The following is a 57,671-nucleotide window of genomic DNA, read 5'->3' as shown; positions in this document are numbered from 1 at the left end:
TTAAGCACATCGCTATCTTACCTTGACCCTCTTATAACGTCCAATTTATAATAATAATAAAATTGATGAATTATATTCATATAAAGAAGGTGCTCGCATGGAGCTTACGCAGCTTGAATATTTTTTGACCGTTTCTCGCCTTCAGCATATGACGATGGCCTCCAAAGCGCTCAGCATTACCCAGCCTGCTTTAAGCCATTCCATTTCCAAGCTGGAAAGCGAGCTGGGCGTTCCGCTCTTCGAACGCAATGGCCGGAACGTCCGGCTTAACCGGTATGGGCTCATGTTTGGCAAGTGGGTGGAGCAGGCGCTGCAAAATATCCAGGACGGCATGCAAGAAATCGAGGAATTTTCCAATCCGGAAAGCGGTGTCGTTTCGATAGCCTATCTCAATATTTTAGGGGTTGATCTGGTGCCCACTCTCGTAAGGGACTACCAGCTCATTCATTCAAAAGTTCGTTTTGAACTGAACCAAGGAAATCTCGGAGATATTGATGAGCAGCTGGAGAAAGGTTATGCGGATCTGATGATTACCTCGCGTGAATCCATCATGGATAATCATAAATGGCTCGTCATTCAAACGATGCCCCTATATATTGTCGTTTCTGCCAGCCATCACTTGGCGGAGCGCGCTTCGTTAAGCCTCATGGATTTATCGGGCGAGCCGTTCGTCGGACTCAAAAACAACTGCGGCCTCAAAGCAACGATTTTGTCGCGGTTTCAACATTCCGGCTTTACGCTGGCTTCCACCTATGAGGCTGAAGATTTGGCGACGGTCGCGGGGTTCATTAAGGCGGGGCTTGGCGTGTCGGTGCTTCCGAAAACGCTTGGGCTGATGCTGGACGGACTGGTGTGGATACCGATTACGGACGAAGGCTGGTTTTGGGAAATTGGCCTAAAATGGAGGGAAGACCGCTACTTGTCGCCAGCGGCCAAACGATTTATTGCATGTGTGGAGCTTCATCGCCAACCACCGCTTTGACAAAAATAGGTGCCTGCGGATAATACAAAAAAAGGGGCGTGCCAATGGGTCTGCTTAGACCTATGGCATGCCCCTTTTATTCTATTTTGGTTTACCCCTGCAAAGCTCCTTGCTCAACTTCGATCGACAACGTGAACGGACGCGGCTTCGGCTTGCTGCTGCCAGCCTCAAGCGCGTACAAGACGACAAGCAGCGTGTGACGCTCCCTTACTACCTCTCCCGTTGCGAGGAATGCCGCAAGATCAAATGGCACTCTCTCTATCACAGCATGCTTTTGAAGCTCCTTCTCCCCGAAACCAAGTGCAGCGAATTCTGGCGATACCTCTTCGGGACGGTCCGCTAGGCGGCGCATCCAGCCGCTCCATACGGACTTGTCCATCGTGAACTCCCACCAGGTTTTGCGCGGCTTGTAATTATGATTAAGGAAATAATCATATTTCATAAGCCCAAGCACCACATCCGAATCAAGACGCGATCCCGCAATTGCCAGCACCTCGTCAAAGGTGTAAGCCGTCTTCGACGAGTCATCCTCAGGCGATGGCAGGGAGCCGATTGCCTTCTTGCCTTGCAGCGGCAGCGTATCAAGAAACGCCCATAGACGCGAATACAAATCCTCAAGCTGATGGCCGATCTTCTGCCAGCCGCTCCGTTCCCAGAAATCGCCGAACGCTTGGAAGAAATCAAACGGCGAAGGGAATACCCGATCTACCAAATAGAGCAGCGTATGGTCCATCCGATGCGCATTCCAGTATTTCTCGAGCACGTCCTCGACCCGCTTAATGCGGACGATATCGCCAAATGGCATCAGATCATTGCCTAACATTTCATACGGCGATCTGTCCATATAAATATAGCCCCATTTGTCCGCTTCGCGGCGCAGTCCAGTGCCTCGGAGCATTTTGAGGAAGCCTAGCTGCAACTCCTCGGGACGCAGCTCGAATACGTCGTTAAACGTACCGCGGAACGTATCGTAGTTTTCAAGCGGAAGCCCGGCAATCAAATCAAGATGCTGATCGATTTTTTGCGAGTTTTTCACCTTCATGACGGTACGAACGAGCTTCATCCAATTTTGGCGGCGCTGAACGGCTTCATTCGTCGGATCATTCGTAGACTGCACGCCGATCTCGAAGCGGAATATGCCGGGAGGCGCATTCTCAGCCAAGTAGTCAAGCACTTCCGGCCGCATGATGTCAGCCGTAATTTCGAATTGGAAGACGCAGCCTTGGTGGTTTTTGATCAAAAATTCGAATATTTCGAGCGCGTAGTCCCGCTTAATATTAAACGTTCGATCGACGAACTTAATAAGCTTTGCGCCTTTTTCGATCAAATACAAAATATCCGCTTTCGTCCGCTCCATATCGTAGTAACGAACGCCAACCTCGATGCTGGATAGACAAAATTGACAGCTGAACGGACAGCCGCGGCTTGTCTCAAAATAAACGACGCGGCTTCCCAAATGAGGAATATCCTCCTCAAAGCGATGCGGCGAAGGCAGCTCATTCAGGTTCAGCTTCGGACGGGGCGGATTAATAAGCACCTCGACGCGGTCCTCGCGCTGCTTCCGGTAGGTAACCCCAAATACCATATGGTATTTGCCGTCGCCTTCAATCTCGGTCAGCAAGTGGTGGAACGTCTCCTCGCCTTCCCCGACTACGATAAAATCAACCTCTTGCACGCGCTCCATCCAGTAGTCCATATCGTAGCTGACTTCCGGTCCGCCGAGGATGATCTTAATTTCCGGCATGATTTTGCGCAGCATATTGATGACGGTAATCGTTTCTTCAATGTTCCATATATAGCAGGAGAAGCCTACTACATCTGGCTTGCGCGAGAAAATATCCGACACGATGTTCATTACCGGATCTTTGATTGTATACTCAGCAATATCAATATCGAATCGGTCTCCGCTGAACGCCTTCAAGCAGCGCAGCGCCAGTGATGTGTGTATAAACTTAGCATTTAATGTGGACAGTACCACTTTCATAGCAGCATAACCTCTCTAACTTAAGCATTTGCTTATGAAGCGCGATTCCAAATGATGAATGGCGCCTATAGCAAGATGCCTTCTATTGTACAGAAAAAAAAAGAAAAAAAGAAGAGGCACCCGCTTGCCGCATATCGCGGCAGCAAATGCCTCATCTCCTTAAACTCTTACTTTAATGAAAAGCTCATCTTTAAGCTGCATGTCGATGACCGGATAACGGACCCGCCATTTATCGCTGCCTAGTGACGTAACCTCGCCCGCAGCAAAGCCGCGCGGCTCGAAGCCGTAGTCGCGTTCAAAGGAAATAACGACTTGAATTTTTTCGTTAGGCAGCATTCTGTGGAACTCGTAGCCCAGATTAATCGTCCAAACCCGCAGCTCCTCCGCCGATTTCGCACCGTAATACATATAGAACAACGGATCAATATCAGCTGTCAGCACAAGCCAGCCTCCAGCATCTCGCTTCGCTTCCCACTTGGTAAACTTTGCTTCTCCTGCCGTTGCCGACAACGAGGAATATTGCTCCTTAAGCAGCTTCTCGATATCTGTCAAAGGAACGCCGACAAGCGTTTCCGGCAGGCTAGGCGGCAAAAATTTAGCGTTCGCTATATCTTTATCGGTCGTCTCGCTGTTCAGGTTAGCCGCATGAATAACCGATACGGCAAAGTTCAAATCAGCTGCCGTATCCGCATAACCGCTTGTCGTAATGCCAACAAGATCTCCATACTCATTAAACAGCGCTCCGCCGGAGCTTCCGTGGTCGATAGGCGCGCTTGTCTGTATGTAACGAATGCCGTCTTCGAAAATAATGTTGCTGACTAGACCGTCGGAAACCGTATTTTGCAAGCCTTGCGGACTTCCAATTGCGGTAACCTTGCTGCCCTTATAAGCGTTGAAGCCGTAGCCCAGCTCTACCACTGGCAGGCCGATCGGTTCTTCCGTTTTGATGATGGCTAAATCCGCTTTTTCGTCATATTTGGCTACGCCAACAATTTTCAGCTCGTCGCCATTAAGCGTAAGCGCTGTTGCAGAGGCAGCGTCAACCATCACATGATAGTTCGTCAGAATTAGGTTATCGTCGATAACTACGCCGCTGCCTTGTCCACGATTCGTCGAGATCAACACAACGCTCGCGTCAAATTTATCTACTATATCTTTACTAGTAAGCTTAGGCAGATTTTTCTGCTGCTCCAGCCATTCGTTATACTCGGCTTCCTCGGCAGCTTCCGGCGATGTAATCCGAACTGCATTAGCCGCATTATCCCATTTGACTGCAGCGCTGAGAGATTCGGATATGAAGCGTACCGGCACGAACGTAACGCCCTTGCGCACGACAGCCGGTGCGTCTAGCTTCACTGTCTTGCCATTAATAACGGCTTGCTTGACGCCTACTTTAAGAGATATAGAAACATTGCCTTTACGTCCAATAATCGTCTCCGTCTTGCTCTCCCAGGTTACCGAAGCGCCCAGAGCCGTAAAAATATCGCGCATCGGTACGAAGGTCACGCCTTTCTCTGCATACGCAGCTGCCGAGAGCGAAAGCTTCTTGCCGTCTACAAAGACCTGCAATTGCTTAGTTGTGGCAACCGTCGTCTTGCTCGGAGCGCTAGCCGCCGCAGCCGTGCTGTCGCTGAGTACCGGCAATGGTGCAAGCAGCAAACCTGCTACAAGCAAGGGACTGAGAATAGTCTGAATAAGTTTTGTTTTCACGCGGTAGCTTCCTCCAATATTTCACAATTTCACCATATGATATCTCTACCATTTATCCTACCATTCCTGCTGATGCTTTGTCTATGAAATCGATTTTCATAGTGGGCATCCGGCAGCCAAATAGAAGATTAGAATTGATGCCATGACTCGTGGTATAGTAGGAGCATTGAATCTAGGAGGTTTTCAGCATGCACAGGGGGAAAAAGCGCGGAGCTCCTCAATCACAAGCAGATAAGAGCAAGTCCTATCCGGTTACCGAGCCGATGGAACTGCTTCCTTTTCTAATAAAAAACATTTCAGGCGCGGGACGCAACGTCGTCAAGTCGATACTCGCGCACGGACAGGTTTCCGTTGGCGGAAAATCGACTACCGCATACAACTATCCGCTGCAGCCCGGCCAGACGGTTACCGTTGGCAGAGATCGGCCGCAGGAAAAGATTCCGCTCGAAGGGCTCACCATCATGTTTGAGGATGAGCATATTATCGTCATTAAGAAGGAAGCCGGGCTGCTGTCCATATCGTCAGACGCCGCACCGGAGAATGAAGTTACTGCCTACCGCCAGCTGACGGCGCATGTACGGGTGGAAAATACGAAAAATCGGATTTTTGTCGTGCACCGGCTCGATCGCGATACGTCGGGCGTTATGATGTTCGCAAAGAGCGAAGCGGTTCAGCAGCAGCTGCAAAACAGCTGGCAGGATTCGGTTCAAGAGCGGATCTATGTTGCGCTAGTCGAAGGAGCCGTTAAGAAAGAGCAGGGAACCATCACTTCATGGCTGAAGGAAAGCAAGACGCTCAAAATGTATTCAAGCGCCCACGCGAATGACGGTCTGCACGCCGTCACCCATTACAAGGTGCTGCGCGCCAACAAAAACTTCTCACTGCTCGAAGTGAATCTCGAAACCGGCCGCAAAAACCAAATTCGCGTCCATATGGAGGACATCGGCCATCCGGTCGTAGGAGACAAAAAGTACGGCGCCCGCACGCGAATCATCGGCAGGCTCGGACTTCATGCTCGCGTACTTGCCTTCACGCATCCGATTACAGGCAAGCTTGTGCGCTTCGAAACCGAAATTCCGAAGCTGTTTCTCAAGCCGTTCCATGTAACCGAGTAGCGGCAGCACCAAAAAAGAAGCATCGGCTGCCTGTAACGCGCAGCCGATGCTTCTTTTATCCATAAGGAGGATGATCATTATGCCACATCTATTATTTCGCGGAGTGCCTGCCGACAAGCTGCAATCCGTCACCGCTCCGCTTGCGGATGAGCTTGCAGCCATTTGCGATTGCGGCACCGACAATTTCACGATGGCTTGCCAGCATACAACAAACGTGTTCGGAAGCCCGGAAAGCGAAGCCGGCTTCGCCTTCATCGAGGTAGGCTGGTTCGAGCGCGGGCAGCAAATCCGAAATCGCTTCGCGGTGGCCGTCACAGATGCTGTCCGCCAGCTCGGCATATCCGAAATCGAAATCGTGTTTCAACCGTACCGCGAGGACAGCTATTATATTAATGGCGAGCCTGTGGAAGAATAGCATACTTCTATGCTTCGCTTGATTGAGGTTATTTTCCAGCAATGACCCGAAAATGCTTCCTCGGAAGAGGCTTTCCCAAAGCCTTATCATGGCTTCTTTCGTCCACCGCAGAAGTGCGGATCATAAGAGAGCTAAGCCTTCAACTCCACTTTCAAGGTGTGGTTGGAGGCTTTTTCCATTCATAGTTGAGATCGTCTAATGAATCTTAACACATGAATTTGTAATGAGCGGACTGTAGTTCCGTTATATTTGCGTTTTGACCATTTAGGGCGAATTATGCGGACAGGAGATCCGTTATCTCTATTTAAACGAGGTTCCAATTGGGTTTACTGAGTGATTAGCGGTACCTGAGTCCGCGAACGCTACAAAAATCGTTGATTAAGAAAAATAAAGGATTCTCTGTCCGCTAAAGAACTCATTTACACCATCGCGATCTTGCCTGATTGGTTTTTAGGCGGATACGGCTTCTTTCATGCCCAATTGCTTATTCAGCATCGCATTGTCGCTTTCATTCCTTGCTCCACACCACATCATCAACATTCAACCAGCCAGCTCCCCCCACAAAATAAACAGAAACCGAATCGTTCGCAGCAACTGGCACTGCTGGCAGCTTTATCTCGACGTACTCTTCTTGAAACGGGACTGCCAGCTCTTGAACCATTGCTCCATTAATAGAGATGCCAACCGTGCCGCCATCCCCGCCAGCACTTACTTTTGCGGACAGTGCGTATTCTCCGGCATTAGCGCTTATAAATGTCTGAGTGGCGATATGCTCGGTGCCGGGATCGATGTACATGAGATTCGTGCCGCTGAACGGCCGGTTGGTTCCGATTCCAGCCCCGGCAGTAAACGACCAATACCGCTGTCCCTCCTCAAAACCTCCATTTTGAAAAGCCTCATGAACCTTCGGCGCTGCTATCCTTCCTTTTCCGCTGACGACCGTATAATGCTTGAACCGTTTGATCCGATAGCCCGAGTTCTCGTCCGGAATAGCGTCGTTATTGCTAAAAATATAAACGGCCACCTCGTCCGGCCTAAGCTCAGGCTTCCCGAAATGGTATCTGCCGAAGGAGCGGACAAACTGAAAGGGCTGCCCGGGGTTTATATAGTCCACCGTGTCTATAAACTGTCGCGGTTCGATTTTTTCATAAAATAATACGTAAATATAAGGCATCATCACTTGATCCGTCACATAAACTTGCCCTTCCGTCTCATCCGAGGCGTACGTGATCGCTTCGCCAAAGGACTCGAAGAACATCGGGCTTATTTGCTTCGCGTAAGCAGTGAAATACTGTCCGCAAAACAATAGAAAGAACACGGTGAACGCACCGATCGCCACGACCAGCGAATATTTGATTTGCTTATGCAGCCACATCAAGCCGGCAACGGCTAAGTACACGGTCGGGAAAAAAATGATATTGATCCTATTGATATTCACATCCGTAATCAGCGTTATAAGAAGGGCTGCTCCGAACCAAATCGCCATTACCGCAGTCTCGGCGCGGAACTCTTTTACTAATTTATAGACGCCGTATACGATTCCTATGGCGATAAGCGGCAAAGCGATCGGATACATATAGCCGTATTCAGGTATCGCGTTCCACAGCAGGCCGTCATTTTGCGTAATAAACAGCTTTAGAAACTGGTTAAAATGCTGCGCAAGCATCGAGAAGGCGTTGCCTTCGAATGCCGATGATACCTGCTCCACCCTTGGAACGGTAAGCTTTGGTATGGAGAACAGCCATTGTACCGTCGACATATTGAACCTGTTTATTAGAAGAAACAAGCCGATTGGCGCTGCTAAAATAACGAGGACGAGGCTATTCCACAGCAGGTCGCGCAGCTTGAACACCTTCCTCGCAACGAGCAGGGCCAACACGCTTACGCCAAACACCGGCACAAAAAAATAGGCCGTGCCATACGCATACAGCGAGGCGGCAAGCGTTACGGTGAAGCCGATCAGCCATCTCGGCTGATGGATCGCTTTAAACAAAAAAAAGACGGCGAGCAGCACCAGAGTCGGGAAAATATTCGACTCGAGCGCCCATCTGGATATCATAATATGCCATGGACAGATGACGATAAAAAAAGCCGCTGCGGCAGCCGCGTGTTTTCTCTTAAATAGCTGTAAAGCTATTAAATAGAAAAGCACCGTCCCAAGCAGCCCAAACAGGATGCTAAGCATTCGAACCGATAGCGGAGTTAAACCAAATAAATAGATAAAGGGCATAGACAGATAAGCATAAAGCGCATTTTGGCCGCTTCCCCAAGCGATCAAATGAACCGGCAGCGAGACGCCATTCCGATCGATTCCGAAATGAAGAATGGAATAGGCCTCGTAGCCGATCGAAGCCTCATCCTGATTCAAGCCGCCCGGTATGGCGCCGGCGTAAAGAACTCTCACTGCTGCTCCGATTAGGAACAGCATCAAGAGCATGGGATTGTTTTTCATCCAATCGATCGTACGAGTCATTACTGTGCGTCACCGCTTTTTGCATTGGAATTAGACTGGCGAATCGGATATAAATAGAAAAATAGAAGCGCGATAAGCAGCGCGGCAAACGGAATAACGCTAAGCATCGAACGGATCCCCCATACGGCTGCATCCGATTGCACGGCATCCTTCACGTAGCCGGTAGCTTCCAATATAAACCCAAGCACCACCGCTTGCAGCGAGATGCCCCATTTGACGATAAAGCCGTTCATCCCAAAGTACATGCCTTCCCTGCGAACCCGCGTGCGCGTCTCATCCTCATCGATAATTTCGGATAACAGCACGTCCAGCAAAACGAGCAGCCCCGCTAAGCCAACGCCGATTACCGCTGCAGCAGCTGCAGCAAGCGCTACGCTCGATACGAATAAGAACGGAATCATCGCAAGCGCATAGATGATAATGGCAGCCATAACCGTCTTGCGCGCTCCCCATCTTTGCAGCAATCTTCCCCAAATATATACGAACGGTATAGCTGCAACGAAGATCGCGCCAAGCAAAATGGTATTGCTGTCTTCCGCAGCGCCAAGCACGTATTTGGTGAAGAAAGGAATGGCAGCGGGCAGCATCGCGAAGGTGAACTGCGCAAAGAAGCTGCCAATGACGAATAGCACAAACGCTTTGTTCGAGAACGTAAATTTCAAAGACTGGACGAACCCAACCTCTTCGCGCTGCACGACGATTTTTTCTTTGCTGGCCGATACCATGACGATAAAGAAAATGAGCGCGATACCCGCAAAAATGGCACCCATCGGTCCCCAGCCCAGCTTCCCATAAACGAGAGGAGGCAGCGCCACGCCAATGATCATCCCAAGTATGCCGAACATTTGGCGCCACGACGATACCTGCGCGCGCTCCTTGATCGTCGTAAACATTTCTGGAAACAGCGCCGAATAATTCAAGACGACCATGACGAACAAAATATCATATAGCAATACGATCGTTAAAAAATACCAGAACAAAGCAGAGCCTGTGCCGATTGGAAACCAAATCGCCGTAAATAATGCCGCAAGCGGCACCATGCCAAAGAGCATATACGGTATCCGCCTGCCAAAACGGGAGCTCGTCCGATCCGAAAGATGTCCAAACAGCGGATTTAATACCGCATTCACGATACCGTGAATAACCATGGCAACGCTGATTAAGGCCGGTCTTACGCCTAGCACATCCACATAATAAAAAACGATGTAGGATGCAAAAGCTTGTGCAATTAAATTAACGGATAAATTTCCTGAGCTGTAAGCTAATTTAGCTTTAAAGCTTGCAGTGGCCATAAACAACACGCTCCCGGTTACGATGAAAGTCTATTATAAACCTCGCTTATAACTCTCTCATCTTACCGTACAAACCCTTATTATTCCATATATAACTTTTTTAAAATAACTAGATATGCTTCACCATTCGAATATACTCGCTTCCGCTTACTTCAATCGAGCCGTCCTCGGTAAAGTCCAGCTTTTTGTATAGGGCGCGCGCTCTTGTATTGTATGGTTCAACAATTAGCGACAGCTTGTTGTAGCCTTCCTCCAAGCCTCTCTGCTCAAAGGCGCCGATAAGCGTTTTGGCAATGCCTTGTCCCTGAAAACGCTCATCGACAGCGATAGAATCCAAATAATATTCGCCTGCTTCCGCCTCCACGGCGATGCTCTCGTTCGAGCGAGGTCCCTTATCCCGGCCAGGCCGCGTCACAAAAGGCACATCAAGCGCAGCCGCCCCATCGCCCGCATAGCTGATCAGCATGCCTGCAATGCCTTCTTCCCTTCGGTCGACAAGCACATGCTTATAGCTGATCCGATTGTCTTCACGCGTATAAAAGCCGGCTAAAATGCGCTCTGCTTCAGCTTGATCCTCAGTTCCTGCTAGCGTGTAAGCAATGTTGCCGATCGCCGCAAGCATAAGCGGCAATACCTCATGTACGTCTTCTCTTCTGGCTGGTCCTATCATGATGGCATCCCTCATTCTTTTTATGTTCTGTTATAATAGATAAATATTGTTTCTGAAGGTGATGAAGTAGTGAGTAATGACTATTATACATTTCCCATAGGCATTCGAAACAGCGAGGTTCCCTCTGCCCCAAAGGCGGAGGCCGAGACAAGCCGCCAGCTTGTTGGCGCTGATGCGAAGGATGCCGGGTTTTTCCGCGCTTTGGAGCAGTACGGCATTTCGCTCAATCGCCCCCAAATTGCAGCGGTTCGCCACGACAAGGGACCTGCGCTTACGCTTGCGGGAGCCGGCTCGGGCAAGACGTCCGTGCTCGTATGCCGAACTGCTTATCTGCTCGCCGTGCAGCATGTCCAGCCGCAGCACATTTTGCTGATGACCTTCTCCAAAAAAGCGGCAGATGAAATGCGAAGCCGCATTCGCTCGCTTCCTGTCCTTAGTCCGCAGGCAGCTAGCGGCGTCGAGGCGCGAACGTTTCATTCCTTCTGCCTCCAGCTGCTCAGAGGGCGAGGTTACCGCCAAGGCATTCTTGGCGAAACCGGGCAAAAGCATATTTTTTTCAAGCGGCTCATGCGCGAGCTTTTGCTGCAAAATGACTACGAGCCCGAGACGCTGCTCGCTCAGCTGTCGGCGATTAAGCTGCAAATGATCAACGTTAGCGACCTTCCGTCAGCGACAACGGAGGAAAGGGAGCTGAAGCTGCTCTTCACCCGCTACGAGCAGTGGAAGAAGGAACTGGATAAGTTCGATTACGATGATCTTCTGCTGGAAGCGTACAAGCTGCTGAAGGATGATCCAGAGCTTCTTGCTACGCTGCAAAGACGCTTTCAATATTTGATGATCGACGAGTTCCAAGATACCAATCAAGTCCAATACGTGCTCATCCAAATGCTCGCCGATAAGCACCGCAATCTGATGGTCGTAGGCGATGACGATCAGACGATCTATTCCTTCAACGGAGCGAAAAATGATTATATTTTGAACTTCGAGCATCAATATCCCGGCGCGGCGACTTATGTTTTGGATATCAACTACCGCTCGACCAGCACGATCGTTGGCCTTGGCAATGCAATTATTCAATATAACAAGCTGCGCAAGGAGAAATCGCTGCTGGCTGTAAAGCCAAAGGGAGTTAATCCCTCCTACGCCCGGCTCAAAACGACGCAGGACGAAGCCAAGCTCATCGCGGATACCATTATATCGCATACGGCACAAGGGAAACGCTCCTTCGGCGATTTTGCCGTTTTGTTCCGTACGGCGAGCAGCAGCAGGGCGCTAACCGAGCTGCTTCTGACCAAGGAGCTTCCGTTCATCGATTTCGGCGATGGCCAGCTCTTTTATGATCAATGGGCTATAAAGCCTTTGCTTGCGCATTTGCGGCTTGTACAGGATCGCCGAAACTTTGATGCGATGGAAGTTTTGCTTCCTTCGCTTTATGTCAATCGCGAGCAGGCGATGGCCTTCATATGGAACCAAGACAAGGTGCGCGCGAAGAAGTGGCCGCTCATTCATCTGCTTGAATTTCCGCAGCTGAAAGAATTTCAGAAGGACAAAATCAAAGAGCGCATCAAGCTGATCAAGTCGTTGACCGATGCGTTGCCTGCATCAGCTATTATGCAGCTTCGACAAGCCTTTTATGACCAATTTCTTGAAACGAGCAAGCGCCATGAAATGACGGAGCATAAGGAAGGGCTTAAGGAAGTGCTTGATGAGTTCGAGGCTGCGGCCAGCAACTTTGAGACGATAGAAGCTTTTCTAGCCTATATCGATGATATCACGGACAAGCACGCTGCCGTGCAGCAGCTCCAGAAGCATGCGCATAACCGCAGCGCCATATCGCTGATGTCGATCCACAAATCAAAGGGACTCGAATTTCCGGTCGTTTTCGTCATTGGCGCCTCGGAGGGCATATTGCCCCATAGCTCAGCGCTTGCAGCCGATAAGCATAGCGATCGCACCTCGATCCAGACCGGCGATGATGCGCTTGCCGAAGCGCTCGAGGAAGAGCGGCGCCTTGCTTACGTCGCCGTAACGAGAGCTCAGGAGGAGCTTTATATCAGCTCACCTGCCTTATACCGAGGCAAACCGGCAGAGCTGTCGCGCTTTATCCGCTCCGCTTTCATGAAAGAGGAAGAGAGCGATTCCGAATCTGCACTCGCATGGCTCTGCACCAGCGATTCCTGTGAGGTATGGCAGCGGATTATTACGTACGAGGATTCGCAAGCGGAGTTTCGGCCATGCCCGCTGTGCCAGTCGCCTATGGAGCAAGGAACGAAAATACTGCCGAAGAAGAAGCAATAAGACCATGTGAGGAGAAGACAAGCAGCATGATCAGCACTAGTGAACAGCTAGCCCCGTATCTAAAGCTGGCGGACGCCGTTATTATAACGGATATCGATCATCATATCTTGGCGGTCAATCGCTCGTATGAGAAAATTACCGGTTACTCCTCGGAGGAAATTACCGGAAAAAAAGCAAGCATATTGCGGACATCCTACACGCCAAAGGAAACGCATGACCAAATGAAGCTCGCGCTTAAGCAAGGCCTGCCATGGTCAGGCGTACTGACGAACCGGCGAAGAGACAGCAGCATTTGGCACTCATCCATTACAATCACGCCACTGCTTGATGGGAACGAGCTATATTATATCGGCATCTTCCGTGAGCTTGAGAAGCTGAAAAGCGGCTTTTATTTGCCGGAGGAGCGGATCGGCTCCATTCAAAGCTCCATGCTGAAGGTACTCGCCATCTCTTGCGAGATAAGAGACCCCGGCATCGAGCAGCATCTGGTTCGCGTTCGGGAGCTGACCGAAAGGCTGACGCATTTTCATAACGAACGGATGCAATTAGGGTGGTCGGAAGAGCTGGTGAACCGGATATCCCATTCCAGCATCTTGCATGATATCGGCAAATCCGGCATCCCGGAGGGCATTCTATACAAGCCCGGCCCCCTCGCTTACTACGAGCGGCAAATCATCGAGATGCATACGCAAATCGGCGTTGATATCATCGATAAAATCTATGCTGAGCTGAATGATGATTTATTTAACCAGGAGCTTGAGCTCGGCAAAAACATTATTTTGTACCATCATGAAAAATGGGACGGCACCGGCTACCCGCATCTGCTGGCGGGCGAGGACATTCCGATTGAAGCGCGAATCGTAAGCGTCGTCGATGTATACGATGCGTTGACGAGCATCCGCCCGTACAAAGAAAAATGGTCTGAGCAGCGGGCGCTGGCGTATATTAGCGGGCAGCGCGGGCAGCATTTTGATCCCGAGCTCGTCGACTCCTTCCTCGCACTTATCGCTTCAAAACCATAAAAAGCAGCGGCAGCTAAACCATGAAATTCATGCTTTAGACTGCCGCTGCTCTTTTATTTATACGATTTACTCCGCTCCATATAAGGCGCGGAACTCATCCTCCAGCATAGACATCGTAATCATATGATGAAACTTCCCGTCCAAATAAAGGGCGTCCCGCTCTACTCCTTCGCGCTGAAAGCCGAGTTTCTCGTAGACATGGATAGCACGGGGATTAAAAGCGTAAACGCCGAGGTGAATCCGGTGCAGCTTAAGCGTCTCAAATCCGTACCGAAGCATATGGACCAACGCCTCCGTACCGTAACCTTTGCCGCGATGCTGCGCTCCTTGAATGCCGATCCGTATATTCGCGCTCCGGTTGGTCGTATCGATTTCATTCAACACAACCTCGCCCAGCAGCTCATTCGTTTCCTTCAAAATAATAATAAAATCAACGCGCTCCTCATCCACAACGCTGATTTTTCGAATCCATGCTTCGATTGTTTCACGGGTGAACTCCGTTTGCGAGCCTGTCAGCAGATTCATCTCGGAATCTTGCAAAAAAGCATAATAAGCTTCCAAATCGGATTCCCGCGCCATCCGCAAATCAATGTTGCTGCCCTTTATTTGAGGCACTGTCCGTTCTTCCTTCAAGGCTATTCCCCCCATCGTCACTACTATCTTCATTAAACGGAAATATGAATACATGGTTGCGCTTGTCAGCTGGCAAACAAATGAATAACCGTCAGCTCTGGTTTGGCGAATAGTCGCAGAGGCAGCCTTGTCGTTCCGATCCCTCGATTGACATACAGCGTTAGCGGCCTTATTTTTCCTTGAAGCGTGTACTGCCCTTCGATGTACTTATCGGCTAATGAGGTTGTAATCATCGGCTTTAGAAAAGGGATACGGAACTGCCCGCCGTGGCTATGCCCCGAGAGCTGCAAATCTACCGGATAATCCGTGAATCGGTCCGCGGTGTCCGGCTCATGAACGAGCAGCAAATTAAAATCCTCCTCGCGAAGCGATTGGAGCGTACGCTTACTCTGCGGCTTACCGAGCAAAAAATCATCAAGCCCTGCCAGAGACAGCTTTTCTCCGGCAGCGGATGTAAGGGTGTGAACCTCATTCACAAGGACAATGAACCCCGCTTCCTCCATATATCGCTTGTACACCCGGTTGCCGCCCCCGCCTCGATCATGATTGCCGTACACCGCATATTTGCCAAGGGGAGCCTCTATGCTTGCCAGCACCTTCTGAGCCTTCTCTCTATTTTTCGAGCCGTACTCGTTATATTGATCTATTAAATCACCAGTAAATGCGACAATATCGGGCTGGAGCAGCTGGATGCGGTCAACAAGCGCTTGAAGCTGATCTACCGTAAAGTCCGGGCCTAAGTGCGTATCCGAAAACTGAACGATTTTTAATCCATTAAAAGACTGCTTTATTTGTCTGTTTACGATATTGATCCGGGTCACTGACAGGGTGTTAGGCTCAATCTCTATCGCGTAGAACCCGGTTCCGCCTAGGAAAAGCAGGATCAAACAAAAGGCTAGAGCGATTTTTCTGAAAATCACTTCGTTAAGCCATTCTTAATCACGTTCCATATCGGATTATCGGAATCCGACGGTTTACGAACCGGCAGCTCCCCTTTGTCTCTAGCATCCCAGTATTTCCAATCCGGCTTTTTGCTGCCCATCTCATAATCCATGCCATCCCACGTATCCTCGCGAAACGCGTAGAACGACCAGTGCCATCCCTGTTCATTAAATATCGAAATGAGATCCGCCATATATTGATCCGCGCCGCTTACCATACGATTAATTCCGAATTCCGACGCTATAATCCGGTTTGCAGGGAGTTTATGATCGGTTGCCCACTTCGTCACAGGCTCCAAAAACTGTTTAAGGGCATCGCGGTTAAACGTGATTTCATTCTGTTCGTTTCCGACCTTGACTGCCCCCGGATAAGCATACTTGAACCCTTTTTTATTATTTTGGCTCGTCATCTCGTAAGGCTCATACATATGGAAAGCGTACAGGACGTTAGGATCGTCAATCGGCTTTAAATATTGAAACGCCCACGGCGTCGCATAGAGTCCAGAATCAACGATAATTGGCGTATCCTTGTCAACCGTACGAACCGCTTTGACAATCTCATCGTAGAGTACGTTCAAATCCGCTGCCGTATTCTCTACCTTGGCATACCACTCGGTGTAATTCTGAGTCCAAAAGTCGTTGAAGCCGGCTGCGGTTTCGGGATGCGGCTCATTGATCAGGTTGTAGCCGGCTATGGCAGGGTGGTCTTTTAGCCTTGACGCAAGGTCCTTCCAGAAGAGGGCAGACTGCTTATGATAGTCGCGGTCCTCCCAAATCCGATCGTCATTCTTATTGCCATTGAACTGTCTCCATCGATCTCCCGGCAGGCTAAGGACCGTCAATATGACCTTTACGCCTTTTGCTTCAGCCGCGTCTAAATCCGCCTCCAGCCTTGCAAAATCCTCTTCCACAATTCCCTCATATTGATCTGCGCTGCCTATTAGAAAATCTTCCTTCGGCTTGTTATCCGGCTTATCGTTAAACAGGTAATCTCGTTCTTTGCCCCATTTGTCGGGAGCGAGCCTAATGAATGCAATGCCTTGCTCCTTCGCTTCTTGATAATTGACCGGAAGCGAAGTGGAGTTCATAAAATTAGTTCCTTTTCGCTGAAAATTCCAATAGCCCATCTTCTCCGAAGGAAGGTTTATTTTGTCCACTTCGCTGGTAATTGGCCCGCTAGTTTCTAATGGCTTGGACGAGTCTGTGCCGCAGCCGGCGGCTGTTGCTAGAATAGCCAACGTAAGCATACTATTTCTTACGATGGACCATCCGCCTTTCTTCAATGCTTGATTCATTATGAATCACCTCGAAGATGATCATAGCCCCTCATTGTTACGCCAATATGACAAAATAAAAAAGACATCGCCGCGGGTCGCTGCTATGTCTCTGCTTAACCCGAGCGAACAGGCAAGGAGAAATAAAACTGTATTTCTTCCGCCTCAGCTACAGTACCGTAAGGCGCCTCATGCTTCTCTAAGATCGCTCGCACGATGGACAGTCCTAGGCCTGAGCCGCTTAGCTGCTTATTTCTTGAGCTCTCCATCACATAATAGGGCTGCCAGATTTGTTTTAAATTCTTCTCATCCCAAGAACGAATGCTGTTGCGGATCGTAAACAACAACCGCTCCCCTTCATTCGCAAGTTCAATTCGCACCCTAGGCTCATTCGAATATTTAAGCGCGTTGCTTATAAAATTGTCCAATACGATGCCGATTTTCTGCTGGTCTCCTCGAACGATAGGCTGATGCAGCCGACGGTCATCGACCTCAACCATTTTGCCCGCGTGTTGGATCGCAACCTCATAGTTATCCAAAACACGAACAAGCAGCGCCTTGAAATTGAAATCCGCCATATGGTAAGGCTCATTTTGAAGCTTGGCTAAGTGAAGCAGCTTGTCTACCAAAAGGGCCATTTCATCCGTTTTTTTGTCAATGACATGTAGAAAGGTGCCGTCGTCAAGCCCATCCCGAATGCCGGAGGAATATGCTTTTATCAACGCAATCGGTGTTTTAAACTCATGCGAAATATCGGAAATGAAGCTTTGCAGATTATCGTTTTTTTGTTCCAGAGCAAGGTGGGCATCCTTCAGCTTATCGCTCATTTGATTGATGCTTGCCGCCAGCAGCTCAATCTCATCCCCTGTCTTTAACTCGGTTTTATGGAAATCAAGATTGGAGATATCCTCGGCGTTTTTGGCCAATTCCTTCAAAGGGCGAATGATCTGCCTTGCTATTAGCCAAGCTAATCCTAGCGTAAACAGCAGTGCGCCTACCGCGATAAATAGATTGAACGTATTGACGGCACGCAGCGATTGATCCGAATGGGCAACAGAAGTGCCTATGAGAACGAGCTTATCATCCACTCGGAGGAATGTGACAAGAAAGCTCGTGTTCAGCTTCGTCTGGTTGTACAGCTTATGGACCGGTTTATTTTGCTTTAGCTCCTTGATACTCTCTTCGGACAGCCAAAACTTGGATAACGAAACGCCCTCGGCATAAAGCTTCCTTCGTATCGTTTCATTCAAATCATTCAAATTGCTTTCAAATTCCGAGCTTACGATCGTTACGTTGTATTGCTGCTCCAGCTCGGCCTCCGCTTTGGCTAGCTCATCCGTACTTGTACGCTGAACGGTTGCCGTCAGCTCGGCTAAATTCACCTTTTTCTGGTACAGCATATATTTCGGCAAAAAGTACGTGTTCACCAAAAAGGAAACAAGGAATACCGAGCATATCATGATAGCCATACGCCAAAACAGCTTCCGGCTTAGCTTACTCATCGTTCAGTTCCAAGCTATAACCGCTGCCCCGGTGCGTCTTGATTACTTTCTCGCCCACTTTTTCCCTAAGCCGCCGAACATGGGTGTCTACCGTTCTTTCCTCGCCAAAATAATCGAAGCCCCATACTTTGTCGAGCAGCGTTTTTCGGCTTAAAATATGGCCTTTGTGGTCAATCAAGCATTTCATCAGCAGAAACTCTTTATTGGTAACCTCTAAATCTACGCCGTCTTTATAAATTTTCCCGCCTCGCATATTCACTCTTAAGCGACCGAGTACAATATCCTCTTCCATATTCAGCAGCTTTTTCGCTCGCAAAATCAAAATACGTGGCTCAAAGGGCTTGCGTACATAATCGTCCGCACCGGTCTGCAAAGCCTTTAGCTCATCTTCCTGCTCGCCTTTTGCGGTTAATATGAGCACTTTAGCGAATTGCTGTTTTTTTAATATTTTGCATACCTCGATCCCGCTTAGCTCAGGCATCATCCAATCGAGAATCGCTAAGTCTATCTTGTGATTGATGCTTATATCAAGAGCCTGCTGCCCATTTTGCGCGGAATAGATTTGAAAGCCTTCTTTTTTAAAATAAGCGCCCACGATTTTGAGCATGTCAGGATCATCATCGGCAATAAGTATGTTCATGTTGCGCTCCTTAGCTTAGCAATCCATGGTAAAGGCGTTCGCCATCCATCTATTATTGTATTTCTGCACTATTCTATGCGCTCGGTTCTACATGCCTGTTCCTCAAAAATTGCTCGAGTTGAGTTATGCTTTCAAATTTCCGAATGGCTACGCCCTTTGTTTTAAGGTGGTTTTGCAAAAGCTGATCAAGCTGCTCCACCGCTTCCTCTAATGGCGCGAACTCACGGGGATCGAGCAGCGAAGCCATATTCGGAAAGCCTAATTGGCCATAAAGGGCTTGGTAGTTCAAGCTTAGATCCGGCCAATATCCATACTCCGCATAATAAAGGAAACGGGCAATTTCATCCTGCACGCCGACAGCAGCAAAAAAAGCAGCGTCATAATCCTTGTTTTCGCAAGCGGTACGGATTTTATCGAGCACACCTTTGATTTCCTCATAAAAGCCTGCCATTCTCGTTGGATAGGACTCACCTTCGGAATACGTTTCTTTTTGCTTCAATACCAATTCAAGTATATCCTGCGTTAGCTGCTCGCAAGCTTTTTGAATTTCGGCTGGTATTTGGGAGATCATTATTTGCTGCATAAGCTGCTCGAGACGATCGGGTTTAAGAGGAAGCTGCATTATTTGTTCCTTGTTTTTGCCCCACCCTCTCGTAAAGTACGTTCGATTCAACAGCGCTAGGCTCTCGAGCAGCGTCGTTAAAGCTCCATATGCTTCCGTTCTAAACAGGGAGATGCCACCGGAATCCACAAGCTGGCTCATTTTATACAAATGCACATAAACGTCCCGCAGCTGCGATTCCGCTTTCCCGGTCATTTTCAAACCTTGCTCAGACGTATGAATAATCTTCTCGCGCAGCGCTAAGAGACGAGCTCGGTCTTCTTCCGAACGAACGTATAAGATCTCGCAGTTTGCGATAATGGTCGTGAGTGGCTGGTCGAATGCCGCCATTCTCTCCGCCCGCTCCCAGCTGATGGGCCAGAAATCAAAGCTTATGTCGTTTAACACAAACTGGATGCTTTCACGGTAACCGCCCTCGTCAGCTGGAATGAAAAAGAAATCCAAGTCCGACCGTTTGGTGGCAGTCCCTTGCGCATAAGAGCCGTAATACGCGATTAAGGCAATGTCTTCCGGGCAATTCGCCTTCACATGTTGAACTAGCGTATGAGCAACATCGAATATATTGTCCATTTAAATCCCCCTTGTTTGGACATCCGCTGCTTCAGCATTCGGATATTTTCATTAGCCCTTTGCCGATAAGGTTAGATGAAACCGGCTTTTTGCCCAACTCGCGCGCCCAGACAGACAATTGACCGACGTGGTGAATTTCGTGGGCGATCACATGGCGCATAATTTCCCCCCATGCATCGATCACCACGCTCCCGTCCGGCCGCTCGTCATAAAAAGGCCGCTTCTCCATACTCACATCCCAAGAACGCACAAACGCTTCAACCTCTGCATGAAATTCAGCATCGAGCTGGCGAACCTTCTTAAGCGTACGGTAGCCCTCAAAGCTTTCTTGGAAATCCGATTTCCCTTGAATGGCTCGAATCCAGCTCCACTCCACATCAACAATGTGAAATAGCGTATGCAAAATGCCCCCAACGCCGCCAGTCCGACTGCGAAGCAGCTCCTCCTCCGGCACGTCCTCACACCACCGATACCACTCTTCCCTGACCTGCCAATTGTAACGGAACATCGTATCCACTCGAAGAGCCTCCTTTTCCTATCGTCGACTAGAATCGATAATAGCTTACTATAAGAGGGAGATTAGTTCTATGTAGAAAACAGATATAAGAAGCTAGACGATCTATATACGAAGGAAATGCACCTAATAAAAATCCCCTTTGGGCAGGCAGTGCAAAGTTCAGTCTAACATGAACTTTTTTCACTGCGTGCTCTAAGGGGAACATTTTATAGACGGGGTGTCTCGCCTGCGTTTAATTGCCGATACACCTCAATTGGAAGCTTAGGCCTGCGGTTGAAATCGAGTAACCCATTTTTCTCTTGCTCCACATCGGTCAGCTGCGTATAGCAATAGCCCTGAAGTCCACCCGCTGCAATAATCGGACTCATGACGGCCATCAAACGATTTAAGAAATCCTGATCGTCTTTTGCAGCCGAGTATCCCCAGCCGTCGCCGTTATCTTGCATGTATGAAATGCCGCCGAACTCCGACAATTGAACAGGTTCGCCCTGATACGAATAACCAGGCAAAATAATTTTTCTCCCTTGCGGATCGCATTTGACCGATAGCTCCTTGGTCGAGTACCTGCTCTCCAATATCTCTTGCCTGCTCTCGTAATCATGAATGGTGTAAATGTCTGATTTCACGTGCTCCCAGCCGTCATTTGAAATGACCGGCCTCGTATCGTCAAGCGATTTGGTCAAATAATAGAGCGAGGAAGCATGATGCTGCTGCCTTTTATCTATTAGGATATTGGGCGTACCCCAGCTTTCATTAATCGGAACCCATACGACTACACATGGATGATTGTAATCACGATGGACCGCCTCTTGCCATTCATTCATGATACGGGACACGTATTGCTCGGAGAATTGATAAGCATTTGCCATCTCCCCCCAGACAAGTAGGCCTAGCTTATCGCACCAATATAGATAGCGCGGATCCTCGACTTTTTGATGCTTCCTTGCCCCATTGAAGCCCATTTGCTTGGTCAGCTCCACGTCTGAACGCAGCATCTCATCGCTTGGAGCTGTGAGGACCCCGCCTGGAAAATAACCTTGATCCAAAATCAGCTTCATGTAATAAGGCCGATTATTTAAACAAATAACGCCATCCTCAATCGAAATTTTCCGCATTCCAAAATAACTTTTCACTTGATCGAGAGCTCTTTCGCCGTCAAGCAGCATCATTTCCACATCATACAAGTTTGGCCTCTCCGGCGACCACCAACGTCCGAGTCCATGATCGTTGAAGTCATGCAGCCTTATCGATACTTCCTCTTCCTGAGCCATAACCCGTATGACATCCTCAGCAATCAAATCACCTTTGAAAGATATTTTAATGCTGAGACGCAAGCCATTATATAATTCCGTTCCTTTTATAAAGCTGCGAATATGAATTCTATTCGTATCAATATCCGGTGTCAGCCTGATGCTGCTCACATGCGCGGCATTTACCGCCTCGATCCAGACGGTTTGCCAAATTCCAGTCGTCCGCGTATAGAAGACCTGCTCCGACTTTTCCTTCCAATACTGCTTTCCTCTAGGCAGCGTGACGTCCTTGCTATAATCTTGAGCACGAACGACTATCGTATTTACGCTAAGCGTATTCAAAACGGCTGTAATATCTGCTTGAAATGGCGTATGTCCGCCCTCATGGCTCGCTACTAAATGTCCGTTCACCCACACCTTTGCCTCATAATCGACTGCGCCAAAATGCAGGATCACTCGTTTGCCTGCAAACTCATTAGGAAGCTGGACTTCTTTGCGATACCATACAATATCGTGAAATGCTTGCTCATTAATTCCACTCAGCTCGCTTTGGTAACAAAAAGGGACTTGAATCTTACGGTCAAACGGCTTCCCTTCATACCATTTATTATCGTTTCCTATATTTGCATCATCGTAAGCAAATTCCCATTCCCCATTCAGATTTAACCAGGATGCCCGCTCAAATTGCGGTCTTGGATATTCATTGCGTAAAGGATATGCCATGCTCCCACTCCAGTTCTATTGCTTATGTTTTTATATTAATCCTCTAGCGGCTTCGCCATCATATTGTAGAAAGCCATCGCAGAACGTTCGGAACGTATCCCTGCTTTGCCATGCAAAAATGGATTAGCATCCGTGTAGTCAATTAGCGGCTTCGATTCACCGTCTAGGAAAACTCGAATGCTGCCGCCTTTTACGACGATTTTTAGCGGATATCTCCGTCCTATCTCTAGCTCTACAGTTTCACTTGTCATTAGCATCATGTCATAATTCAAACGATTCAAGGTCAATTGCGAAGATGAAATGCCGATGTAATAGCCCATCGCCGCATCCCTGACTTGATTTGGATGGTAGGATTCATTCGTCTCGCGAACGAATACGCCGCCGGCATCTGCTGCTTCATTTAACTGAACGTCAACTGACAATTCGTAGTCGTCCCAGTTATCGCTGCCTATAAAGAGCATGTCATCCTCTGTACCGCTGCCTTTATAGCCGCCTTCAATCGGTCCAAACAATCCCATGCCCGTTTGACTAAGCGATTGATCGAACAGCTGCTGCGTCTCTAGCTTCTCAGCAGCGAAGAATTCAAAGTTTAGAAGCTCGGCCTGCCCGGATTTGAGCTTCACTTTTAGCTCATGAAAACCTGCCGAGATGTCCATTGTTCCAATTCGAAGCTTCGCTATATCCTCGGCAAAGGCAGGATGATCTGCTTTGATCGTCGTTTTCACTGCTTCTCCACCGTCTATTGACCATTCCAGCACAACATCCTTTTTCGGCTTCCGAAGCGTGAGCCCGACTCCGTAATTTGCTGCTTCGTTCGCATTGATCTTATATTTCAACCAGTCTCCGCTCTGCAGCAAACTGACCGAATAACTGCCATTCTCCTGCTTGCGAATCGGCACACCATCAGCTCTCCGGTAATCGCTCGCCTCTATTGTCTTCTGCTCCGTATGGAAACCTCGCTCAGCGTCCTTCAAATAATGAACGGCCTCTATTGCTCCAGGCACCGGCTTGTATGCTTCAAAATCACTGCTGCCGTCAGCGTCATTCGTAAATGCGGTATATTCATAGATTGGCTTCGTTTGATCGGCAATGTATCCCATTTTCCCACCGGCTGACTCAGCTGCACCCTCCTCCATCTTCTTCATCCCATCGAAGAAAACGAGAACGCTGCCCTCACGCCGCTCAACACGAATCGTATGAAGCTTCGTGTAATCAAATTCGTTTGGAAGCGCTGCATGAGCGATCTGCTCCTCCGCACCATTTTTTACGATGACGTATCGAACCTCATGTTTGGCAGGCAGCAGCTTGACTGCTGCATAATTAGATTCATCCAAATATGAAAAAACGGTTGCAATGCTGCCATTGCCCACTGATGCGACAGTACTATTCAATCGGAAATTATATTCGGCGATAAAAGTCTCATCTGTCGATTCAGTGCTGAGTACCGTGCCTTCTTTTGGCGACTCTGTTAAGTTCGAGCTTCCCTCTGAAAGCCAGCCATACCATGCAGGCATCGCAGGCGCGGGCTGCTGATGGTCATGCGTCGGACCCATTATAACCAGCTTGTCGCCGTTATAAGCAAGGCGATCAATGTTCAGTTCACGAACTGGCGGACCCTCCGCGGAGCGCCCAACTAAGTTATGGTAAGTTAAATAATAGGAATCCATATCCGGACCGAGTACTGTCGCACTATGACCAAGCCCTTTAAACTCATCCTTCACGTTAATGACAATCGGATTGTTAGACGGAACCGTATAATCGCCGAAGGGTCCATCCTTTGAAATGGCATAATTGACTCGATAGCCGTTGCTAAATACATGATTGCCGGTATAAGTCATGTAGTACAAGCCATTGCGCTTCCATATCATGGAGCCTTCCGTCCAATGCCCAAGAAAGGCATTCGTCGTGATGCCAACATCGATGGTAAACGGATCAGGCATTTCATGGGCAACTATGCCCTGTGTTCCCGCATTCGTGAAATACCATTTGCCGTCATCATCGATAAAGACAGAGCCGTCAATGGTATTGCCTAAATTGTCGGTTTTGACAACGAAAGGACCCGTTGGGCTATCGCTCTGCAGCACATAATGCCCTTGGCCAGCAGGAGAAGTATATAAATAGAAGCTGCCGTTCCAGTAGAATACCTCGGGAGCATATGCACCTGTCGTTATAACATCCTCCGTAACTAAGCCTTCATAATTCCAATCCACCAAGTTCTCAGAGCTCCATGCTTTAATCCCCGGACGCCAATCCTTTGTGCTGCAATATAAATAAAACTTGCCATTGTACCGCATGATGAAAGGATCGCCAATACCATAATCCTCCCATTCCTGATCGAGTTTAAACGAGTTTGTATACATCTTCGCATCCTCCTTCAACAAGATTACCTCCGCCTCTTCCGGTTCTGACTGGCATCCGCTTAGCATTAGCGATACAGCTAGGAGGACGACCATCATTATCGTCCTCTTATTTTCTAATCTGCTCATCCTCATCCTATTAACCTTTCAACCCGCTAATCGCCATCGACTCGATGAAATAGCGTTGACAGAAGAAAAAGACGAGTATGACAGGTACCATGGATATCATTGAGGCCGCCAAAATAACCGGATAATTAGAGGAGCCCATGTATTGCGATTGCATAGATGCTATGAGCACTTGAATCGTTTGCTTCTGCGGGGAACTCAAATAGATAAGCGGTCCCATAAAATCATTCCATATGCCCATAAAGCTTAGCGCTGCCTGAGCAGCAATCGCTGGTTTGGCAACCGGCAGCGCAATAGTCCAAAAGGTTCGGAAGAAGCTGCTGCCGTCAAGCTTGGCCGCTTCAACGAGTTCATTTGGTAGGCCGCCCGCCAAAAACTGCCGCAGGAAAAAAATAACGACGATATTCCCGAATAATCCCGGCACAATTAACGGCAGAAGCGTATCGGTCCAGTTGATCGACGAGAACCCGATGAACTGTGGGATCATGACAACCGAAAAAGGAATCATCATCGTGCCAAGCAAGGATAGAAAGATGGCATCCTTAAATGGGAAATCGATCTTTGCAAAAGCATAGGCAGCCATCGTTGAAACGAATAAACCAATGACAAGAACGAATACAACAATAATCATGCTGTTCATAAATCCGCTAAGCAGCGGCGAATCGTTCCAAGCGGTAGCATAGTTTTTAAATGTAGCCGGGTCTGGAATCCACTTTGGCGGAATTTCAAACACATTGCGTTGATCTTTTAAGGAAGTGGATATGGTCCATACGAACGGCGCCAGCATAACAATCGAGCCGATACAAAGAATGAGTGCCACCCATAGGTTTGTTAAACGTTTCTGCTGCATTTGAAATCAAACTCCCCTCGCAAACTGTGACGGTAAAGCATTAATCGTTATACACCCATTTTTTTGACAGTCGAAATTGAATGAGTGTAACGATGAAGATAATCAGTCCAAGCACCCATGCAATTGCGCTGGCATAACCCATATTGAAATACTTGAACGCATTTTCGAAAATATAAAACACAACGGTAGCCGCACTGTATTCCGGGCCGCCATCGCCTGCCAGCACGTAAATTTGGCTAAACGACTGAAACGCTCCGATAACACCCATAACAACAACGAAAAAATGAATATTCGTCAGCAGCGGAATCGTAATCAGCCACATCTTTTGAAACGCGTTCGCGCCATCTACTTCCGCGGCTTCGTAGTAAGTAGACGAAATCGATTGTAGCCCTGCTAAGTAAAGAACCATCGTGCCGCCAACGCCGCCCCATACCCCCATCAAAATCATGGAAGGCTTAATCCAATTCGCGTCGCCAAGCCAGTTTGGCCCCTGAATGCCAAACCAACTCCAAAGCGTTTGATTGAAAAGGCCAAAGTCTTGGTTCAAAATCCATTGCCACAGCAAGGATACCGCTATGATCGGTGATATAACGGGCAAGTAATAAATCGTCCGAAGGAACGATATGCCTTTGAGCGGACGGTTCATCATAATCGCAAGCAGCAGTGCCACGACCATCCCGATTGGGATCCCGAGCATCATAAATACGGTGTTATACAAAGATTTGTATACCTTCTCATCGTGAAATACCTCTACATAATTTTCAAAGCCTACAAATTTAGGCGGGGTAACCAAATCCCATGACGTGAAGCTAAGCCAAACCGAGTAGAGAAGCGGTGCCACTCCAAAAATGAGAAAGCCAAGCGCAGGGGGCGCTACAAACAAGTAGGCCCATGCGTATTCTTTGCGGATATAACTAGGTTTACTTTTTTTCATGCGTACACATCCTCGCACTAGCTATTCGTTATTTAAGTTCACTATGAAATCGTTGGTTTACTTATTGCCTTTGTCATAAAGCTCTTGAAGCTTCGGCTGCAATTCCTTCGCCCATTCCGCAGCCGTCATCTTGCCGTCATACACTTTGCCGGCCTCCTGCCACATCGTATCGATCCATTTGGTGTCCTTCGAGCCAAAATCAATCGTCGGGTGCCCGTAGTCTTCAATAATATCCAGAAATACTTGGCGGTTTGCAGGTGCTTTGTCATAGCTCACAAACTCGCCTTTTGCCATATCAATCAGGTTAGGCACCGCTTGGCCCAGCTCGTAGTTTTGCTTCTGTCCTTCATTATCAAGCGCAAGGAACGCTGCCAAGTTAAAAGCTTCCTGGGCATGCTTCGATTTGCTCGATACCGAATAACCCATCGATCCAACCCATGTGCCCGCTTTGCCTGTTGCCGGGTTCACCGGCCATGCCGCGATATCCCAGTCGAACGGCAAGTCCCAGAAGCCCGGTTGATCCCATGGCCCCATCGGGAACATGCCTACTTTGCCAGCCACGAAACGGGAGTAAGCGTTCATTGCTTTCTCATCCTCTGGCGACGGTGTCACGTTGTGCTTCAGGCGAAGGTCGGCTACCCACTGCATGGCGCTTGCGAATTCAGGCGTATCGATCGTGATCTTCCCTGTTTTGTGATCGATGAAATCTCCGCCGCTTGCCCATACCGCGCCTTCCAGCGTGAAGTTAGCTCCGCCGTAAATATCGACTTTACCGTCCCCATTCTCGTCTTTCGTCAGCTTCTTCGCGGCATCCAGCCAGTTATCCCATGTCCACTTGCCAACCTCCGCTGGCGGCAGCTCTACCCCAGCTGCTTCAAACATCGTTTTGTTGTACGCCATTGCCCACGGACCTACATCCTTCGGCAAACCATAGAGGTCGCCTTGCCCAACCATCTTTCCGTCATATCGGTAGCGATCCAGCGCTTGCTTCCATACGTTGTCCTCTTGGAACAGCTCTGTCGTTTCTAGAAACGGCTGCAAACTTTGGATCGTGCCAGCTTCCGCATATTTGAAAAATTGCGGCCCCGATACGTAGAATACATCCGGCGTTTTGCCTGATGCGATTAACGTCGACAGCTTTTGGTTGTACTCTGCCGGCGGCACGCTTGTATATTCGACCTTTACGTTCGGATATTTCGCTTCATACGATTTAATAAGCTTTGCGAAGATATCCTTCTCCTGCGGGCTGCCATGGCCCATGAACGAAATTTTCACGTTCTCTTTCGGCGCGTTTGCCGCGTTAGTCTCTTCCTTCGGCGTATTCCCGCTCGTCGCGGAACCGCTTCCATTATTGCCCGATGAGCAAGCCGTAAGCAGCATGACGAAGCATAGTATAAGTACGAGTCCAAGCTTTACCGATAATTTTCTATTCACTGCGTTGACGCCTCCCTTGTTATGTATAGATGCTTCCAAAATGCTGTAAGCGCTTAATATCATGGGTTTATTATAAGTTATATTGTTATATGTTTATATACTAAATAGAATATAAAAAAATACCCCGTACATAAAAGCTGTACGAAGGTATTTCCTCTTATTCTATCGCTTACTTTTTACAAAACTTTACCGGAACAACGATTCGCTGCGGCTCGTACTCTCCCTGTAATTGCGCATGAAGCAGCTCAACCGTCACTCTGCAGATCTCATCTTCATTTTGCTGCAAATACGATACGTCTTGAAAATCCGGTTGATCGAAGCAAACGAGCTCCATATCGTCCGGCACCGATTTTCTCAGCCGCTTAGCTGCATAATATGTATAGTTTGTCAGTTCTACGTTGACGACAAATGCGGCTGAAACCGCTGGCCGCTCACTCATGAACGACTCGATAATAGGCTGGGCGTTTCCGTTGGAAATATCCTCGATCTTCAAGATGCACCATAAATCCTTATCAATCGGCAGCTTCTTAGTGAGATAGGCTTTCTCAAACCCAATCAACCTCTCCTCGGTCGCCGTATTCGTAATTTCAGGTGTAATGAGCGCGATGTGCTCATGGCCGTTGTCCAGCAAATGGGTAATTGCTTGTTCCGTACCATTAACATTATCCGAGCTGACGCTGTAGGTTCGAATCTCTTTCAAAAAACGATCTATCAACACATGCGGAAATTTATCGAGCGATAGCCGCAAAATACTATCGTTATAGCGCTCCTCTTCCGTAGGGAAAACAATTAAACCGCGTACTCCGGAAGCTACCATCGATTCAATGGCTGCACTCTCTTCCACTTGTGACTCTCTCGTAATCCTAACCTGCAAGTTGTAACCGCTGGCCGTTACATACTTCTCGATTGAATCGAGTATTTTCTGGTCAACCTTAGTTTTCATGCATGGCAAAATAAGTCCGATAACGTCCCGTGCGCCGCTTGGAACCTCTACTGCTGTTGCCGCTTCACCATGCTGCCTTACAAACGTGCCTTTGCCCTGTACCCGGACAAGTACCCCTTCATCCGCTAATCCTATCAATGCGTTTTTACTCGTAATTTGACTAACCCTATATAGCTCCGCAAGTTCTTTCTCGGAGGGGACACGATCGCCGGGGCGAAGCTTGCCAGCTTTGATTTGACCTAGAATATCAACTTGAATTTGCTTATACAAAGGGTGATTTTTCATGGCGCCGCTCCATTCTTATATTAATATATTAAGTATACTAAATTAATCGTAACCTGTCAGCTTTAAGTTTATGTATGGATGGATGCATACAAAAAGCTGCGCCTTCAGGTTAATGACCCAAAGGCGCAGCTTCTTTGATTAAATACACAACTTACTTATTGCCTTTGTCATAAAGCTCTTGAAGCTTCGGCTGCAATTCCTTCGCCCATTCCGCAGCCGTTATCTTGCCGTCATACACTTTGCCAGCCTCCTGCCACATCGTATCGATCCATTTGGTGTCCTTCGAGCCAAAATCAATCGTCGGGTGCCCGTAGTCTTCAATAATATCCAGAAATACTTGGCGGTTTGCAGGTGCTTTGTCATAGCTCACAAACTCGCCTTTTGCCATATCAATCAGGTTAGGCACCGCTTGGCCCAGCTCGTAGTTTTGCTTCTGTCCTTCATTATCAAGCGCAAGGAACGCTGCCAAGTTAAAAGCTTCCTGGGCATGCTTCGATTTGCTCGATACCGAATAACCCATCGATCCAACCCATGTGCCCGCTTTGCCTGTTGCCGGGTTCACCGGCCATGCCGCGATATCCCAGTCGAACGGCAAGTCCCAGAAGCCCGGTTGATCCCATGGCCCCATCGGGAACATGCCTACTTTGCCAGCCACGAAACGGGAGTAAGCGTTCATTGCTTTCTCATCCTCTGGCGACGGTGTCACGTTGTGCTTCAGGCGAAGGTCGGCTACCCACTGCATGGCGCTTGCGAATTCAGGCGTATCGATCGTGATCTTCCCTGTTTTGTGATCGATGAAATCTCCGCCGCTTGCCCATACCGCGCCTTCCAGCGTGAAGTTAGCTCCGCCGTAAATATCGACTTTACCGTCCCCATTCTCGTCTTTCGTCAGCTTCTTCGCGGCATCCAGCCAGTTATCCCATGTCCACTTGCCAACCTCCGCTGGCGGCAGCTCTACCCCAGCTGCTTCAAACATCGTTTTGTTGTACGCCATTGCCCACGGACCTACATCCTTCGGCAAACCATAGAGGTCGCCTTGCCCAACCATCTTTCCGTCATATCGGTAGCGATCCAGCGCTTGCTTCCATACGTTGTCCTCTTGGAACAGCTCTGTCGTTTCTAGAAACGGCTGCAAACTTTGGATCGTGCCAGCTTCCGCATATTTGAAAAATTGCGGCCCCGATACGTAGAATACATCCGGCGTTTTGCCTGATGCGATTAACGTCGACAGCTTTTGGTTGTACTCTGCCGGCGGCACGCTTGTATATTCGACCTTTACGTTCGGATATTTCGCTTCATACGATTTAATAAGCTTTGCGAAGATATCCTTCTCCTGCGGGCTGCCATGGCCCATAAACGAAATTTTTACGTTCTCTTTCGGCGCGTTTGCCGCGTTAGTCTCTTCCTTCGGCGTATTCCCGCTCGTCGCGGAACCGCTTCCATTATTGCCCGATGAGCAAGCCGTAAGAAGCATGACGAAGCATAGTATAAGTACGAGTCCAAGCTTTACCGATATTTTTTTCTTCATTACGATGACGCCTCCCTTTTGTATTTACTGCGTGATACCACACTGCTTATCAGGTATGTCTGAGATGGATACATCTTGCCCGTTAATGAGCAAAGCCTGCATAACCTACTCAGATTTGCAAGCGCTTCCCTGATGAACCTCATTCTAGATTATATTGTTATAATTATAAATACTATATTTAGTATAAAAAAACAAAAAATCTCCTTTCCTTGTGCACGTCATCTCAAATAGAAGCATATTATCCCTTCGCTTTTTATATAAAAACACACTTTCTACTTATTTCCCGAACGTTTCAAGCCTCATTCCTTCGATATTATACTAATTTCAATATATATTTAAATACTAACATAATCTATAATCCATTTCGAAGCGCTTACATTAGTGTTGGAGGAGTTGATCAAACTTACGTGTAAATCATTTTTTGAATGACATTCAGCCTCATATGAAGGAGTCGGTACAATATGTTCTTACAGAAGAAGATACGTTTAACCGCATTCTCGCTAGGCTTGCTTCTTATCATCAGCATCCTGCTGCCTGCTTTTCAAGCTTTTGCAGCAGCAGGACTTGCTTGGCCATCCAATACCGCAGCTGTGTTCACTCCTGCTACTGGCGGCGTATGGTATCCTCGGTTGCTCAAGCTGAGCAATAACGATATTCTCGCTTCTTTTGATACGAATGTTGGCGGCGGTAAAACACGGATTATGATTTCACGGAGCACAGACGGCGGCCATAGCTGGTCCCCCGCTGCACAAGCTGCAGCAGATCCGAGCGGCGACGTGGGGAACGGCCAAATGCTCCAGCTGTCTAACGGTGACATTTGGCTCTCTTATCGCCTTGTCGTCCAATCTGGCTCCACCTTCACCACTTACCTTAGAACTAGCAAAAGCACGGACGGCGGCAATACATGGTCGGTACTGGCTAACGGTCAAATAGGATCGACCACCGCAAATTCCTTCAAAGGACTATGGGAGCCGCATCTTCAATTGCTTGGGAATACGATAGCTGTTTATTACGCAGATGACGGCCCGGTGGCTGCCGGTACTACAGGCCTTCAAAAGCTCATCATGAAAACATGGTCAGGTAATGGCTGGAGCGCAGAAACGGTAGTCAGCGATGGCGTTGCCGCGGGCTCAAGAGACGGTATGCCGGTCATTGCTCAGATGGCAGACGGCAGATATATTCTTGTCTTCGAAGCAACAGATGTCGCGGGTCATCCTTTTGTCATCAAATACAAAATTTCATCCGACGGCTACAACTGGAATGTGCCCCGGCAGACGATGTATGTTCCATCCAAGCCTGGCAAGAAAGCCGGCGCGCCATTTGTCGTAAAGCTGGGGGATGGGCGGCTGCTCGCCTCTTTCCAAACCGATAATGACAGTACAAATACGGGCGATTCATACTCGTCCATGTATACCATGATTAGTTCAGATAATGGAGCAACGTGGCAATACCGCTCCAATATTTTTCCAGTCAGCGACTCCACTAACTCTAATTGGAACGCCTTGCTGCCAGTTGACTCTACTCATGTGCTTGCTGCTACAAGCTCCGATTATCCAAGCAGCGGCGTCTATGTTCGCTTCGGCCATGCAATCACGCCATCAAACACCAATCTGCTGACGAATTGGAGCTTTGAAACGGCTAATGCAAGCGGCTGGACGACATATGGCGATGATTATCCCGCGCGCATTAAAGTACATGGCACGAACGATGGTGTCGGCGTGCCCGCCGCTCATGGCAATTATTTTATCGGATTAGCCGGAATAAGCGGGCCTGCAACCGCCTACGTCGGACAAACCATTAGCGGCCTTGATAACGGCAGCTATTCGCTTCGCGCGTATATGCGAAGCAGTGGAGGGCAAAGCACATGTGTCGTAGAAGCTAAAGATTTTGGGGGAACGATGCGCCAAGAAAACTGCCCGGTTACAACGGCATGGACGCCAATTTCACTCCCAAACCTTGCCGTTACGAACGGGCAAGCAACCATTGGTTTTTTTGTATCCAATACGAATGCAAACCAATGGGTTGACATTGACCGGGTTGAATTTGTTCGAAACGACAGCTATAACGGGATCGTCTCAGGCGGAGTTTATAAGCTCGTGAATACAAACAGCGGCAAAGCGCTAGAGGTAGACGGATGGGGAACCACAAATGGCGCTAACGTTCAAATCTGGACGGAGGGGAGCAGCCAAGCGAATCAACTTTGGCAAATTACGCATGTCGGCGGCGGAGCGTACAAGCTCATTAACGTGCATAGTGGAAAAGCGCTTGATGTCAGCAGCTTAGGAACAGCGAACGGCTCCAACGTCCAAATCTGGGATTATGCAGGCAGCGCTAATCAACATTGGAAGCTTATCGATACAGGCAGCGGTTATATGAAAGTAATGGATGGAGGTAGCAACAAAGCGCTTGATGTTGCCGGCTCCGGTACGGCCAATGGTTCCAACGTTCAAATATGGGATGATCTCGGTAACGGTGCCCAAAGATGGATGCTTATTCGAGTAAGTTGACCTACCGCTAGCCCAGAAGCAGAAAAAAACGCCTGTAGGAAAAACAGCTGAGCAGAGTTAGCCTCTCCGCTCAGCTGCTTCCTATTTTAGCCTTGGCTGATGATATACCGAAAACTTTCAAAATATGAAGTCCGACCGCTTTCCACTCGCCTTGCATGATCATAAAAACTAAAAGAAAATTTAAAAACATGGCCAAAATCCCAATTGCTCTCGCTATGATCCTTCGTCCAAAACTTTTGCTCGTCCGGCAGAAACTCCGCCCTTGCTGATTGTTGCAGCGGCAGCTGATCGACAGGTGAAACCAGCTTTACTTCATCTCCCGGATTTACATGGCGGCTGCTGCGCAAAACTTTTATCATTTTGAGAAGCGGCGGCAAACCCCTCTTGAAATATGAAACATGGCCAAGACAATATAAAATGTTCAATGCATGAGAAAAAGTGAGCATATGGCCCATTAAATCATGATGCGATTCCGCCCGGTATATGACTTTAAAATCGGATAATTGCTCCAGCACAAAAAGCGAGAGAGCATTGGCATCGTCAATCCTTGGAAAGTTATCCTCCTCTGTGATTTCCAATCTTTTTACTTCGGAAGCCGAATAGCCAATCCATGATCGTCCTGGAATGGTTTTTTCAAATGAGCGAATGAGTTCGGATATTCCTGAAAGATCATCATCAGACCCCCAGCCATTAAGCTCATGAATGGCCAATAAACTTAAGGCGCTATAAATGACGTTATGACCTACCCAGTGGAGTTGATCGATTGTGTGATCAAGAGCCCCAAGTATGACGGTTTCTGCTTCTTCAACATTGCTTCTAAGACGGTTATATTTACTCGTTGCACCATTATTTGCGATCATAGCTCTGGATTGAGAAAATACGTTTTGCCCAAGCTCCACACCCAAATTATTGTCTTTTACAAAAAAATAACTAGCGATAGCTGCAGCACCAAAATGGGCATGCCAGATGTCGCCGGTTTCTTTTTTACAGGTTGAAATGACTGAAAGCCCATCTTCCAATATTCTTTTGTCCAGCATGAATGTTCTTCCCCCTTGCTGCCATTTCCTCTGTTCTATCTTCACAGCTCTATTTTATTAACCGTTCATAGATAATTTCATAAGCCGTAGGTTTTCCATGCCATTTTAGTGTGTAGGCAAAACCTGGCATGTTCATCACATTTGCATTTTTCCACATGAGAGACTCATCTTGCAACTTTTTACAAAAAAATGCGTTATTGAAACTGGGAACTATTAGAATAAATAAGGAGGCTTCATTTTTGAAAAAATGGATACAAGCAACAGCCGCTTCGCTTTCGATCATGGGAATGCTGGCTGCCGGAGCAGCAGTCTCCGCCGCCCCCCAGAAACCAACACAAGTCTACATTGACGGCGAGCTGCAAAAGGATGTATTAACCGTAAAGCAAAGAACGATGGTGCAGCTAAAAGCTTTTAACGATCCGGCTAACCTAACCTATTCTTATGAACAAGCCACCAAGACGATCGTCATCGTCAATAAAACAAATAAAACAACCGTGCGCCTGAAAAGCGGAGCCACAACGGCTGAAGTTAACGGCAAAAGCGTCAAACTGGATGCCCCTGTCACGATCAAAGACGGCAGAACCTATCTGCCCCTTCGCTTTATTTCAGAAACGCTGGGAGGAGTATTGAAGTATAGCACTACGGATAAAAGCGTAATTGTGCGCACTCCGTCCGGCGAAGAACGCTTTAACATCCTTATGCACGGAGATTTAGCAAAAGCTCGCGAAATTGCCATTCATTATCCAAAAACGTATGCGGGTAAAGAAATTCAAGCTTCGGGAGAAGGATATACATTCGCTTATACTTTTCCAAAGGGAGAAGCGCTGCGTTTTGAGTATCAATATAAAGGGCTGATCAATTATACCGAAATAAATCAGGATGGCATTGCAGTCGTAAAATGGCAAAATGATTCATACGGAAGTAATGGGGAAGTGGGCACACGGCATGAGGCTTTTGGCGAATCCGTCTATTTCACTAAACATTTGATGCTTGATAAAAACGTGTACGGAACGATCGATAGTCAAGGCAAAAGCACCGAGCTTGGCTTTACCGAGTACAGCTCGAACAAAGATTTAGCGGATGTCATGATCATGCCTATCGACGGAGAAGTGCGGACAGACCAGCAGAAATAACAATTGCATTAGCTAGATGAACATAAAAAAGCAACGGCAGGCTAGAGCCTGAAAGCAATGCCCTGGCCTGCCGTTCATTTAAACCCTTCATTCGCGATTAAATTAGAGCTTTAAAACCATCATTTCCTCATCAAAATATTGCCCATTGAACTTCAAGGCGTTCCGCTCCACGCCATAGACCTCAAACCCAACAGACTCGTAAAGCTTCTTCGCGCCGCCGTTTTGAGAGACAACGGTTAAGTTCACTTGCTCCAAGCCATCACAAGCTTTTGCCCTTATGAGCAGTTCAAGCATGAGCAGCTTCCCTAGCCCCTTGCCACGCATTTCTGGCGCTACATACATCCCGTAGACATTGCCTTTATGGGCCGTTTTCATGCCGCTTTCGCGCATAAAAGCGACCATTCCAACTAACATCCCTTTTGCATCAAAAACACCCAACACAAATTTGTCCTTAGTCGGTTTTATTCGTTCTTCCACCGTTTCAAGCGTAAATCCCGCTTCTCTTTCAAAGGTTGACCCAAATGCATCCGGGCTGGCCTTAAGCGAGCTTAACCGCAATTGCTGGTACAATGGAGCATCGGATTTATCCAATATACGTATATCCATTTGCTGACTCTCCTTATTGAACGCCTTAAACACGCTTTGGAGCTACTCCGTACTCGTTCCGAAACGTTGTGCATTTCTGGCGCGGGCACGCTCGATCTCGACCTCGCGGTTGCGAGATTCCGCGTTAGTTACAAGGGATTCCAGCAGCGTGCGGGCGGCTGCGGCAACCTCCTCAACGGCACGATGAAAGGCTTCCTCATTCGCCTGCGACGGCTTGTTGAAGCCGGAGAGCTTCCTAACGAATTGGAGCGAAGCCGAGTGGATCTCTTCCTCTGTCGCCGGCGGATCAAAGTTAAATAACGTTTTAATATTTCTGCACATGTCCTTCTCCCTTTTAATCGGTATTTTGTTGTTCCGAAGCGTAGATGATCGACTTATCCACTAAAGCTTGAACAAATGCTTCTTTGCCTGCTTGATATTTATGAATATCATCTGGAAACTTTTCCGCTAATTCTAATTTGAGCTTACCATATCGCGCAGCTTCCTCGGGATGGGCGAGCATGTACGCTTTAAAGTCTAGATGTGTTTTAATGTTTATATTTCCTGCTTCAAATATATGTACATGATGGGTTCTGCTGTTTCCCCCTTTTGTAAAATACCGCCTCCCGGCAATGCCTTGCTCCCCCCTGGCGGAATAGCCTAGCTCAGCCATTTCTTGCTCATATAAATCCACTCTGCCGATTTCCTTGACGACAACCAATAGGTCGATCGTCGGTTTAGCATACCCAATCGCTGGAACTGCCGTACTTCCAATATGAAAAATGTCTATCTGCTCCGGATGCAGGATACGCTTCATTTCAGCCGCTTCTAAAATGTACAGCTCATTCCACTTTTCTGTCCATGGCGCTATTACCGTTCTTCGCATCGATTCTCCGCTTCTATTCCTCATCTAAGATCGATCAGATCCCGAATGAGCTTATTATTTATCTTCACGTAAATGCCTCAAGCTCGTATAAAATTGTACCATAACCATTTCTACCCAGATAGACGTGCCTAGGGTGGAAAAGTTGCTCGAACGATTGACATGATCAAAAGCGCAGTATCATAATGGTAGCATAAAATAATGTTACCTATCCTGCTCTACTCTAGCTTGGCTAATTATGAATGAGGAGGACATCTCATGGCCGATCAAGCCAGCCTGCCTGGCGACTGCAAGGAAAATGCCGGATCCAGCATCTGCGAAGTGCTGCAGATTTTGGGCGCCAAATGGGCGTTCCTCGTTCTTGAAGAGCTGCTAAGGGGACCGCAGCGGTTCAATCAGCTCCAGCGGAATGTAGCCATCGTCAAGACCCAATCCCTTACGGATACCCTTCGCCATTTGGAAAAAAACGGACTCGTATTGCGCGAGGTTTTTCCAACTGTGCCTGTTACGGTGGAATACTCGCTTACGGAGAAGGGCCGCGATTTCCAAACCGCGTTGATGGAAATGGAAAAATGGGTACAAAAGTGGGGCAATACCGTGCAAACCGCTTCACCTGCTGAGAAGTTATCTTAAATGCTTTCCATATGGGGCCGTCAGGGGATTTGATCCTCTGGCGGTTTTTTCATGGAAATCGGTTCAGCAACTTACTTAAAGTTAGTTAATCCATATAAATGGATGATGTCCAACCATTTTGCGTTCTTACTTATGTAAAGTAACTTGATTATAATTCAAATAAGCATTACACCGGACGCGGTTAGCTGCCTGAATACAAGTAGAGAGGATTAACCCATATGAACCGTATCGTCATTTATATTTTAACGATAGCAGTTTTCTTGACCGCTACATCGGAGCTAGTCGTTGCCGGCATTTTAAATACACTGGCAAGCCAAATGCAGGTGTCCGTCGCTCTGGCTGGCCAGCTCATTACCGCTTACTCGCTCGCGTTCGCGATTGGAACACCAATCGTCGTATCGTTAACGGCGCGAATAGGTCGCAAAGAGCTTCTTTTACTTGCTATGCTTGTCTTCATTGCCGGCAATCTCACTTCATTCTTCAGCTTTGGCTTTACGCTGCTGCTTATTTCACGGCTGATACTGGGCGTAAGCTCCGGCGTCCTGCTGGTAGCCGCTTTCAGCGCTGCCGCGAAGCTGGCCACGCCTGAGAAGATCGGCAGCGCAATCGGAACCGTTATTCTCGGCTTTAGCACGGCTATGATTTTGGGAATACCAATCGGCATCGCCCTTACCGATATGTTCAGCTGGCGAGTGATCTTCCTCTTACTAGCCGTAGGCAGCATCGTTATTCTGATCGGCATGGCGCTCTTGCTGCCGAAAATCGAAGGAGACGCCCCTGTTCCCTTCCGCAAACAATTCACCGTCCTCGCAAATCCAGTTATTCTGACCGCGCTGCTGCTCGTCCTATTCAGAGAAGCCGGGAACTCTATTATGTTCACGTATTTGACTTCTTTTCTCGATTCGATCCTGCATAGGAGCGTATCCTCCACCATGTTCATCATGCTGGCATTCGGAATAGCCGGCGCAATCGGCTCCCGTCTAGGCGGATCTGCCGTAGACAAATGGGGGAGCGTACGCATAATGGTCATCAGCATGGTTTCCCATGTCATCACGCTTGGCCTGCTGCCGCTTGCGATCCGCTCATTCCCTGTTGCGATAACCCTTTTATCCCTGTGGGTCATGTCCATGTTCATTATGGGCCCTGCTACACAAACCTACTTCATCGAGAAAGCGCCGCAGTCCTCTAACCTTGTCATCAGCCTGAACACTTCCGTGACCCAAATCGGACTTGCGATAGGCGCAGGAGTCGGAGGGATAGCCGTCACATGGAATGAAACTGTTTTATATAACCCGTGGATGGCAAGTGCTGCACTGTTTCTGGCTTTCATTGCTGCAATCATTTCCTTCCAGAAGAGCAAAAAAACAAACAGCGCTCCTTCCGTTCACTAACTACAAATATAAAAGAGACCGTCTTTCTCAGGTAGAGTTTTCTACCCGAAAAGGACGGCCTCTTCGTTATTCGCTAAACGCAAGCTTGTTTTCCTTATAGCGCCGGAGGCGTGAAAGAACGAGTTGCAAACTCAGCGTCGAGCATATAGAAAGCGTTGCTGTCTTTGTCGATCCGCTTCAGCTTATGAATGATATTATCAAACAGCGCCTCTTCTTCAACCTGCTCGTCGATAAACCATTTGAGGAAGTTAATTGTCGCATGCTCACGATCGCTAATCGCAAGATCAGACAGATTGTAGAAGCGTTTCGTATTTTGCTGCTCGTGTCCATAGCCTTGCTCGAATGTGTCCAGGATGGACGCGTAATCGTTATTTGGCTCTCCAAGAGCCGAAAGTGTAGCACGGCGGCCACGGTCGTTTAGAAATTTGTATATTTTCATAGCATGAAACCGTTCTTCCTCAGCTTGTACAATGAAGAAGTTTGCGAAACCGTCCAAGCTCTCGCCCGAACAATACGCTGCCATTGCAAGATACACATGCGCAGAATAAAATTCAAAATTCATCTGTTCATTTAAAGCTTCTGCTAATCCATCATTCATGCTCGTGCACCTCAGCTTTCCTAGATTGTACTTATTCTAACATAAAAATAAAGAACGGCAAATGCCGTTCTTGTAAATGTATCCATTTTTATTGGTTATCCGATCATTTTTTTCAATCGTTTGTAGAGCTTCTCTGGAGACGGCGCGCTTACCGTCTTCGACTTAATGACGACGAAGCACTCTAGCTTGCAGGTTTTGCAATCGCCGAGGCAATCGCTTTTCTTCTGCTTGATATCCGGATATCGGCTTTTCATCGCCTTATAAATCGGCTCTGATCCATTCCTTAAATTCCGTTTGCAATATTTGATCTTCTTCATCCGATTCACCCCGCAGCGCAACGAAGGATTTGCTTCCTACTTGATGATAATGATTATCATCCCCGTTGTCAACTACGATTTTTTTAGAACCTCTAATCCTTTAAGCAGCTGGCTGTCCTCGCGTCCAAGCTTCTCGCGCAGCCGCTCCAGCAGCTGATAGCCCGTCTTGTCGTTAAAGCTGCCTGTAGCCTCCAGCTTCTCAGCGGCTTGGAACTTGCGCATCGCTTCAGCAGTCTGCTTGTCGAACATACCCACCTGCCCCGTAGGACCGTAGCCTAGCTCCTTCAGCATCAGCTGCAGCGTCTTCACATCCTCGCCGTAGCTTCCCACTTTCATATCTGAGCCGATGGCAAGTGGTCTCAGCTTCGTATACTCGGGAAGATTGACCGCGAAATCCGGCGAAACGCCTGTTTTGTTGATCCAGGTTCCGCCAGGCGTCTTCCACTGCGCCTCCGTTAAGCTTAAAACCGAGCCGTCCTTAAATTGATTAAAGGCTTGCACGACGCCTTTGCCATACGTTTTTTCTCCAATGACGGTAGCTCCCGCCGATTCCTTCAATGCGGCTGTCAGCACCTCGCTGGCGCTCGCGGATTGCCCATTTACGAGCACCGCAATCGGCACCGTCCACTCCTTCTCTTGCTTGGATTTGTAAGTGATCGTCTGGCGCTCATTTTTGTATACGACGTTCAAAATCACTTTATCCTTCGGAATCAGCGTGCTCGCAATTTTGATGGTCGGCTGCAGCAAGCCTCCCGGATTCGAGCGCATATCAAGCAGCAATCCTTTAAGCGGCTGCTTCGCCTGCAGCTCTTTAAGTGCTGCCTCGAATTCATCCGCTGTTTTCTCGGCAAAGCGGCTGATCGTCACATGGCCAATCCCGCCCTCCAGCATCTCGGAGGTAACCGTATGGACCGGAATAGCTTCCCGCTTCAGCGTCAGCGCAATCTGCTCGACCTGATTCGGCCTCTGCACCTTGAGGGAGACCGACGTGCCTTCCTTGCCTCTAATGACGCTCAGAAGCTCCTCAAACGTCTTCCCGCTCAGTTTCTGATTATCTACCGAGATGATGATATCGCCCGGCAGCAAGCCGCCGCGCTCGGCAGGAGCGCCCTTCGTCAGCCCGCTTATGACGAACTGGCCTTCCTCCTCGCGGATTTCAGCGCCAATCCCGTATATTTGGCCTTCATACGATTCGGTATACGCATTGCCCTTCTCCTCTGCTAAATACCGGGAGTAAGGATCCTCAAGGGAAGCGACCATGCCGGCAACCGCTCCGTTAATGAGCTTCTTCGGCTCAGCTCCGTTTAAATAATCATTTATAATTTTGTTGTAGGACACTGTAAATTGCTTGAATACCGGCTCCTTCAGCATCGGATATCGATTGCCCGTCCATAGCAGCCCAAGCGCGAAGCCTACGGCTGTAAACAAAATAGCGCCCAGCACGCAGAGAGTCAGAAATCGTTGTTTTGACGCCGCTGAAGTAAAATTGTTCATCTGTTCATCTCCTCTAAAGTTATACAAAGCAAAACTTGCTTCGTAAGCATACGCAAAGTCTTGTATGTGTGGATCATTTTAGCTACAATCAACCTAATCTAAAATTTAGAGAGCTGGAGAGGAGCTTCACTGCTAGTATGTATAAACTTATTGCAATTGATGTTGACGACACCTTATTGACGGATGACCTAACCGTAACGGAAGGCACGAAGCGTGCGATGGAGGCTGCCATTGCGCAGGGTGTGACGGTTACGCTCGCAACAGGCCGCATGTTTGCTTCCGCTCAAAAGATTGCCAAGCAAATTGAACTCAATGTTCCTATTATTACTTATCAGGGAGCCCTCGTCAAAACTCTGCTCGACGGGCAAGTGTTATATGAGCGCAACGTGCCTATCGATGCGGCCAAGGAGCTGCATGCCTACGTCGAAGCAAATGGCCTTCACCTGCAGCTTTATGTGGATGACGAGCTGTACGCAACAGAAGATAACGATAAAATAAAGGCTTATTCCAAGCTCTCCAACATCCCTTACAAAATAGAGCCTGACTTCAATAAACTGATTGATTTTCCGATGAACAAAATGCTTATCATCGACGATCCCGCTCGTCTCGATATAATTGCCGAGGAGCTAAAGCTGCTTATTGGCGATCGCGTGCACATTACAAAATCGAAAGCGCACTATCTGGAGTTTATGCATAAGGAAGGCACGAAGGGACATGCCCTGCGGTTTATGGCCGAGCACTTAGGCTGCACGATGGACCAAACGATTGCCCTCGGCGATGCATGGAACGACAATGAAATGATTATTGCTGCAGGCCTTGGCGTAGCGATGGGCAACGCGATTCAATCCCTTAAGGATATCGCGGATTATGTCACGCTATCGAACAATGAGGAAGGCGTGCGTCACGTCATCGAGAAGTTCGTCCTCCAATCATCCGCTGTGTAAGCACACGATTGGCACAATATGCGAAACAGCCCCTTCGCCAGAAGCGAAAGGGCTGTTTCTTTAAGAAGGGAGCATCTAACCATGAATTGTCCGATATGCGGTAAGCCGAATGAGTGCGGGATCAAAGCTGTACAAGAAGAAGCAGCGGATTGCTGGTGCTTTCGCGAAAATTTCCCTAAGTCTCTTCTTCAACAGGTTCCGGAAGCCGATCGCAATAAAGCCTGCATATGCAAGTCATGTGCAATGGCCCATCAGAATCAGACTAAGACCTAGGAGGAAATATACCCGTTAAGGCGATGATAAAGTTTAATCCTAAATAAGGCTGCATATTATTATGAGGCGAGCTTTGTCCAGCTATTCCGATTGCCAGCGGACTCATTGGCTGAGCAGGGGAATTGCCGTACAAAGCAGGCACCCCCCGGCCCTGTGCTAAGCCCGCCCATAGTGCATCGGCAGGTAGATTCGCATTGCTAACGGCTACTGCGGCAGGAGCATGAGAGTGGCTCGGAATTTCATTCGTCAACAATGTGACATTCGGGTCACCGTCCGCTTCTCCTTGCGTACGCTCAGTTAGCCCAGGACCTTGTCCCTGCTGCATAGGCGCCCTGCCTCTTAGATCAGGAAGGGCAAAGTTTGTTTTACCGTCTCCGCCGTACATCGTGCCCAATATTGAAAATAAAGCTGTATTTTGTGATAACGGCAGCAATTGCCCGTCACATATTGCCCAGCCTCTAGGAGCAAAGTTTCCTGCAAAAATACGAATTTCACCTACATAGGGATCAGCCATTATTATTCCTCCTAACCGTTTCTAGTTACGTGATGGAAATATTCCGTTTGTGCAAATGCAATAATTCATGGCTAAATACGGCTGCATATTAGAGTGCGGCTGGCTTCCTCCCGCCGTTGAGAGCGCATTTGGACTCATCGTCGTATTCGGTGTAGTAGCATATGACCCGCTGTTAACACCCGGTACAGCCCAAGCATGACCGATAGGCGAATATTCGGAGGCTGTCTTCTCCGTTCCTTGCGCAATATGGTTATGGGCCGGCATCTCACTATACGTTAGCGTATGTGCCGCTTCTCCCGCCTTTCCCCCCAAATTAATGCCATTTCCAATGTGGACAGGCGCTCTTCCTCTTAAATCAGGCAATGCGAAAGTCGTCGTGCCATTTCCCCCATAGGTCGTTCCCAAGATCGAAAATAAAGCTTGGTTCTGGTTAATCGGCAAAAGCTGGCCTTCGCAAGCCGCCCAATTTTTTGGAGTAAATCCAAAACCAAATAATCTGATATCGCCAATAAATGACTCTGCCATTCAAATGCCTCCTTAGTTCTGTTGTGGGAATACGCCTGCAAGCGAGATGATAAAATTAACCGCCAAAAACGGCATCATATTATTATGCGGCTGATTTCCTCCGGTAGGAGTAATCGATTGCGGATCCATCACGCCTTCGGATGCTGCGCTTGAATACATGTTTTTAGACATTTGAGCAGCCCATACGCCGGCACTCGGCGAGGTTTGGTTGCCTGCGGCATCCGAGCCGTTAACGGGGTGCGTATGAACGGGAAGCTGGATTGCCGTTAATGTCACGCTCTCCGTTCCCCCTGCTTCACCCAAAATATAAGTCTTTCCTGATTGTGAATCCCTGCCTGTGCCAACCGGTATCCGGCTTGCCAAATTCGGCAGGGCAAAAGTCGTTACTCCGTCGCCGCCGTACGTTGTTCCCAGCAACATGTACAAAGCATCGTTTTCAGCAATCGAAAGCATCCCACCGTTGCAAAGAGCCCAGCCCTGCGGAGCAAAATTACCTGCGAACATTCGAATTTCCCCTAAATAAGGTACCATTATCGTATCCCCTCGCCCTTCTTGAAGTTATGGATCTATAAGAAATCGGTCAAAAGCACAACCGACAGCTTCGTTATGGATGCCTATCCTTGCCAGCGCATATGCTCATAAAGCTCGTCCTCCAAGAAAACGGTGAAGCCCAGCCTTTTATATAACCGCTTGGCAAGGTTATCACGCAGCACGGTTAATTTCAGGGGAAGCCCAGAAGCCCGGGCCTCCTCCTGAAGCATCAGAATAAGCTCCGTGCCTATTCCCTTATTTCGATATGAAGCAGTTAAAATGATATCTACCAGCACCCGATCTGATTCTGTAGCAGCTGTGCGAAGCATGCCGACAGTCTGATCTTCCACTTTAATAAGCTGAATATGACTTACTGGAAACTGCATCCGATAGGATTGCTGCTGAAATCGGAACTGCATGGCGAGAAACGTTTGCAGCTCCGCTTCCCCCCAGCCCCAAGCTGCCACTTCCTCACCGCGGTTCTGGGCAAAAAGCTCGAACAATACCGGCTCGTCCGCCAATGCCTCCTCCAATGTAAAACGCATAGCCATCTCCTTAAATAAATTGGCCAGCTTGCAGCAGCTTAACGATTACCGCAGCCAGCTGTTCTCTAGTCATCGGTTCGGCTGGCAGCAGTTGATCGTTGCTTCCGTTCACGATTCCGAGAAGCACCGTAAGTCTAACAGACGCTTGCGACCAGCTCTTCAGCTCATCCTTATCCCCAAAGGAGGCAAGCCCTTGATCCAGCTCCGCTTGAGTGAACCCAGGCTTCAGCTCCATCAGGCTAAATGATCGAGCCAAAATGACCATTGCTTCCTCGCGTGAAATTTTTTCGTTTGGACGGAATGAACCGTCAGCATAACCGCTAATTAAGCCATACTCCGTGGCAGCGGCCAAGGAAGCGGCATACCAGCTATCCTCGCTTACATCTGAAAAGGATTTTGCTCCAGCTTCCTTGTATAGACCAAGTGCTCCAGTAATAATCGCCGCAAATTCGGCGCGGGTAACGCTGCGGCTCGGCTCAAACGTCTCATCGCCGGTCCCTTGTATAATTAGACGCCCTGCTAATTCTTCAATATACGGCTTGGACCAGCCGCCAACATCCCCGAATGCCTTCTTGTAATCGATAAGAGTAAAGATGCCATTCGCGAAGCTGTTCACCTTAATTTCAAACTTGCCGGCATTATGGCTGATCTTCGTTGGAACATGTACCAGCTTTCCATTTGGCAGAAGAAGAACAGCTGTTTTGGGCTGTTTGCCTTTTAGCTCTTCCTGTCCATAAGAGATCGTGATATAACCTTTTACCGAAGACAAGATTATGCGGGCATTTCCATTTTGGAAGTAGAGCTGGTAGCTCATAGGCGTTACTAATAAGGAATAGCCCTTATCCTTCGCGAGTTTTTCTATTTTTGCTCCATCAGCCTCGTCCGCTTTTTTAATTTCAATCTTCAGCTGAGCGCCAGCATCAGTCCAATCCGTTAAGACATCCCGGATCGCGGATGAAGATAACCCGTAGCCTGTTCCGCCTTGTACTAGCTTTATCGTTTTCCCGCTTTCATTAAGTTGTTTAAGTAACGCTGCATCCACTGCTAATTCAACATTATGGCTCGTAGCTCCTACGTCAATCGTCAACTCATTATCTTTTACATTTCTAATTAATTCCGTTAGCTGCTTGCCATCTAGCGACACAACAAGCACTTGTTTCCCGTCTTTCAGCACAACTTCCACTTTAACGCCCGGCAGATTGCCAGCTCCTTCTATCGTAACCAGAGGTGTCGTTGAACCTCCGCTTCCGCTTCCGCTGCTAGCAGGCGGATTATTTACGATAGTGACCGTAGCTGTGTTGGAATCCGCTTTACCGTCATTCGCTTTATAGGTAAAGGTTACATTCTCGTAATAGCCCGCTTCAGGCTCAAAGCTGAATTTGCCGGTAGCCGCATCAAGCGTTAGCTTGCCCTTCGATGGCTGTCCAACAACGGCAAAAGCAATCGCATCCCCATCTACATCCACCGCCGCAAGCTGCCCCTCAATCTTCGCGCTGCCTGTAGTGGAGTAGGTCGCATTGGCGACAGTTGGCGCATCATTTACGGCAGCAACCGCGATTATCATTTGAGCTGAACGCTCAGCTTGAATCGCTTGTGCAGAACCGCTCCATTCAAAGCTCGTTTGGCCGAACCAATTCAAAGCCGGAAGAAAGGTAAGCTTAGCAAGGCTTGCAGCCGTAAGCTTGTCATTTGCCGCTACGTCGGAACCGTCAAGCTGCAGCTTGCCGTTAGCCGGAAGCGTATCAATCGTGATTTCATTAAGCAAAGAGCCGTCTGCATTGCTATATAAGAAGTCGTCTCCGCTGAAATGGAGCGCCGTATCCTCCGAACCGGTTACGCTGCTTTCACGCAGGACGGGAGATGAGCGATACATGATCGTATCCGAAACGATCGTCTTATTGCCAGCCGCGTCCACTAGCTCCAAGTAAACCTTCTTCTCTCCGTAGCCGTTCGAGAGCGCCCAATCCGCTAAAGACACGGCCTTCCACATCGCTGCGTCGTTGGACAGCCGCGCTGTATACTCATTCGCATCTGTGCTGGTAATCGTCAGCGTTACAAGTCCATGCGTAGTTTCTGCATCTCCGTTATTGATCATGATGCTTCCGCTTGGCGGCGTTTTATCGATTGTAAAAGCGACCGTCACGCTGTTGCCGTACGCATCCGTCACAACGAGTGAATAGGCGCCTTCCGCTGATAGGCTGCTGCCGCTTGTATAGCTATTGCCGTTCAGCTTAGCCGACACGCCTGTATGGTTATCTGAGAAGACTGGCTGAACATCCGTTTTATAAAAAGCGCCGTCCGTTACCCCGCTCACTGCCGGCAACGTCTTATCGATGCTGAAGCTTACGGTTGCCACATTGCCCGCCGCATCCGTTACGATAAGCGTGTAATCGCCTTCCGCGCTTACGCTGCTCCCGCTAGCAAAGGCTGAGCCATTCAGCGTCGCCGTGCCTTCATTAAACGTTAGGGTCGCCGTCCGGTTAAGCTTATCTCCGTTGCTCACGCCGGTTACGATAGGCGCTGCCTTATCGATTGTAAAAGCAACCGTTGTGACATGTCCCAGCGCATCCGTTACGACCAGCACGTATGTACCTTCCGCGCTGATCACAGAACCGCTTGCAAAAGCATTCCCGTTTAACGTGGCCGTGCCTTTGTTAAAGGTCAGCGTAACATTCGTATTAACCAAATCCCCGTTCGCAATGCCGGTTACAACAGGAGCCGTTGTGTCCAGCACGATCGTGTCGCTAAAGACGGCAGCATTTCCGGCCTCGTCCGTCAGCTTCACATACACGGTTTTGATTCCATCGCCGCTGCTCAGCGTCCAAGCTTTGCTGCTTGCCAAAGCTTCAGCCGTGCTCCAAGTGGCATTATCATTCGAAAAAGCGATCGTCAGCCCATGCAAATCGGTTCCCGTTACAGCCAGCGTGACTGACGCTGAGGCCGTTTCAGCTGCGCCACCCGCAATTACAACGCTTCCGCTTGGCGGCGTTTTATCGATTGTAAAAGCGACCGTCATGCTGTTGCCGTACGCATCCGTCACAACGAGTGAATAGGCGCCTTCCGCTGATAGGCTGCTGCCGCTTGTATAATCATTGCCGTTCAGCTTAGCCGACACGCCTGTATGGTTATCTGAGAAGGCAGGCTGAACATCCGTTTTATAAAAAGCGCCGTCCGTTACCCCGCTCACTGCCGGCAACGTCTTGTCGATGCTGAAGCTTACGGTTGCCACATTACCCGCGGCATCCGTTACGACAAGCGTGTAATCGCCTTCCGCGCTTACGCTGCTCCCGCTAGCAAAGGCTGAGCCATTCAGCGTCGCCGTGCCTTCAGTGAACGCTATCGTCGCCGTCCGGTTAAGCTTTTCGCCATCGCTCACGCCGGCTATAACCGGCGGCACCGTATCTAGAACAATAGTGTCCGTGTACCCAGCCGTGTTTCCTGCTGCATCCTTTAGCTGCATGTAAACCGTTTTCTCGCCATCCCCATCCGTTAAAGACCAGCTCTTGCTTGCAGCTGCTGCAATCCAGTCCGCTTCGTTCCAATCCGTTCCATCGTTCGAGAAACGCATCTGGACGGCATTGCTATCCGATGAAGTAATCGTTAAAGCTACAGCTTTACGATTGATAGCGCTCTTGCCATTCTCGATCGAGAGGCTGCCGCTTGGCGGAGTTTTATCTACGGTGAAGTCTAGCGTCGTCACATTTCCGTACCCATCGTTTACGATCAAGGTGTAACTGCCCTCTGCTGTAATCGTTGACCCGCTCGTATATGAGGATCCATTTAGCGTTGCTGACAGCACTGCGCTAGGATTAGAGTCACTGAACGTAGCAACCACATTTTGACTATAGAACGAGCCGTTTGTTATGCCTGAAATCGTTGGCGCCGTCTTGTCAATGCTGAAGCTCACGGTCGTACTGTTTCCAGCTTTATCGGTTGCCACAACCGAGTAGTCGCCTGCGGCACTAACAAGGAGCGGCCCGCTGCCAATTGAACCACCGTTCAAGGTCGAGGATTGCAAATTGGCGTCTGTAATCGTGATGATAACCGATTGATTCGTTTTCTGCAGATGGCTCACTCCGCCAATAACAGGAGCTGTAGCATCCAATATAATCGTATCGCTAAAAGTGGATATATTGCCTGCTTGATCGCTCAGCTTCATATATACCGTCTTTATCCCGTCTCCAGCAGAGAGCAGCCAAGACTGGGCAGCGCTAATCGGCGCTTTAGCGCTCCAAGTCGCATTATCATTCGAAAATTGAGCCTCAACGGCGTCACTCTCTGGATCTGAAAACGTTAAAGATAGCGTGACGCTAGTATTTTTCGTATATAAGTCCCCATTATTAATCGCTATAGTGCCTGTCGGCGGCTCATTTGCCTTATAGACATACTCTAAATAGGGAACGCCTATATTGCCGCTCTCACGTTCATTCAGCATAATAATATTTTGCACAATGCCTGTTGCGCCAGGCAAAGCATCCCCGGCAGTTGGTCCTGTCAATACGAAAGAAGCCTGACGATCCGAATCTGCAAGCTGATTTTTTATAAACGCGGTGACATCATAGTCCAGCAAAAGCCCGCTGCTTGAGCCTGCAAAATCAAACGATTTTTTTCCTAAAAAATCAATTCCGGCATTGTAAGCCGGCAGATCGCTAATGGATATTCCGGCCTCGCTCCAATTGTCGCTGGAGGATCCATATACATTAATATAAGGGTCTACGTTAGATTGCGCGCGCGAAACATACCCATTCAAAATAGGAATAACAAGCTTAACCGATTCTAGCGTTTTATTGGCATTAATGCCCGTTAACGAATAATGCAGGTAAGTCTTGTGCTCCCCATAAGCAGCATCATACCCTACATAATTAAGGCCATTTTCTCCATTAAAAACCATATTCCCATCGTAAAATTTGTCCTTGGACGGATAAATGGGCGGCTGCGGCGCATCAGCGATGACGGCTGTAAGCGATACTTGCTGCAGCAGCATAATGACCAGCGATGATATTAATACCATGGCTACATACTTCTTCAATGTCGTTTCCTCTTTTCTTTGCGGAATATACAAATTTAGCAATCTATCACATATAGCAAAAAAATGATTTAATATAACAGACTGCTATTCAAAACTATGGATAACTCTCTTACAAAAAATACATTAACATAAAATGTATATATTTACATCAGACTTTCTGTCTAACAAAAAAAAGAACATTCAAATGTGAATGCTCTCTTTTAAACTTCTATTTCATCTCTATCTACTATAGGATTAAACATTTACAGTTCGCCGGGGTACAAAAAAGGCTTCCTCCACATCATTTGCGGGCAAAGGCTTGCTGAAATAATAGCCCTGAATCTTTCCGCATTCATTATCCGTTAAAATATCAAGCTGGTCCTTCGTCTCAATGCCCTCCGCAATGACTTCCATATTCAAATGCTGCGCCATCGCAATAATCGTCGCTACAATCGCTTTATCATCATTGTTCTCGGTAATATCCCGGATAAAGGAGCGATCAATTTTCACCTTATGAATCGGGAACATTTTCAAGTAGCTTAGGGAGCTGTATCCTGTACCAAAATCATCCAAGCTGATCTTAATGCCATATTCGTTTAACTGGTTCAAAATTGAGCTTGAAACAGTGGCGTCCATCATCATGCTCTCCGTTATTTCCAGCTCCAAATATTGCGGCTCCAAACCCGTCTCCTCTAAAATAGCCATAATATACTCCGCGAGCTTTGGCTGATGGAACTGCTGCGAGGATAAGTTCACCGAAATCGGAATGAGCGGCCCTCCCTCTTCATGCCATTTGCGCATCTGCATGCAAGCCTCGCGCAGTACCCACGTTCCCATCTCGTAAATGAGCCCCGTTTCCTCCGCAAGCGGGATAAAGATGGCCGGAGACAGCAACCCTTTTGTTGGGTGCATCCAGCGCGCAAGCGCCTCAATTCCGATCATCGCATGATCCTCTGTCCGAATTTGCGGCTGGTAATGAAGCAGCAGCTCGCCGCGTTCGATCGCTTTTCTCAGATCGCTTTCCAATTCGATTTTTTCCTGCAAAATTTGATCAAGCTCGTTAGTGAAAAACTGATAGCCGTTTTTCCCTCTTTTTTTAACCTCATACATCGCCGTATCGGCATTTTTCAGCAGCTGCACGGCATCTTGTCCATCGCCAGGAAAAAGTGCAATGCCTATGCTCGCTGATACATAAAAATCGCTGTCCTTCAGTCTATAAGGAGCTTGAATGAAGCTGATAATTTGATTCGCGAGCGACTTGATCGTCTCCTGCGAGTCGTAATCGCGGCATAGCAGCGTAAACTCATCGCCGCCCATACGTGCGAGGACGACGTTATGCCCTGCTGCCGATTGCTGAATCCGCATGCTGACTTCTTTCAGAAACTGATCGCCGATGGTGTGGCCTAACGAATCGTTGATCATTTTGAAACGGTCGATATCAAGCACCATAACGGCAAACGGTGATTTGCTTATGCTGCTTTCTTCGATCGCTTGAGCAATGGCTTGATTGAACATGCGCCGATTCGGCAAGCCCGTAAGCTCGTCGTGGAATGCCAAATGGCTTATTTTCTGCTTCGCTTTTATTTCTTCCGTTATATCTTTAAAAATAATGTAGCTTCCGACTACGGTGCCATCCACTATTACGGGAACATTCGAGACGCTTAGCTCAACCCTGACGCCGCTCCTTCGGATAATGGCAGTCTCGTGGCTTGTCGTTTCGCCTTGGAAGGCTTTGTGGAACATCTGCTTTACCTGTTCCTGATCTTCGCTGACAATAATGGAGCTCAGTGAAGATATGAATTGCTGATTGACCTCTTTGGCGCTGTAGCCCGTTATTTCCAAGGCAACAGAGTTAAAACCGATGACGCGCTGCTGCAAATCGACGGAAACGATGCCGTCCTGACTGTTTTCATATAAGGACTTGTACCATTTTTCGTTTTGCTCGATCTCAAGATCCTTGATGGCAATCCGCTTTGAAATATAGATGCCGAACAATGATAAGCCAAGCGTTAAAAATATGCCGACTGCAATAAAATACGCGAGCCATTTTTGATCCAAAATGACGCCGTAAAAAAGAGCAGACTTGCTGCTGTTGTGAAAATTCGCCGCTGCCATGCCTGTATAATGCATACCGACAATCGCAGCGCCCATTATCGCTCCGCTGCCGAGCTTCATCCAAAACTCCCCGCGCTGCCCGCCTTTGCGGAAATAAAACGCCAGCCATAATGCGGCAACAGAGGCGCCAAATGCAATAAGTATAGATAAAACAAAAATAACCGGATTATATGTAATATGGATGAGTATGGCCGCCATTCCGACATAATGCATGATCGAAATGCCGGTAGCAAGCAATAAGCCGCCGCCTAGCAGTTGAATGCCGGTCAGCTCTCTGCCGCCGACGACGTACAGTGCAATAAATGAAGCAACGATAGCCGCAATGACGGATAACAGCACGATGATCAAATCATATTTGATAACTATGGGCAGGTTAAAGGCAAGCATGCCGACAAAATGCATCGACCAAATTCCCATCCCCATCGCTACCGCACCAAAAAGCAGCCAGCCGAGTCGCGTTTTCCCCTTGGAGGTGCTAACTCTTCCAGCTAAATCAAGTGCCGTATACGAAGCCATCACCGCAATAATATATGAGAAAAATACTAATATACTATCGTACGAACCGTGAATATGCTCCATTTCATCCCCTCTATTCTATGTAAAATGACTATAAGTCAGAGCATTCTTCCATTATACATGATTGTTTTGAAATTAATTTGAAAAATATATGTTATAGTTTAGTTTTATAAGCGGTTTCCGCAATATAAAAGAGCTGCTCCAAGGTTTTCGGCCTAGGGCAGCTCTTTTTATATGAATCAGACTCTATGTTGCTCTTCAAAAGCTTCTGCGCAGCGCTGCATCAGGAAGCAAAACGACCGGTTATGGCCGATAAAAAACGAGGAAAGATCATACCGTCCGCGCGCCGGCTCAAAAATAACCAAAAGGCGATGCCTCATGAACTTAATCGCAAAACGAACAAATGGCTCCAACTGCTCCGATGCCTGGAACGTAATATAAGCATATAAAGAATGTTCAAGCGGATCATCCAGCATGCTTACTCCAGCGCATGAAAACTCTGTCGGGATATCCAAGAGGCTCAGCTTCGCCAGCGCAGGATACAATTCAGCATCAACCGCATTCGATCCAAGCATCAAAGTAGCCTTGTCCCGCTTTTTCCGCTTATCCCGCTCAACCCAATCGTTCAGCTCCAGTGTCCTCCGCTTCCATAGCGAATCCGCCTGTCTGCTGAGCACTAGCTCCTGATCCTCGTTTGCCGTGAAACTTTGCATCGTCTTCATCCCTTCTGCGCCCTTAAGAAAAGTCCGGAATCGGATCATTCAGCTCACGCCAATTGACCGCCATTTCCTCTGGCGTAAGCAGCGCCGAATCGAGCGAGCGCATTATTTCATCCCTGTCCATATCGACACCGATAAATACAAGCTTCGTTACGCGATCTCCCCACTTGTCGTCCCAATCCGCCGTTTTCTCATATTCGCCGCCAAAATACGCAAACCGTTCTTCCTCGGACAATGCGGCTACCCATAAGCCCGCTGGCGAAAGCTGCCTCGATACGCCCGCTTGGCTGAACGTGACCGCCATATTATTGCGCGTTGCAATCCACATCAGCCCCTTCGAGCGAACGATTGTTTTGGGCCACTTCGCCATCCATTTCAACAAACGTTCTGGATGAAAAGGCATTTTCCGCTTATAGACAAAAGAAGCGATGCCATATTCCTCGGTTTCCGGCGTATGCTCCTCCTTCTGAAGCTCCTTTATCCATCCTGCCGATTGGCTTGCCTCTTCAAAATCAAATAGATGCGTGTTCAAAATATCGCTAGCTTTCACGCCGCCATTGCTAGCTCTTACGATCCGCGCTCTTGGCTGGAGTCCGCGCAGCGTCCTTTCAAGCTTCTCCAGCTCTTCTCCGCTAACCAAGTCGCATTTGTTCATAACGAGCACGTCGCAAAATTCCACCTGCTCGATCAGAAGATGAACCACGCCCCGCGTATCTCCTTCTCCCGCCTCCTGCGATCGATCAAGCAGCGTTTCCCTCGTATGGTAATCGCTCCAGAAATTAAGCGCGTCAACGACGGTCACCATCGTATCAAGCCTAGTCAGCCTGGATAAATCGATAGCCTGCTCCTCATCCACGTAGGTAAAGGTTTGAGCAACCGGAATCGGCTCGCCGATCCCCGTTGACTCAATTAATATATAATCAAAGCGCTTCTCCAGCGCCAGACGCTCTACTTCTTGCAGCAAATCATCCCGCAGCGTACAGCAAATGCAGCCGTTGGACATCTCCACGAGCTTCTCTTCCGTCTGGCTAAGACCGCCTCCGTCACGGATAAGATCCGCGTCAATGTTCACCTCTCCTAAATCATTGACAATAACGGCCACTCTAAGTCCTTCTCGATTGTTCAATACATGGTTCAAAATCGTCGTTTTGCCCGCTCCCAGATAACCGCTTAATACCGTGACCGGTATTTTTGCATCCGCTGTTTGGTTTGCCATTTCAGTATGCACCTCTTTACTCCATTTGTATTGGTGGGTCTGCCATTAGTTCCTTAGTATGTAATCATTACGATTAACGAACGGCGTGCATGTACTCGAATAAACTAACTAAACGTCCGCGTTCAAATGTGGACTATATTCCGCAAGCGAATATTGATTATGCCCGCAAATCGCAAGCCATTAGCGAACTTTTTCCCTGTGAAAGAAGGTTATTGCTCATTTGGTTCGCTTGTCGTTTAAACGTAATAATTACGATTTGAGTATAACAGAACATTTCCGCTTTGCAAATACCAGCCATAACTATCATCATCGATAAGAAAAGAGCCTCTCCGCCGCAGTGGAAAGACTCCTCATGTTTACACATCGACGCAGCTATTATGAAACGGCTTTTCGTGTCCGTTTGCACTCGCCTTTATCGCATGTTTTGTATGTCCCTGTAAAATCGAGCCGATGGTCCGTTACCTTAAAGCCGAACTCCCGTTCAATCCGCTGCTCGATCTCAAGCAGCCAATCTTCTTTAATTTCCTTGAGCGAGCCGCATTCCTCGCATATAAGATGATGATGCATATGCTCATGCCCTTCTTCACGAAGGTCATAACGGGCTACGCCATCTCCAAAATTCATTTTCTCAACGACATGCAGCTCAGCAAGCAGCTCAAGCGTCCGATAAACCGTAGCTAAACCAATTTCGGAGTAGGTTTGCTTTACGAGCATGAAGACGCCTTCTGCGCTCAGATGATCCATTTCGTTCTCAAGCAGGACTCGTAGTATGATCTCACGCTGCGTAGTCAGTTTGTATCCGTTCGCCATCAAATGCCGATTGATTCGGTCCATTTCTGCCTTGATGTTTATCATGCAGGGATACCTCCTTTTATTAAAAAGCCTGCATATAAAGAGCATTTCAATTATGCAAGGGCTTACTTTTAGAATGATTATAATTTAATGGTAGTATACTTTTTCGAAATTAGCAAATACCATATTTTAATACGACATTTCATTAGGCGCCTTGACATTGATAACGATTATCGATATGCTTAGCCTACAGTTTTTCGTAAGTATTACTAATAAAGGACAGGTGAATATAATGAAGGACGGAATACATCCGGTATACCATCAGGTTTTGTTTTTTGATGTGAGCAGCGGCTACAAATTTCTAACAGGCTCCACCAAGTCGTCCAATGAGAAAATGGAATGGGAGGATGGCAACAGCTATCCCGTGATCCGCGTAGATACAAGCTCCGCATCGCATCCGTTCTATACGGGCAAACAACGCAATACGGACAAAGGCGGACGCGTTGACCGCTTTAACCAGCGTATTCAACAGAAGAAGTAAGCAATAGCCGCAAAAGCTCCTGACAGATTACCGTGTATGACACGGCATGCTGCCAGGAGCTTTTCTTGCCTAACTATTCAGCGGCTTACAGTACGGCTGATAGGCCTCCGTCAATATTAACGGATGTGCCTGTCACGAAGGATGCCGCATCGGATACGAGGAAGCCAATAACGTTAGCCGCTTCCTTGGCATCGCCGATCCGTCCAAGCGGTATGCCATGGCGCTTGTCGCTTGCGAACTCATCCCAGCTTAGCTCCGGCGCCTTAGCCTGCCACATGCGCTCGATCTGAGCGCTGCGGATTAGGCCGATGCATACCGCATTAACGCGTATCCGGTCAGCAGCCAAATCCTTGCTCATCGCCTTGGTAAGCGCTAGACCTGCTGCACGGCTAACAGACGTCGGCAGCGAGGAAGCGCCTGGCGTTTTCCCTCCGATTGCCGTTACGTTAACGATAGCTCCGCCGCCTGATTCCCGCATATGAGGCAGCACCGCGCGTGAGAATTGAGCAGCGCCAAGCAGCTTCAAATCAAGATCTGCCGTCCAAGCCTCAGCCCCTACCTGCTCGAATGGACGGGCTGCCGACGTTCCTGCATTGTTAACGAGAATGTTGACGCGTCCAAAGTGCGCTGCCGTCAAAGCAACCGCTCGATCTGCATCTTCCGGCTTTGACACATCGGCGCTAATCACTAACGCTTCTTTGCCTGTTTGTTCCTTGATTTGCTCCGCAGCCACGTGCAGCGATTCGATCTCCCTAGCGACAATCGCTACTTCAGCGCCTTCCGCGGCCAGCAGCAATGCCGTTGCCAGTCCAATCCCTTTGCTTCCGCCCGTAATGACCGCTACCTTGCCTTTTACCCCTAGCTCCATCTTATTCTTCGCCTCCGCTTCGCTCGTTTGCTTATTTTTGAACCATCTTTATAACCCTCTGCACCTCGTCGTTAATATCGACTTTCGTATTCGTTGGCAGGTTTACGATAAAGATGCCTCCGAACACTTGCTGGCTTTTGCCTTCCCAATCCCGGATCTTATTTTTTAATATTTTCAGCTCCAAGGAGTAAATCACTTCTTTGCTTAAGAGCCAGTTATGTCTGGTAAACTTGGATTTTTCAATCGTTTCCATATAAATGGAGACATCGTTGTTTGTTTTTACACGAATAACATCGCCGTATGCGACCTTCTCCGTAAAAACAGGGTTTTCTTCTATTCTATAAATATGTTCATCCAATTGAATGACATCTAATACTTCAACCTCACGACCAACACCATCGAAGCAGAGATGCAATGGTATAAAATCTTGAATGCTATTCACCCTCTATGACTAGTTTCAATTACATGTTTGGAGCTTGCTAGCTCAGATCCACGGCCTCGTAGTGCTCGCTCTACGGTAGGGAACGGATCGTAGAAATGGTGAAGCAGGCTTTTCCACTCCAAATACGCATCTGATCCCCGGAAACCTTCCGTATGAGCCTGGAGCGTCTCCCATTTCACTAACAATATGTATTTCTGATCTTCTTCTATACATTTCTGAAGCTCATGGCTGATATAACCGTTCATGCTGGAAATGATCGCCTGTGCTTTCTTGAAATTACGTTCGAACTCGTCTGCTAATCCTGCTTTAACCTGTAAGACAGCAACCTCTAGAATCATAGGAACAACCCCTTCGTTTAAATCTAGCATATACGAATTGCCAAAAAAACACCATAAGCGATCCCGTAATGAACTCATCAAACCCTTTTCTAAATTATACAGCAAAAAAAAAAAGC

The 57,671-nt window shown here is 48.2% G+C and carries 50 protein-coding genes; 12 read left to right on the top strand and 38 right to left on the bottom strand.

What is annotated here, in order from left to right:
- Window positions 1-97: 97 nt before the first annotated feature.
- Window positions 98-982, top strand: a complete 885-nt coding sequence (locus ADU23_RS15325) for a LysR family transcriptional regulator (RefSeq protein ID WP_053374520.1) — start codon at window positions 98-100, stop codon at window positions 980-982.
- Between the two features lie 91 nt (window positions 983-1,073).
- On the opposite strand, the gene ADU23_RS15320 is transcribed toward ADU23_RS15325, so the two are convergent.
- A complete protein-coding gene (locus ADU23_RS15320) occupies window positions 1,074-2,966 on the bottom strand; it encodes a B12-binding domain-containing radical SAM protein (protein WP_053374519.1) in 1,893 nt (630 codons plus the stop codon).
- Between the two features lie 159 nt (window positions 2,967-3,125).
- Window positions 3,126-4,676 (bottom strand): stalk domain-containing protein, encoded by a 1,551-nt coding sequence (locus ADU23_RS15315; protein WP_053374518.1) that lies wholly within the window; start codon window positions 4,674-4,676, stop codon window positions 3,126-3,128.
- Window positions 4,677-4,864: 188 nt separating this feature from the next.
- Between ADU23_RS15315 and ADU23_RS15310 the strand changes: the two genes are divergently transcribed.
- The gene (locus tag ADU23_RS15310; protein WP_141680344.1) at window positions 4,865-5,791 is read left to right on the top strand and encodes an RluA family pseudouridine synthase; all 927 of its coding nucleotides are present in this window, start codon (window positions 4,865-4,867) and stop codon (window positions 5,789-5,791) included.
- Between the two features lie 79 nt (window positions 5,792-5,870).
- Window positions 5,871-6,206: a DUF1904 family protein gene (locus ADU23_RS15305; protein WP_053374517.1), complete on the top strand. Its 336-nt coding sequence runs from the start codon at window positions 5,871-5,873 to the stop codon at window positions 6,204-6,206.
- Window positions 6,207-6,714: 508 nt separating this feature from the next.
- On the opposite strand, the gene ADU23_RS15300 is transcribed toward ADU23_RS15305, so the two are convergent.
- From ADU23_RS15300 to ADU23_RS15290, 3 genes are all read right to left on the bottom strand, one after another.
- Entirely contained in the window at window positions 6,715-8,679 is a 1,965-nt protein-coding gene (locus ADU23_RS15300) for a glycosyltransferase family 39 protein (protein WP_053374516.1), read from the bottom strand.
- A complete protein-coding gene (locus ADU23_RS15295) occupies window positions 8,679-9,971 on the bottom strand; it encodes an MFS transporter (RefSeq protein WP_053374515.1) in 1,293 nt (430 codons plus the stop codon). Before ADU23_RS15295 ends, ADU23_RS15300 begins: the two co-directional genes overlap by 1 nt.
- Before the next feature lie 109 nt (window positions 9,972-10,080).
- A complete protein-coding gene (locus tag ADU23_RS15290; RefSeq protein ID WP_053374514.1) occupies window positions 10,081-10,641 on the bottom strand; it encodes a GNAT family N-acetyltransferase in 561 nt (186 codons plus the stop codon).
- Between the two features lie 69 nt (window positions 10,642-10,710).
- Here ADU23_RS15290 and ADU23_RS15285 point away from each other — a divergent pair, with 69 nt between their 5' ends.
- Together ADU23_RS15285 and ADU23_RS15280 are read left to right on the top strand one after the other, a co-directional pair.
- Entirely contained in the window at window positions 10,711-12,939 is a 2,229-nt protein-coding gene (locus ADU23_RS15285; RefSeq protein ID WP_053374513.1) for a UvrD-helicase domain-containing protein, read from the top strand.
- A 26-nt stretch (window positions 12,940-12,965) separates the two neighbouring features.
- Window positions 12,966-13,961, top strand: a complete 996-nt coding sequence (locus tag ADU23_RS15280; RefSeq protein WP_053374512.1) for an HD domain-containing phosphohydrolase — start codon at window positions 12,966-12,968, stop codon at window positions 13,959-13,961.
- Between the two features lie 66 nt (window positions 13,962-14,027).
- Here the strand turns inward: ADU23_RS15280 and ADU23_RS15275 are convergent, their stop codons facing one another.
- The 14 genes from ADU23_RS15275 to ADU23_RS15210 all read right to left on the bottom strand — a co-directional run bounded on the left by ADU23_RS15275 (window position 14,028) and on the right by ADU23_RS15210 (window position 31,090).
- Window positions 14,028-14,594 carry a GNAT family N-acetyltransferase gene (locus ADU23_RS15275; protein ID WP_231637404.1) on the bottom strand — a complete coding sequence of 189 codons (567 nt, stop codon included), beginning with the start codon at window positions 14,592-14,594 and terminating at the stop codon, window positions 14,028-14,030.
- A 65-nt stretch (window positions 14,595-14,659) separates the two neighbouring features.
- Window positions 14,660-15,514 (bottom strand): metallophosphoesterase, encoded by an 855-nt coding sequence (locus tag ADU23_RS15270; protein WP_063846010.1) that lies wholly within the window; start codon window positions 15,512-15,514, stop codon window positions 14,660-14,662.
- Complete coding sequence (locus tag ADU23_RS15265) at window positions 15,511-16,662, bottom strand: glycoside hydrolase family 5 protein (protein WP_053377648.1); 1,152 nt, start codon at window positions 16,660-16,662, stop codon at window positions 15,511-15,513. The genes ADU23_RS15270 and ADU23_RS15265 overlap by 4 nt, the downstream gene beginning before the upstream one ends.
- Before the next feature lie 263 nt (window positions 16,663-16,925).
- Entirely contained in the window at window positions 16,926-18,311 is a 1,386-nt protein-coding gene (locus tag ADU23_RS15260; protein WP_053374510.1) for a sensor histidine kinase, read from the bottom strand.
- The gene (locus ADU23_RS15255; RefSeq protein ID WP_053374509.1) at window positions 18,304-18,951 is read right to left on the bottom strand and encodes a response regulator transcription factor; all 648 of its coding nucleotides are present in this window, start codon (window positions 18,949-18,951) and stop codon (window positions 18,304-18,306) included. Before ADU23_RS15255 ends, ADU23_RS15260 begins: the two co-directional genes overlap by 8 nt.
- Window positions 18,952-19,024: 73 nt before the next feature.
- Window positions 19,025-20,143 carry a nucleotidyltransferase domain-containing protein gene (locus ADU23_RS15250; RefSeq protein ID WP_053374508.1) on the bottom strand — a complete coding sequence of 373 codons (1,119 nt, stop codon included), beginning with the start codon at window positions 20,141-20,143 and terminating at the stop codon, window positions 19,025-19,027.
- A gap of 31 nt (window positions 20,144-20,174) precedes the next feature.
- Entirely contained in the window at window positions 20,175-20,660 is a 486-nt protein-coding gene (locus ADU23_RS15245) for a DinB family protein (RefSeq protein WP_053374507.1), read from the bottom strand.
- Between the two features lie 206 nt (window positions 20,661-20,866).
- Complete coding sequence (locus tag ADU23_RS15240; protein WP_053374506.1) at window positions 20,867-22,633, bottom strand: glycoside hydrolase family 2 protein; 1,767 nt, start codon at window positions 22,631-22,633, stop codon at window positions 20,867-20,869.
- Between the two features lie 35 nt (window positions 22,634-22,668).
- On the bottom strand, window positions 22,669-25,089 hold the full coding sequence (locus ADU23_RS15235; RefSeq protein WP_197286069.1) for a family 43 glycosylhydrolase: 2,421 nt from the start codon (window positions 25,087-25,089) through the stop codon (window positions 22,669-22,671).
- A gap of 40 nt (window positions 25,090-25,129) precedes the next feature.
- Window positions 25,130-25,966: a carbohydrate ABC transporter permease gene (locus ADU23_RS15230; protein ID WP_053374504.1), complete on the bottom strand. Its 837-nt coding sequence runs from the start codon at window positions 25,964-25,966 to the stop codon at window positions 25,130-25,132.
- 40 nt (window positions 25,967-26,006) lie between these two features.
- Window positions 26,007-26,900 carry a carbohydrate ABC transporter permease gene (locus ADU23_RS15225; RefSeq protein ID WP_053374503.1) on the bottom strand — a complete coding sequence of 298 codons (894 nt, stop codon included), beginning with the start codon at window positions 26,898-26,900 and terminating at the stop codon, window positions 26,007-26,009.
- Between the two features lie 57 nt (window positions 26,901-26,957).
- Window positions 26,958-28,334 (bottom strand): ABC transporter substrate-binding protein, encoded by a 1,377-nt coding sequence (locus tag ADU23_RS15220; protein ID WP_231637402.1) that lies wholly within the window; start codon window positions 28,332-28,334, stop codon window positions 26,958-26,960.
- Window positions 28,335-28,503: 169 nt separating this feature from the next.
- A complete protein-coding gene (locus tag ADU23_RS15215) occupies window positions 28,504-29,562 on the bottom strand; it encodes a GntR family transcriptional regulator (protein WP_053374502.1) in 1,059 nt (352 codons plus the stop codon).
- 151 nt (window positions 29,563-29,713) lie between these two features.
- Window positions 29,714-31,090: an ABC transporter substrate-binding protein gene (locus ADU23_RS15210; protein ID WP_053374501.1), complete on the bottom strand. Its 1,377-nt coding sequence runs from the start codon at window positions 31,088-31,090 to the stop codon at window positions 29,714-29,716.
- Between the two features lie 461 nt (window positions 31,091-31,551).
- On the opposite strand from ADU23_RS15210, the gene ADU23_RS15205 reads away from it, so the two are divergent.
- On the top strand, window positions 31,552-33,597 hold the full coding sequence (locus ADU23_RS15205) for an RICIN domain-containing protein (RefSeq protein ID WP_053374500.1): 2,046 nt from the start codon (window positions 31,552-31,554) through the stop codon (window positions 33,595-33,597).
- An 86-nt stretch (window positions 33,598-33,683) separates the two neighbouring features.
- On the opposite strand, the gene ADU23_RS15200 is transcribed toward ADU23_RS15205, so the two are convergent.
- On the bottom strand, window positions 33,684-34,634 hold the full coding sequence (locus tag ADU23_RS15200) for a hypothetical protein (protein WP_053374499.1): 951 nt from the start codon (window positions 34,632-34,634) through the stop codon (window positions 33,684-33,686).
- Between the two features lie 239 nt (window positions 34,635-34,873).
- Here ADU23_RS15200 and ADU23_RS15195 point away from each other — a divergent pair, with 239 nt between their 5' ends.
- On the top strand, window positions 34,874-35,767 hold the full coding sequence (locus tag ADU23_RS15195) for a copper amine oxidase N-terminal domain-containing protein (RefSeq protein WP_053374498.1): 894 nt from the start codon (window positions 34,874-34,876) through the stop codon (window positions 35,765-35,767).
- A 102-nt stretch (window positions 35,768-35,869) separates the two neighbouring features.
- Here the strand turns inward: ADU23_RS15195 and ADU23_RS15190 are convergent, their stop codons facing one another.
- From ADU23_RS15190 to ADU23_RS15180, 3 genes are read right to left on the bottom strand one after another with little or no spacing between them, the layout of a single operon-like run.
- Window positions 35,870-36,373: a GNAT family N-acetyltransferase gene (locus ADU23_RS15190; RefSeq protein WP_053374497.1), complete on the bottom strand. Its 504-nt coding sequence runs from the start codon at window positions 36,371-36,373 to the stop codon at window positions 35,870-35,872.
- A 42-nt stretch (window positions 36,374-36,415) separates the two neighbouring features.
- Window positions 36,416-36,694: a DUF2277 domain-containing protein gene (locus ADU23_RS15185; protein ID WP_053374496.1), complete on the bottom strand. Its 279-nt coding sequence runs from the start codon at window positions 36,692-36,694 to the stop codon at window positions 36,416-36,418.
- A gap of 13 nt (window positions 36,695-36,707) precedes the next feature.
- Window positions 36,708-37,238: a GrpB family protein gene (locus ADU23_RS15180; RefSeq protein WP_053374495.1), complete on the bottom strand. Its 531-nt coding sequence runs from the start codon at window positions 37,236-37,238 to the stop codon at window positions 36,708-36,710.
- A gap of 255 nt (window positions 37,239-37,493) precedes the next feature.
- Between ADU23_RS15180 and ADU23_RS15175 the strand changes: the two genes are divergently transcribed.
- Window positions 37,494-37,868, top strand: coding sequence for a winged helix-turn-helix transcriptional regulator (locus ADU23_RS15175; RefSeq protein WP_053374494.1), 375 nt, complete (start codon window positions 37,494-37,496; stop codon window positions 37,866-37,868).
- A 218-nt stretch (window positions 37,869-38,086) separates the two neighbouring features.
- Window positions 38,087-39,259, top strand: coding sequence for an MFS transporter (locus tag ADU23_RS15170; RefSeq protein WP_053374493.1), 1,173 nt, complete (start codon window positions 38,087-38,089; stop codon window positions 39,257-39,259).
- A gap of 94 nt (window positions 39,260-39,353) precedes the next feature.
- Here ADU23_RS15170 and ADU23_RS15165 read toward each other — a convergent pair whose 3' ends face one another.
- The 3 genes from ADU23_RS15165 to ADU23_RS15155 form a co-directional block, all read right to left on the bottom strand.
- Window positions 39,354-39,857: a ferritin gene (locus ADU23_RS15165; protein ID WP_053374492.1), complete on the bottom strand. Its 504-nt coding sequence runs from the start codon at window positions 39,855-39,857 to the stop codon at window positions 39,354-39,356.
- Between the two features lie 95 nt (window positions 39,858-39,952).
- Window positions 39,953-40,174, bottom strand: a complete 222-nt coding sequence (locus ADU23_RS15160) for a DUF1450 domain-containing protein (RefSeq protein WP_053374491.1) — start codon at window positions 40,172-40,174, stop codon at window positions 39,953-39,955.
- 72 nt (window positions 40,175-40,246) lie between these two features.
- The gene (locus ADU23_RS15155; RefSeq protein WP_053374490.1) at window positions 40,247-41,668 is read right to left on the bottom strand and encodes a S41 family peptidase; all 1,422 of its coding nucleotides are present in this window, start codon (window positions 41,666-41,668) and stop codon (window positions 40,247-40,249) included.
- 137 nt (window positions 41,669-41,805) lie between these two features.
- On the opposite strand from ADU23_RS15155, the gene ADU23_RS15150 reads away from it, so the two are divergent.
- On the top strand, window positions 41,806-42,612 hold the full coding sequence (locus ADU23_RS15150) for a Cof-type HAD-IIB family hydrolase (RefSeq protein ID WP_053374489.1): 807 nt from the start codon (window positions 41,806-41,808) through the stop codon (window positions 42,610-42,612).
- Between the two features lie 18 nt (window positions 42,613-42,630).
- Window positions 42,631-42,885, top strand: coding sequence for a cysteine-rich CWC family protein (locus tag ADU23_RS15145; protein WP_197286068.1), 255 nt, complete (start codon window positions 42,631-42,633; stop codon window positions 42,883-42,885).
- Here the strand turns inward: ADU23_RS15145 and ADU23_RS15140 are convergent.
- The 9 genes from ADU23_RS15140 to fur all read right to left on the bottom strand — a co-directional run bounded on the left by ADU23_RS15140 (window position 42,875) and on the right by fur (window position 55,429).
- Window positions 42,875-43,399 carry a phage tail protein gene (locus ADU23_RS15140; RefSeq protein WP_053374487.1) on the bottom strand — a complete coding sequence of 175 codons (525 nt, stop codon included), beginning with the start codon at window positions 43,397-43,399 and terminating at the stop codon, window positions 42,875-42,877. The genes ADU23_RS15145 and ADU23_RS15140 overlap by 11 nt on opposite strands.
- A 21-nt stretch (window positions 43,400-43,420) precedes the next feature.
- Window positions 43,421-43,924, bottom strand: coding sequence for a phage tail protein (locus tag ADU23_RS15135; protein ID WP_053374486.1), 504 nt, complete (start codon window positions 43,922-43,924; stop codon window positions 43,421-43,423).
- A 12-nt stretch (window positions 43,925-43,936) separates the two neighbouring features.
- A complete protein-coding gene (locus ADU23_RS15130; protein ID WP_157265802.1) occupies window positions 43,937-44,458 on the bottom strand; it encodes a phage tail protein in 522 nt (173 codons plus the stop codon).
- A gap of 80 nt (window positions 44,459-44,538) precedes the next feature.
- Entirely contained in the window at window positions 44,539-45,000 is a 462-nt protein-coding gene (locus ADU23_RS15125) for a GNAT family N-acetyltransferase (protein ID WP_053374484.1), read from the bottom strand.
- Window positions 45,001-45,010: 10 nt separating this feature from the next.
- Window positions 45,011-50,029: an S-layer homology domain-containing protein gene (locus tag ADU23_RS15120; RefSeq protein WP_053374483.1), complete on the bottom strand. Its 5,019-nt coding sequence runs from the start codon at window positions 50,027-50,029 to the stop codon at window positions 45,011-45,013.
- A 234-nt stretch (window positions 50,030-50,263) separates the two neighbouring features.
- Complete coding sequence (locus tag ADU23_RS15115; RefSeq protein ID WP_053374482.1) at window positions 50,264-52,702, bottom strand: EAL domain-containing protein; 2,439 nt, start codon at window positions 52,700-52,702, stop codon at window positions 50,264-50,266.
- A gap of 176 nt (window positions 52,703-52,878) precedes the next feature.
- Window positions 52,879-53,352 carry a hypothetical protein gene (locus ADU23_RS15110; RefSeq protein ID WP_053374481.1) on the bottom strand — a complete coding sequence of 158 codons (474 nt, stop codon included), beginning with the start codon at window positions 53,350-53,352 and terminating at the stop codon, window positions 52,879-52,881.
- A gap of 22 nt (window positions 53,353-53,374) precedes the next feature.
- A complete protein-coding gene (locus tag ADU23_RS15105; RefSeq protein WP_053374480.1) occupies window positions 53,375-54,574 on the bottom strand; it encodes a GTP-binding protein in 1,200 nt (399 codons plus the stop codon).
- A 375-nt stretch (window positions 54,575-54,949) separates the two neighbouring features.
- Entirely contained in the window at window positions 54,950-55,429 is a 480-nt protein-coding gene (gene fur, locus ADU23_RS15100; RefSeq protein ID WP_053374479.1) for a ferric iron uptake transcriptional regulator, read from the bottom strand.
- 229 nt (window positions 55,430-55,658) lie between these two features.
- On the opposite strand from fur, the gene ADU23_RS15095 reads away from it, so the two are divergent.
- Window positions 55,659-55,907, top strand: a complete 249-nt coding sequence (locus tag ADU23_RS15095) for a type B 50S ribosomal protein L31 (RefSeq protein WP_053377646.1) — start codon at window positions 55,659-55,661, stop codon at window positions 55,905-55,907.
- 85 nt (window positions 55,908-55,992) lie between these two features.
- Here the strand turns inward: ADU23_RS15095 and ADU23_RS15090 are convergent, their stop codons facing one another.
- The 3 genes from ADU23_RS15090 to ADU23_RS15080 are packed head-to-tail and all read right to left on the bottom strand — an operon-like array spanning window position 55,993 to window position 57,555.
- Entirely contained in the window at window positions 55,993-56,775 is a 783-nt protein-coding gene (locus tag ADU23_RS15090) for an SDR family NAD(P)-dependent oxidoreductase (protein WP_053374478.1), read from the bottom strand.
- A 31-nt stretch (window positions 56,776-56,806) separates the two neighbouring features.
- The gene (locus ADU23_RS15085) at window positions 56,807-57,217 is read right to left on the bottom strand and encodes a DUF4265 domain-containing protein (protein ID WP_053374477.1); all 411 of its coding nucleotides are present in this window, start codon (window positions 57,215-57,217) and stop codon (window positions 56,807-56,809) included.
- Complete coding sequence (locus ADU23_RS15080; RefSeq protein ID WP_082311107.1) at window positions 57,214-57,555, bottom strand: antibiotic biosynthesis monooxygenase family protein; 342 nt, start codon at window positions 57,553-57,555, stop codon at window positions 57,214-57,216. The genes ADU23_RS15085 and ADU23_RS15080 overlap by 4 nt, the downstream gene beginning before the upstream one ends.
- Window positions 57,556-57,671 lie beyond the last annotated feature (116 nt).

The sequence above is a fragment of the Paenibacillus sp. FJAT-27812 genome (genome assembly GCF_001273905.1).
Taxonomy (GTDB): Bacteria; Bacillota; Bacilli; order Paenibacillales; family Paenibacillaceae; genus Pristimantibacillus.
The sequence above is the reverse complement of the archived record's forward strand: the minus strand, read 5'-3'. Positions and strand labels throughout refer to the sequence as shown.

What these genes read in the sequence shown, in the direction of transcription:
- ADU23_RS15160 (WP_053374491.1), bottom strand. Translation starts at nt 40,174, where the DNA reads ATGAAGAAGATCAAATATTGCAAACGGAATTTAAGGAATGGATCAGAG.
- ADU23_RS15260 (WP_053374510.1), bottom strand. Translation starts at nt 18,311, where the DNA reads ATGAGTAAGCTAAGCCGGAAGCTGTTTTGGCGTATGGCTATCATGATA.
- ADU23_RS15265 (WP_053377648.1), bottom strand. Translation starts at nt 16,662, where the DNA reads ATGGGCTATTGGAATTTTCAGCGAAAAGGAACTAATTTTATGAACTCC.
- ADU23_RS15110 (WP_053374481.1), bottom strand. Translation starts at nt 53,352, where the DNA reads ATGCAAAGTTTCACGGCAAACGAGGATCAGGAGCTAGTGCTCAGCAGA.
- ADU23_RS15170 (WP_053374493.1), top strand. Translation starts at nt 38,087, where the DNA reads ATGAACCGTATCGTCATTTATATTTTAACGATAGCAGTTTTCTTGACC.
- ADU23_RS15310 (WP_141680344.1), top strand. Translation starts at nt 4,865, where the DNA reads ATGCACAGGGGGAAAAAGCGCGGAGCTCCTCAATCACAAGCAGATAAG.
- ADU23_RS15125 (WP_053374484.1), bottom strand. Translation starts at nt 45,000, where the DNA reads ATGCGTTTTACATTGGAGGAGGCATTGGCGGACGAGCCGGTATTGTTC.
- ADU23_RS15250 (WP_053374508.1), bottom strand. Translation starts at nt 20,143, where the DNA reads ATGGACAATATATTCGATGTTGCTCATACGCTAGTTCAACATGTGAAG.
- ADU23_RS15115 (WP_053374482.1), bottom strand. Translation starts at nt 52,702, where the DNA reads ATGGAGCATATTCACGGTTCGTACGATAGTATATTAGTATTTTTCTCA.
- ADU23_RS15205 (WP_053374500.1), top strand. Translation starts at nt 31,552, where the DNA reads ATGTTCTTACAGAAGAAGATACGTTTAACCGCATTCTCGCTAGGCTTG.
- ADU23_RS15080 (WP_082311107.1), bottom strand. Translation starts at nt 57,555, where the DNA reads ATGATTCTAGAGGTTGCTGTCTTACAGGTTAAAGCAGGATTAGCAGAC.
- ADU23_RS15280 (WP_053374512.1), top strand. Translation starts at nt 12,966, where the DNA reads ATGATCAGCACTAGTGAACAGCTAGCCCCGTATCTAAAGCTGGCGGAC.
- ADU23_RS15190 (WP_053374497.1), bottom strand. Translation starts at nt 36,373, where the DNA reads ATGGATATACGTATATTGGATAAATCCGATGCTCCATTGTACCAGCAA.
- ADU23_RS15225 (WP_053374503.1), bottom strand. Translation starts at nt 26,900, where the DNA reads ATGAAAAAAAGTAAACCTAGTTATATCCGCAAAGAATACGCATGGGCC.
- ADU23_RS15295 (WP_053374515.1), bottom strand. Translation starts at nt 9,971, where the DNA reads ATGGCCACTGCAAGCTTTAAAGCTAAATTAGCTTACAGCTCAGGAAAT.
- ADU23_RS15135 (WP_053374486.1), bottom strand. Translation starts at nt 43,924, where the DNA reads ATGGCAGAGTCATTTATTGGCGATATCAGATTATTTGGTTTTGGATTT.
- fur (WP_053374479.1), bottom strand. Translation starts at nt 55,429, where the DNA reads ATGATAAACATCAAGGCAGAAATGGACCGAATCAATCGGCATTTGATG.
- ADU23_RS15255 (WP_053374509.1), bottom strand. Translation starts at nt 18,951, where the DNA reads ATGAACATACTTATTGCCGATGATGATCCTGACATGCTCAAAATCGTG.
- ADU23_RS15090 (WP_053374478.1), bottom strand. Translation starts at nt 56,775, where the DNA reads ATGGAGCTAGGGGTAAAAGGCAAGGTAGCGGTCATTACGGGCGGAAGC.
- ADU23_RS15230 (WP_053374504.1), bottom strand. Translation starts at nt 25,966, where the DNA reads ATGCAGCAGAAACGTTTAACAAACCTATGGGTGGCACTCATTCTTTGT.
- ADU23_RS15200 (WP_053374499.1), bottom strand. Translation starts at nt 34,634, where the DNA reads ATGCTGGACAAAAGAATATTGGAAGATGGGCTTTCAGTCATTTCAACC.
- ADU23_RS15165 (WP_053374492.1), bottom strand. Translation starts at nt 39,857, where the DNA reads ATGAATGATGGATTAGCAGAAGCTTTAAATGAACAGATGAATTTTGAA.
- ADU23_RS15235 (WP_197286069.1), bottom strand. Translation starts at nt 25,089, where the DNA reads ATGATGGTCGTCCTCCTAGCTGTATCGCTAATGCTAAGCGGATGCCAG.
- ADU23_RS15300 (WP_053374516.1), bottom strand. Translation starts at nt 8,679, where the DNA reads ATGACTCGTACGATCGATTGGATGAAAAACAATCCCATGCTCTTGATG.
- ADU23_RS15185 (WP_053374496.1), bottom strand. Translation starts at nt 36,694, where the DNA reads ATGTGCAGAAATATTAAAACGTTATTTAACTTTGATCCGCCGGCGACA.
- ADU23_RS15140 (WP_053374487.1), bottom strand. Translation starts at nt 43,399, where the DNA reads ATGGCTGATCCCTATGTAGGTGAAATTCGTATTTTTGCAGGAAACTTT.
- ADU23_RS15095 (WP_053377646.1), top strand. Translation starts at nt 55,659, where the DNA reads ATGAAGGACGGAATACATCCGGTATACCATCAGGTTTTGTTTTTTGAT.
- ADU23_RS15320 (WP_053374519.1), bottom strand. Translation starts at nt 2,966, where the DNA reads ATGAAAGTGGTACTGTCCACATTAAATGCTAAGTTTATACACACATCA.
- ADU23_RS15305 (WP_053374517.1), top strand. Translation starts at nt 5,871, where the DNA reads ATGCCACATCTATTATTTCGCGGAGTGCCTGCCGACAAGCTGCAATCC.
- ADU23_RS15105 (WP_053374480.1), bottom strand. Translation starts at nt 54,574, where the DNA reads ATGGCAAACCAAACAGCGGATGCAAAAATACCGGTCACGGTATTAAGC.
- ADU23_RS15210 (WP_053374501.1), bottom strand. Translation starts at nt 31,090, where the DNA reads ATGAAGAAAAAAATATCGGTAAAGCTTGGACTCGTACTTATACTATGC.
- ADU23_RS15180 (WP_053374495.1), bottom strand. Translation starts at nt 37,238, where the DNA reads ATGCGAAGAACGGTAATAGCGCCATGGACAGAAAAGTGGAATGAGCTG.
- ADU23_RS15155 (WP_053374490.1), bottom strand. Translation starts at nt 41,668, where the DNA reads ATGAACAATTTTACTTCAGCGGCGTCAAAACAACGATTTCTGACTCTC.
- ADU23_RS15175 (WP_053374494.1), top strand. Translation starts at nt 37,494, where the DNA reads ATGGCCGATCAAGCCAGCCTGCCTGGCGACTGCAAGGAAAATGCCGGA.
- ADU23_RS15325 (WP_053374520.1), top strand. Translation starts at nt 98, where the DNA reads ATGGAGCTTACGCAGCTTGAATATTTTTTGACCGTTTCTCGCCTTCAG.
- ADU23_RS15290 (WP_053374514.1), bottom strand. Translation starts at nt 10,641, where the DNA reads ATGATAGGACCAGCCAGAAGAGAAGACGTACATGAGGTATTGCCGCTT.
- ADU23_RS15240 (WP_053374506.1), bottom strand. Translation starts at nt 22,633, where the DNA reads ATGGCATATCCTTTACGCAATGAATATCCAAGACCGCAATTTGAGCGG.
- ADU23_RS15145 (WP_197286068.1), top strand. Translation starts at nt 42,631, where the DNA reads ATGCGAAACAGCCCCTTCGCCAGAAGCGAAAGGGCTGTTTCTTTAAGA.
- ADU23_RS15215 (WP_053374502.1), bottom strand. Translation starts at nt 29,562, where the DNA reads ATGAAAAATCACCCTTTGTATAAGCAAATTCAAGTTGATATTCTAGGT.
- ADU23_RS15150 (WP_053374489.1), top strand. Translation starts at nt 41,806, where the DNA reads ATGTATAAACTTATTGCAATTGATGTTGACGACACCTTATTGACGGAT.